General features: G+C 64.2%; 52 protein-coding genes (1 of these 52 cut by a window edge). 29 read left to right on the top strand and 23 right to left on the bottom strand.

Annotation, left to right across the window (positions count from 1 at the left end; translation table 11 throughout):
* From AKG11_RS13885 to AKG11_RS13875, 3 genes are all read left to right on the top strand, one after another.
* Positions 1–1,730, top strand: the 3' portion of a protein-coding gene (locus AKG11_RS13885; RefSeq protein WP_245290164.1) for a bifunctional diguanylate cyclase/phosphodiesterase. It extends 967 nt beyond the left edge of the window; 1,730 of the gene's 2,697 nt are visible here — the last part of the coding sequence; its start codon lies off the left edge, out of view; it ends in the stop codon at positions 1,728–1,730.
* Between the two features lie 224 nt (positions 1,731–1,954).
* On the top strand, positions 1,955–2,587 hold the full coding sequence (locus AKG11_RS13880; RefSeq protein ID WP_050744274.1) for an RBBP9/YdeN family alpha/beta hydrolase: 633 nt from the start codon (positions 1,955–1,957) through the stop codon (positions 2,585–2,587).
* Between the two features lie 9 nt (positions 2,588–2,596).
* Positions 2,597–4,024: an FAD/NAD(P)-binding protein gene (locus AKG11_RS13875; protein ID WP_050744273.1), complete on the top strand. Its 1,428-nt coding sequence runs from the start codon at positions 2,597–2,599 to the stop codon at positions 4,022–4,024.
* 81 nt (positions 4,025–4,105) lie between these two features.
* Here AKG11_RS13875 and AKG11_RS13870 read toward each other — a convergent pair whose 3' ends face one another.
* The 3 genes from AKG11_RS13870 to AKG11_RS13860 all read right to left on the bottom strand — a co-directional run bounded on the left by AKG11_RS13870 (position 4,106) and on the right by AKG11_RS13860 (position 6,767).
* Entirely contained in the window at positions 4,106–5,386 is a 1,281-nt protein-coding gene (locus AKG11_RS13870; RefSeq protein WP_050744272.1) for a type II toxin-antitoxin system HipA family toxin, read from the bottom strand.
* Entirely contained in the window at positions 5,386–5,727 is a 342-nt protein-coding gene (locus tag AKG11_RS13865; protein ID WP_050744271.1) for a helix-turn-helix domain-containing protein, read from the bottom strand. The genes AKG11_RS13870 and AKG11_RS13865 overlap by 1 nt, the downstream gene beginning before the upstream one ends.
* A gap of 782 nt (positions 5,728–6,509) precedes the next feature.
* Positions 6,510–6,767: a WGR domain-containing protein gene (locus AKG11_RS13860; protein WP_050744270.1), complete on the bottom strand. Its 258-nt coding sequence runs from the start codon at positions 6,765–6,767 to the stop codon at positions 6,510–6,512.
* A 501-nt stretch (positions 6,768–7,268) separates the two neighbouring features.
* Between AKG11_RS13860 and repA the strand changes: the two genes are divergently transcribed.
* The 4 genes from repA to AKG11_RS13840 all read left to right on the top strand — a co-directional run bounded on the left by repA (position 7,269) and on the right by AKG11_RS13840 (position 11,883).
* Complete coding sequence (gene repA / locus AKG11_RS13855) at positions 7,269–8,522, top strand: plasmid partitioning protein RepA (protein WP_037409490.1); 1,254 nt, start codon at positions 7,269–7,271, stop codon at positions 8,520–8,522.
* Positions 8,522–9,595 carry a plasmid partitioning protein RepB gene (gene repB, locus AKG11_RS13850; RefSeq protein ID WP_050744417.1) on the top strand — a complete coding sequence of 358 codons (1,074 nt, stop codon included), beginning with the start codon at positions 8,522–8,524 and terminating at the stop codon, positions 9,593–9,595. The genes repA and repB overlap by 1 nt, the downstream gene beginning before the upstream one ends.
* A 261-nt stretch (positions 9,596–9,856) precedes the next feature.
* On the top strand, positions 9,857–11,083 hold the full coding sequence (repC, locus tag AKG11_RS13845; protein WP_050744269.1) for a plasmid replication protein RepC: 1,227 nt from the start codon (positions 9,857–9,859) through the stop codon (positions 11,081–11,083).
* 155 nt (positions 11,084–11,238) lie between these two features.
* Positions 11,239–11,883: a GntR family transcriptional regulator gene (locus AKG11_RS13840; protein WP_023516987.1), complete on the top strand. Its 645-nt coding sequence runs from the start codon at positions 11,239–11,241 to the stop codon at positions 11,881–11,883.
* A gap of 43 nt (positions 11,884–11,926) precedes the next feature.
* Here the strand turns inward: AKG11_RS13840 and AKG11_RS13835 are convergent, their stop codons facing one another.
* From AKG11_RS13835 to AKG11_RS13790, 10 genes are all read right to left on the bottom strand, one after another.
* A complete protein-coding gene (locus tag AKG11_RS13835; protein WP_088016581.1) occupies positions 11,927–12,418 on the bottom strand; it encodes a GNAT family N-acetyltransferase in 492 nt (163 codons plus the stop codon).
* Between the two features lie 202 nt (positions 12,419–12,620).
* Positions 12,621–13,478 carry a transporter substrate-binding domain-containing protein gene (locus tag AKG11_RS13830; RefSeq protein WP_050744416.1) on the bottom strand — a complete coding sequence of 286 codons (858 nt, stop codon included), beginning with the start codon at positions 13,476–13,478 and terminating at the stop codon, positions 12,621–12,623.
* A gap of 51 nt (positions 13,479–13,529) precedes the next feature.
* Positions 13,530–14,309 carry an ABC transporter ATP-binding protein gene (locus AKG11_RS13825; RefSeq protein ID WP_050744267.1) on the bottom strand — a complete coding sequence of 260 codons (780 nt, stop codon included), beginning with the start codon at positions 14,307–14,309 and terminating at the stop codon, positions 13,530–13,532.
* Positions 14,306–15,034, bottom strand: a complete 729-nt coding sequence (locus tag AKG11_RS13820; protein WP_023514193.1) for an ABC transporter permease — start codon at positions 15,032–15,034, stop codon at positions 14,306–14,308. The genes AKG11_RS13825 and AKG11_RS13820 overlap by 4 nt, the downstream gene beginning before the upstream one ends.
* The gene (locus AKG11_RS13815) at positions 15,034–15,753 is read right to left on the bottom strand and encodes an ABC transporter permease (protein WP_037404989.1); all 720 of its coding nucleotides are present in this window, start codon (positions 15,751–15,753) and stop codon (positions 15,034–15,036) included. Before AKG11_RS13815 ends, AKG11_RS13820 begins: the two co-directional genes overlap by 1 nt.
* A gap of 112 nt (positions 15,754–15,865) precedes the next feature.
* Positions 15,866–16,714 carry a transporter substrate-binding domain-containing protein gene (locus tag AKG11_RS13810; protein WP_050744266.1) on the bottom strand — a complete coding sequence of 283 codons (849 nt, stop codon included), beginning with the start codon at positions 16,712–16,714 and terminating at the stop codon, positions 15,866–15,868.
* Positions 16,715–16,778: 64 nt separating this feature from the next.
* Positions 16,779–18,473, bottom strand: coding sequence for a M28 family peptidase (locus AKG11_RS13805; protein WP_050744265.1), 1,695 nt, complete (start codon positions 18,471–18,473; stop codon positions 16,779–16,781).
* Positions 18,466–19,890, bottom strand: coding sequence for a M20 family metallopeptidase (locus tag AKG11_RS13800; RefSeq protein WP_050744264.1), 1,425 nt, complete (start codon positions 19,888–19,890; stop codon positions 18,466–18,468). Before AKG11_RS13800 ends, AKG11_RS13805 begins: the two co-directional genes overlap by 8 nt.
* A 445-nt stretch (positions 19,891–20,335) precedes the next feature.
* The gene (locus AKG11_RS13795; RefSeq protein ID WP_023512719.1) at positions 20,336–20,584 is read right to left on the bottom strand and encodes a hypothetical protein; all 249 of its coding nucleotides are present in this window, start codon (positions 20,582–20,584) and stop codon (positions 20,336–20,338) included.
* A gap of 128 nt (positions 20,585–20,712) precedes the next feature.
* Entirely contained in the window at positions 20,713–22,059 is a 1,347-nt protein-coding gene (locus AKG11_RS13790) for an alkaline phosphatase family protein (RefSeq protein WP_050744263.1), read from the bottom strand.
* Between the two features lie 245 nt (positions 22,060–22,304).
* On the opposite strand from AKG11_RS13790, the gene AKG11_RS13785 reads away from it, so the two are divergent.
* Positions 22,305–23,213: a glycoside hydrolase family protein gene (locus AKG11_RS13785; protein WP_023512717.1), complete on the top strand. Its 909-nt coding sequence runs from the start codon at positions 22,305–22,307 to the stop codon at positions 23,211–23,213.
* A gap of 128 nt (positions 23,214–23,341) precedes the next feature.
* Here AKG11_RS13785 and AKG11_RS13780 read toward each other — a convergent pair whose 3' ends face one another.
* A complete protein-coding gene (locus AKG11_RS13780; RefSeq protein ID WP_050744262.1) occupies positions 23,342–24,475 on the bottom strand; it encodes a helix-turn-helix domain-containing protein in 1,134 nt (377 codons plus the stop codon).
* Positions 24,476–25,079: 604 nt separating this feature from the next.
* Here AKG11_RS13780 and AKG11_RS13775 point away from each other — a divergent pair.
* The 7 genes from AKG11_RS13775 (at position 25,080) to AKG11_RS13745 (ending at position 32,556) form a co-directional block, all read left to right on the top strand.
* Complete coding sequence (locus AKG11_RS13775; protein WP_050744261.1) at positions 25,080–26,093, top strand: UDP-glucuronic acid decarboxylase family protein; 1,014 nt, start codon at positions 25,080–25,082, stop codon at positions 26,091–26,093.
* A gap of 103 nt (positions 26,094–26,196) precedes the next feature.
* Positions 26,197–27,183: a UDP-glucose 4-epimerase GalE gene (galE, locus tag AKG11_RS13770; RefSeq protein ID WP_050744260.1), complete on the top strand. Its 987-nt coding sequence runs from the start codon at positions 26,197–26,199 to the stop codon at positions 27,181–27,183.
* Positions 27,180–29,036 (top strand): glycosyltransferase family 2 protein, encoded by a 1,857-nt coding sequence (locus AKG11_RS13765; RefSeq protein WP_050744259.1) that lies wholly within the window; start codon positions 27,180–27,182, stop codon positions 29,034–29,036. The genes galE and AKG11_RS13765 overlap by 4 nt, the downstream gene beginning before the upstream one ends.
* A gap of 3 nt (positions 29,037–29,039) precedes the next feature.
* Entirely contained in the window at positions 29,040–30,473 is a 1,434-nt protein-coding gene (locus AKG11_RS13760) for a UDP-glucose dehydrogenase family protein (RefSeq protein WP_023515727.1), read from the top strand.
* A gap of 7 nt (positions 30,474–30,480) precedes the next feature.
* Positions 30,481–31,005: a DUF995 domain-containing protein gene (locus AKG11_RS13755; RefSeq protein ID WP_037404977.1), complete on the top strand. Its 525-nt coding sequence runs from the start codon at positions 30,481–30,483 to the stop codon at positions 31,003–31,005.
* A gap of 13 nt (positions 31,006–31,018) precedes the next feature.
* Positions 31,019–31,957 carry a glycoside hydrolase family 26 protein gene (locus tag AKG11_RS13750; RefSeq protein WP_023515729.1) on the top strand — a complete coding sequence of 313 codons (939 nt, stop codon included), beginning with the start codon at positions 31,019–31,021 and terminating at the stop codon, positions 31,955–31,957.
* A 53-nt stretch (positions 31,958–32,010) separates the two neighbouring features.
* The gene (locus AKG11_RS13745; RefSeq protein ID WP_023515730.1) at positions 32,011–32,556 is read left to right on the top strand and encodes a DUF995 domain-containing protein; all 546 of its coding nucleotides are present in this window, start codon (positions 32,011–32,013) and stop codon (positions 32,554–32,556) included.
* A gap of 127 nt (positions 32,557–32,683) precedes the next feature.
* On the opposite strand, the gene AKG11_RS13740 is transcribed toward AKG11_RS13745, so the two are convergent.
* Together AKG11_RS13740 and AKG11_RS13735 are read right to left on the bottom strand one after the other, a co-directional pair.
* On the bottom strand, positions 32,684–32,989 hold the full coding sequence (locus AKG11_RS13740) for a hypothetical protein (protein ID WP_023515731.1): 306 nt from the start codon (positions 32,987–32,989) through the stop codon (positions 32,684–32,686).
* 909 nt (positions 32,990–33,898) lie between these two features.
* Positions 33,899–34,870: a LysR family transcriptional regulator gene (locus AKG11_RS13735; protein ID WP_050744258.1), complete on the bottom strand. Its 972-nt coding sequence runs from the start codon at positions 34,868–34,870 to the stop codon at positions 33,899–33,901.
* A 162-nt stretch (positions 34,871–35,032) separates the two neighbouring features.
* Between AKG11_RS13735 and AKG11_RS13730 the strand changes: the two genes are divergently transcribed.
* The 12 genes from AKG11_RS13730 to AKG11_RS13675 all read left to right on the top strand — a co-directional run bounded on the left by AKG11_RS13730 (position 35,033) and on the right by AKG11_RS13675 (position 48,304).
* Positions 35,033–36,613, top strand: a complete 1,581-nt coding sequence (locus AKG11_RS13730) for an ABC transporter substrate-binding protein (protein ID WP_197283979.1) — start codon at positions 35,033–35,035, stop codon at positions 36,611–36,613.
* A 41-nt stretch (positions 36,614–36,654) separates the two neighbouring features.
* Positions 36,655–37,377 carry a maleate cis-trans isomerase family protein gene (locus AKG11_RS13725; protein ID WP_023512302.1) on the top strand — a complete coding sequence of 241 codons (723 nt, stop codon included), beginning with the start codon at positions 36,655–36,657 and terminating at the stop codon, positions 37,375–37,377.
* Positions 37,378–37,403: 26 nt separating this feature from the next.
* The gene (locus AKG11_RS13720; RefSeq protein ID WP_023512303.1) at positions 37,404–38,288 is read left to right on the top strand and encodes an ABC transporter permease; all 885 of its coding nucleotides are present in this window, start codon (positions 37,404–37,406) and stop codon (positions 38,286–38,288) included.
* 4 nt (positions 38,289–38,292) lie between these two features.
* The gene (locus tag AKG11_RS13715; protein ID WP_050744256.1) at positions 38,293–39,240 is read left to right on the top strand and encodes an ABC transporter permease; all 948 of its coding nucleotides are present in this window, start codon (positions 38,293–38,295) and stop codon (positions 39,238–39,240) included.
* An 11-nt stretch (positions 39,241–39,251) separates the two neighbouring features.
* Complete coding sequence (locus tag AKG11_RS13710; RefSeq protein ID WP_245290275.1) at positions 39,252–40,772, top strand: aldehyde dehydrogenase family protein; 1,521 nt, start codon at positions 39,252–39,254, stop codon at positions 40,770–40,772.
* A gap of 23 nt (positions 40,773–40,795) precedes the next feature.
* On the top strand, positions 40,796–41,821 hold the full coding sequence (locus tag AKG11_RS13705; protein WP_197283978.1) for a dipeptidase: 1,026 nt from the start codon (positions 40,796–40,798) through the stop codon (positions 41,819–41,821).
* Positions 41,822–41,889: 68 nt separating this feature from the next.
* Positions 41,890–42,705, top strand: coding sequence for an ABC transporter permease (locus tag AKG11_RS13700; RefSeq protein ID WP_050744255.1), 816 nt, complete (start codon positions 41,890–41,892; stop codon positions 42,703–42,705).
* Between the two features lie 10 nt (positions 42,706–42,715).
* Positions 42,716–43,495: an ABC transporter ATP-binding protein gene (locus AKG11_RS13695; RefSeq protein WP_050744254.1), complete on the top strand. Its 780-nt coding sequence runs from the start codon at positions 42,716–42,718 to the stop codon at positions 43,493–43,495.
* A gap of 22 nt (positions 43,496–43,517) precedes the next feature.
* Positions 43,518–44,492 (top strand): ABC transporter substrate-binding protein, encoded by a 975-nt coding sequence (locus tag AKG11_RS13690; RefSeq protein ID WP_050744253.1) that lies wholly within the window; start codon positions 43,518–43,520, stop codon positions 44,490–44,492.
* Positions 44,493–44,553: 61 nt separating this feature from the next.
* Positions 44,554–46,164 (top strand): phytoene desaturase family protein, encoded by a 1,611-nt coding sequence (locus AKG11_RS13685; protein WP_050744252.1) that lies wholly within the window; start codon positions 44,554–44,556, stop codon positions 46,162–46,164.
* Positions 46,161–46,469: a muconolactone Delta-isomerase gene (locus AKG11_RS13680; RefSeq protein ID WP_245290276.1), complete on the top strand. Its 309-nt coding sequence runs from the start codon at positions 46,161–46,163 to the stop codon at positions 46,467–46,469. Before AKG11_RS13685 ends, AKG11_RS13680 begins: the two co-directional genes overlap by 4 nt.
* Before the next feature lie 14 nt (positions 46,470–46,483).
* On the top strand, positions 46,484–48,304 hold the full coding sequence (locus AKG11_RS13675; RefSeq protein WP_050744251.1) for an ABC transporter ATP-binding protein: 1,821 nt from the start codon (positions 46,484–46,486) through the stop codon (positions 48,302–48,304).
* Between the two features lie 339 nt (positions 48,305–48,643).
* Here the strand turns inward: AKG11_RS13675 and AKG11_RS13670 are convergent, their stop codons facing one another.
* From AKG11_RS13670 to AKG11_RS13645, 6 genes are all read right to left on the bottom strand, one after another.
* Positions 48,644–50,794: a xanthine dehydrogenase family protein molybdopterin-binding subunit gene (locus tag AKG11_RS13670; RefSeq protein ID WP_050744250.1), complete on the bottom strand. Its 2,151-nt coding sequence runs from the start codon at positions 50,792–50,794 to the stop codon at positions 48,644–48,646.
* Positions 50,794–51,261, bottom strand: coding sequence for a (2Fe-2S)-binding protein (locus AKG11_RS13665; protein WP_023512315.1), 468 nt, complete (start codon positions 51,259–51,261; stop codon positions 50,794–50,796). The genes AKG11_RS13670 and AKG11_RS13665 overlap by 1 nt, the downstream gene beginning before the upstream one ends.
* Before the next feature lie 16 nt (positions 51,262–51,277).
* Positions 51,278–51,856 carry a class I SAM-dependent methyltransferase gene (locus AKG11_RS13660; protein WP_050744249.1) on the bottom strand — a complete coding sequence of 193 codons (579 nt, stop codon included), beginning with the start codon at positions 51,854–51,856 and terminating at the stop codon, positions 51,278–51,280.
* A 66-nt stretch (positions 51,857–51,922) separates the two neighbouring features.
* Positions 51,923–52,468, bottom strand: coding sequence for a Crp/Fnr family transcriptional regulator (locus tag AKG11_RS13655; RefSeq protein ID WP_050744248.1), 546 nt, complete (start codon positions 52,466–52,468; stop codon positions 51,923–51,925).
* 330 nt (positions 52,469–52,798) lie between these two features.
* Positions 52,799–53,242 carry a DoxX family protein gene (locus AKG11_RS13650; protein WP_023512318.1) on the bottom strand — a complete coding sequence of 148 codons (444 nt, stop codon included), beginning with the start codon at positions 53,240–53,242 and terminating at the stop codon, positions 52,799–52,801.
* Positions 53,243–53,297: 55 nt separating this feature from the next.
* Positions 53,298–53,657, bottom strand: a complete 360-nt coding sequence (locus AKG11_RS13645; protein WP_050744247.1) for a cupin domain-containing protein — start codon at positions 53,655–53,657, stop codon at positions 53,298–53,300.
* Positions 53,658–53,830: 173 nt separating this feature from the next.
* Between AKG11_RS13645 and AKG11_RS13640 the strand changes: the two genes are divergently transcribed.
* Together AKG11_RS13640 and AKG11_RS13635 are read left to right on the top strand one after the other, a co-directional pair.
* The gene (locus AKG11_RS13640) at positions 53,831–54,391 is read left to right on the top strand and encodes a MarR family transcriptional regulator (protein WP_050744246.1); all 561 of its coding nucleotides are present in this window, start codon (positions 53,831–53,833) and stop codon (positions 54,389–54,391) included.
* Positions 54,392–54,552: 161 nt separating this feature from the next.
* A complete protein-coding gene (locus tag AKG11_RS13635; RefSeq protein ID WP_050744245.1) occupies positions 54,553–55,551 on the top strand; it encodes a calcium-binding protein in 999 nt (332 codons plus the stop codon).
* A gap of 298 nt (positions 55,552–55,849) precedes the next feature.
* On the opposite strand, the gene AKG11_RS13630 is transcribed toward AKG11_RS13635, so the two are convergent.
* On the bottom strand, positions 55,850–56,677 hold the full coding sequence (locus AKG11_RS13630; RefSeq protein WP_050744413.1) for an SDR family oxidoreductase: 828 nt from the start codon (positions 56,675–56,677) through the stop codon (positions 55,850–55,852).
* Between the last annotated feature and the right edge of the window lie 222 nt (positions 56,678–56,899).

Genomic DNA, 56,899 nt, shown 5'->3' with positions numbered 1-56,899 from the left:
TGATGTGGGACGAGAACGACCGGCTGGTGACCTGCAACCAGCGCTACCGCGACCTCTACGCGCTGAGCGCCCCCTTCATCGAGGCAGGCGCGCGTTTCGAGGATATCGTTCGCCAGGGCGCCGAAAGGGGCCAGTATCCGCAGCTTACGGGGGACATCGATACCTTCATCGGCGATCTTGTCGCCTGGCACAGCGGGGACAGCGGCGCGATCGAGAGCATGCTGCCGAACGGCGTCTGGGTGCTGGCGAGCGAGCGGCGGACGGCCGATGGCGGCCGCGTCGGCATCCGCACGGACATCACCGCGCTGAAGGCGGCCCACGCGGAGCTCGCCGCGGCCAATGCCCGCGCCAATGCCGCGGTCGAGGAGGCGCAGCGGCAGAACATCGCCCTCACCCGCCAGGAAAGCCGCATCCGCTTCCTTGCCCATCACGATGACCTGACCGGCCTGCAGAACCGGCTGGCCTTCCGCACGCAGATCGCCGATGTCCTGCAGCAGATCGGCACCAGGGGTGGGCAGGCCGCGCTGCTGTTCCTCGATCTCGACCGTTTCAAGGACATCAACGACACGCTCGGCCACCCGGTCGGCGACCAGCTGCTGCGGGACGTCGCGCGGCGCCTGTCCGCCTGCGTGCGCAAGACCGACACCGTCGCGCGCCTTGGCGGCGATGAGTTCGCGATCCTGTGCACCGGGCACGACCAGCCGCAATCCGCCGAAGTGCTGAGCGCCCGCATCGTCGATGTCCTCAGCCAGCCGTTCTCCATCGAGGGCCGGGCGATCGCCATATCGACGAGCATCGGCATCGCCATTGCCGAGGGTGCGGGCGGGGACGCCGACACGCTGCTGAAGCAGGCGGATGTGGCGCTCTACCAGTCCAAGTCCCGCGGGCGCGGCACGTTCTGCTTCTTCACGGAGGAAATGGACGAGCAGCTGCATGGCCGCATCGCCCTCGAGGCGGACCTTCGACGGGCGATTGCCGAGGAGCAGTTCGAACTCGCCTACCAGCCGATCTACCAGCTGGCCTCCCGCACGCTCAGCGGCTTCGAGGCCCTGCTGCGCTGGCAGCATCCCGAGCGCGGTTCCGTGTCTCCGGGAGAGTTCATCCCGCTGGCGGAGGAGACCCGGCTGATCGTCGAGATCGGCGCCTGGGCCTTACGGCAGGCGTGCCGGGATGCCGTGCATCTGCCGGGCGCGCCGCGCATCGCCGTCAACCTGTCGCCGGTGCAGCTCGCCTTCGGCGACATGGTCGCGATCGTCCGGGATGTGCTGGCCGAGACCGGCCTCGATCCGGCGCGGCTCGAGCTGGAGATCACCGAGACCGCCCTGTTCGACGACGACAACCGGACCCTTGCCGCGGTGAAGAGCCTGAAGGCGCTCGGCGTGCGCATCGTCCTCGATGATTTCGGCACGGGATATTCGAGCCTCAGCCACCTGCGGCTGGCCCCGCTGGACAAGGTCAAGATCGACCGTTCCTTCGTCAACGACATCACGGTCCGCCCCGACAGCGCCGCCATCGTCTCGGCCATCGCGGCGCTTGCAGGCGAGCTGGGCATGACGACGACGGCCGAGGGTATCGAGACCCCGGCCCAGCTGGAAGCGATCCGCCAGGCGGGCTGCACGGAAGCCCAGGGCTTCCTGCTCGGCAGGCCCCAGCCGCTGCTCAAGGCCGTCTCCAGCATCCTTGTCCATGAAGAGATCGAGGCCATCACGGCCAGACGCCTGGTGTCCTGAAACCGGCGCCGCCCGCGCGGGCAAGGGCCACGGCCTCTATCGCCGATGGCCGCCCTTGGCGGGGCGTGGGCTTCGAGTGTTGCAGGTTATGCTTCCCGTTCCGGGCGAAAAGGCTTTTCGAAAATTAGTTCATATAAAAGATAGAATTCCTATACTCGCCAGCTGAACGCGTTATCCTCCCCGGTATCGATGCCGCAGGGCATCCCGATCGTCTGGAGGCCACCATGCCGTCGCTCGATATTCCCGTCGATACGCTCATCCTGCCGGGTCTCAACGGCTCGCCGGCGGCGCATTGGCAGCGCCATTGGGCGCGCGACAACCTGGAAAGCCGCGTGGTCGAGCAGCACGACTGGTCCTGCCCGGAGCAGCGGGACTGGCTCGTCCGGCTGGAACGGGTGGTGGAGATGGTGGGCAACGACGTCTGGCTGGTCGGCCACAGCCTCGGCTGCATCCTCGCGGCGCATTTTGCCGAAAGCCGGCTCGCCGGGCGCATCCGTGGCGCGCTGCTCGTGGCGCCTTGCGATCTGGAGACGACCGAAGGGCTGCATCCCTGCATCATCCGGTTCGGTGCCATGCCGGAGCGCCCGCTGCCCTTTCCCTCGCTCGTCGTCGGCAGCCTCAACGATCCCTACATGCCGGCCGAGCGGCTGCGCCAGACGGCGCGCGCCTGGGGCAGCGACCTCGTCGATATCGGCCATGCCGGCCATATCAACATCGCCAGCGGTTTCGGCCGTTGGACCGCCGGCTATGATTTCCTCGAGCTTCTGAAAACGCGGGCGGCCGGTGCGGGCCGGGCAACGGGGCGCCTGCCGTCCCCTCTCCCCTCCCCCGGGCTTTCCCCCGCAGCCCTCCACTGAAAGACGCACATGAGCACCTCATCCTTCCTCCCGGTCGTGGCGATCGTCGGTGGCGGCTTCAGCGGCGCGGCGGTCGCCTACCACCTGGCGCGCGCGCTGCCGGCGCATGCGGCGCGCATCGTCGTGTTTGAGCCCCGCGCCCGGCTCGGTGGCGGCCTTGCCTATGACACGGACGAACCGGTCAACCGCATCAATGTGCCGGCCGCGCGCATGTCGCTTTTGCCGGAGGATGGCGAGCATTTCGCCCGCTGGCTGCGGGTGACCGGCTATCTTGCGACGGACCCCGATGCCGAGACGGCGGACGGCCATGTCTTCACCCGTCGCTCGGCCTTCGGCCGCTACGTCGCCAACCAGCTCGCACCGCTCCTCGCCAGCGGGGCGGTGGAGCACCATCGCGGCCGCGTCGCTGCGATGACCCGGCAGGAGGGCGGCGACTGGCGCATCGCGGCCGCCGACGGCACGGTGCTCTTCGCCGACACCGTCGTCATCGCCACGACCCACCCGGCGCCGCGCGCCCCGGCCGTGCTGGCGCGTGCCCTCGCCGGACATCCGGGCTACATCCCAGATGCCACCGTGCCCGGCGCGCTCCGGCGCATCGGGGCGCTCGACCGGGTTCTCGTCGTCGGTGCCGGCCTCACCGCGGCGGATGTGATCGCCGCACTCGATGCCCGCGGGCATCGCGGCCTCATCACCGCCGTCTCGCGCCGGGGCCTGCGTGCCCGCGGGCACGATCTTGCCGCGCCTGCGCCGTTCGGCAATTTCACCGCCCCGCCCGCCCGCTCGGCGCGCGCCCTGCTCCGCCGGATCCGCCAGACCGTCGCCGAGGCCGGGGCGCAGGGCGTCGGCTGGCATGCGGTCATCGACCGGGTACGGGCGGAGGGCGGTACGATCTGGCGCGCGCTGCCCCTCGCCGAGCAGCGGCGGCTCCTGCGCTTCCTGCGGCCCTATTGGGATGCACACCGCTTCCGCATCGCCCCGCAGGTGGAAGCGGTGCTGGAGCAGCGCCTTGCCGAGGGAACGCTCGCCTTTCGCGCCGGCTCGATTGCGGCAGCCGAACACGACGCTGCGGGCGGCCTTGCCGTGCGCCTGCGCCTGCGGCACGGCGGAGGCTTCGAAGACGGCCGTTTCGATGCGGTGGTGGTGACGACGGGGCCGGGCCACGAGGCGGTGCTGGAAAGCCAGCCCTATCTCTCCGGTCTTGCCGCCGCGGGCCATGTGCGGGCGGACCCGGTGGGTCTTGGCCTGCTGGTCGATGAGCAAAGCCGCAGCATTGCCGCCAGCGGCCGGCCTTCCGACGCGCTCTTCGTTGCCGGCCCGCTGGCGCGCGGCACGTTCGGCGAGCTGATGGGCCTGCCGCAGGTGACGGAGCACGCCGTGCTCGTCGCCCGCGCAATCGCCGCCAGCCTCCCCGCCGCGCGGGTGCGTGCGCACGGCTAGAGTTTGTCAGGGAAAAGCGGAACTGCTCTGAGCGCGCCCTCCCCTCCCCTCCCCTGCCGCGGGGAGGAGAGGGGAGGAGGGTCAACCCCGCGCTTCCTCAACCAGCGCCAGCGTCTCGAGCCGCGCAATCAGGCGGTCCGCCTGCGGTGCGCCAAGATGCGCCCTCAGCGCTTCGGGCCAGAGATCGAGTGCCATCAGCACGGTGTCGCGCACCTCCCGCTCGATCCAGTCCGGATCGAGCCCGAGGAAGTCCGCGACGCGGCGAAAGCGGCGCAGGGTGACGGCGGAAAAGCCGTGGGTGCCGACGAAGCGCAGCGCCAGCTGGTCGTCGGGCGCAAAGAGCACGGTCGGCACGATGTCGTAGGCCGGCGACAGCCGTACAGCCCCGCCTCCCGGAAACAGGAAGGACCAGTTCTTCAAATGGTTGTCGCCATTGCCGATAAGCACGTCGGCGACGATGCGGCGGATGCCCTCCAGCACGTCGGCACGCCAGTCGGTGCTGAAGCGGCGGATCATGTTGAGGATAGTCTCGTAGGTCGCCATCGTGTATTTGCGCTCGCCCACGGCGCCGACGACCTGGCCGGCATCCTCCATGTGCAGGCGCTCCCCCTCCCCCGGCCGGTCGAAGCGGTCGACGGCGAGCGCCATCGCGCCACCCGAAAGCAGGCCGGCAGGCAGGCCGTCGATCTCCCCCACCGGCACGAGCCGGCAATCGGCCGTCGTCACGCCGATCATCCGGCAGAGCGTCATGGCGGCGAATTCGGCCTCCGGCAGGCCGGGATAGCGCGCCGTGGGCACCTTGAGGATCGCCCGTCCCTCCCCGCCCCGCGCCGGCACGGTCAGCCGGGCGCCGGCGGGGGCGGCGGAGAATTTCAGCTGCACGCCGGCCAGTGAGAATTTGACCAGTCCTTCCGGCTGCGGCAGGTCCAGCCCGGCGAACCGTTCGAGATGGAGGGGACCGGCGGTCTCGGGCGGCGCCGTCTCTGATGTCACCAGCACGGCGCCCGGCAGGTCGCCGCCGAGCCGCGTCAGGAGATCGAACTGGTCGTGCCGGCCCGGGCCCATCTCGGCGAGCACGAGGTCGCGCAGCGCTCCCTCGGGCAGGAGACCGGCAAACCACGGCGGCAGGTGACCGTTGAGGCCGATCTTGTCGCCGCGTGCGGCAAGCCGGCCGCGCGTCGCCGCCTCGTCGCCCGGCACCTGCCAGCCGAGGCTCAGCACCGGCCGCGCCGGATCGCGCAGATAGGCCTCGTCGACGATAAAGGCCGTCGCCCCCTCCCCGTCGCGCGACAGGATGCCGACCCGCCGGGGCCGGCCCACGGGATCAAGGAGGTGCACCCCGAGCACCGCCGCGCGTGCCATTACGCTTCTCCGTCGGCAAGGTCGATGAAGACGTCGTCGAAGGCGGTGCCGTCCGGGCGCGCGGCGTCTTCTTTCGGTCCGGTGGGCGCCAGCAGGGCCTGCACCGCCGCCAGCCGTTCGGCCGGCACCAGCACGGGCGAAAGGTCGAGCGCGTCGCAGATCTCCAGGAGCAGCGCCAGCCGGTCGCGCCCGAGACGTCCCTGGATGAGGTCACGCTCCAGCTCCGAAATGCGCGCCCGATCCCGCCCCAGCCGCGCCGCCAGCGCCGGCTGGGTGAGGTCGCGGCTCTTGCGGGTGCGGCGCAGCTGCGCGCCCAGATTTTCGGCGACGGAGGATTTCATGCGGAAAGACGCTCTTTGCTGCAAAACAAGCGGATTTCCGCATATCATGGAACGGGCTTACAAAAAAGCGGAATTCCGCTTTTCCTGGCGCAGAGAGCGGGATTCCGCTTTTTTCGGTACCCTTGCATGCCGGCATTCTGCGCCGTTCCCGGAGTGCCATCCATTGCCGCGCCTGTTTTCCTCCATTGCTTGCTCTGCGTTGCGGTAAGGAGTGCCACGCGGCTGTCCCGGGCGGCTGGGGGCCCGAGCGGCACATCGCGGTTTGGCGCCCTCTGCGACGTGGCGGTCGGGCGGGTCTGCCGGAATGGTCGACCCGACCATGGTGCTGGCGCTTTACACCATCGGACGCGCCTGCCAGCCTGGCGTACTGCTCCCATCGTGGCCGTGCCGAGTTGACAGCTGGCAACCAAATGATGATCCACGCCCCTACGCCCCTACGCCCCTACGCCCCTACGCCCCTACGCCCCTACGCCCCTACGCCCCTACGCCCCTATGCCCCTATGCCCCCACGCCTCCGACAAGGAAGCGCTCGTTGCCGAGGGGCTGGAGCTGCCGGCACAGGACAGGAAGAAGGATGCGGCCCCGCTGGTCATCGCTGCGATGCGCGGGCGAATGCTGGAGCGCGTTGGCGGGTGTTGCTGTACGCGCGTAGGGTTCCGGAATGTCAAATCGGCGGGTCGGCGAATGGCGGAACGCCACTACCGGCATCGTCAACGCCGCGTATCGGGGCCGGCATCTCGTCCACGTCTCACCTCGCCCGGCAGCCGGTGTGTTGACAGCTGTCAACGCCCGCCATCGGCCTCGATGAGCCTGTAGCCCCGCCGCTGTTTCTGCACCGCCAGCCGGTCCGCATCCCGGCAGGCGGCGGCAAGATTCTTCTTCGCCTCCCTGCGCTCGCGGGCATAGACGCCGATGCGCCCCCATTCGCGTACCAGTAGCACGGTGCCGAAAAGATCCCGCGTTACCGTCAGACGGTAGAAGCGCTGCATGTTGCGGGTCGCGTCCCGGCGTTCGAAATGGCTTGACCTCGTCTCGTCCATGGGGCGAGTCTCGCCGGCAGGGCGAATCCCGTCCAACGCATTTTTGGAATCGATGGCTGCTCATCGATTCATGATGCTGATGGATCGCGCGGTTGACAGCTGTCAACGGAGCCCTTGAGCAAGGTGGGAACGAGAATCGGCAGGCGTGGCTGACGATTCGGCTGCGGCCCGGCGCAAAGCGCCTCCGACCTTGCGCGAGACGGAGTCAGAATCCGGTGGATGACGCGCCGCCGGGAACCGCCAGAGTCCTGATTCCGCGGGATTCCGGCCCTCACCCGCCAGGGCGTCGTTAACCAAAAAACGCTTGACGCGACTCGGAACCTGTCCCACCGTCTCTTACGGAACCGGGCGAAGATTGTGATTTTCGCCGTAACTGCCGAAAGCCTCTGTAGATTTCTTCACCCCCGCATATCCCCGGGGGTGAGAATCGGAGAAACTATAGGCAAGCCGGTCTGCCGGACCATGAGGGGCCGCGGATCGGGAAATGAACGGAGACTGCCGATGGCCAAGCCGTCGCACACAGCCCTTGGAGAATCCATGTCGACGCTTCGCCCGGCCGACGAAACCATTGCGGAAGACGCACAGGCGCTGTCCGTGCAGCTCCAGGCCATGCGCGACCGGCTGTTTCCGCCGACCTCGCAGAAGACGCTGCGCAGCTTCACCTCGGGCGAGGCGGCGCGGCTGATCGGCGTTTCGGACGGCTATCTCAGGCAGATATCGCTGGCGGGCGAGGGGCCGGAACTGGCGACCGGTCCGGGCGGCCGGCGCATGTATTCGCTCGCCGATATCGATGCACTGCGCCATCACCTCGCCGAACAGGCGCGCGCCAAGGGCAATGCGGCAAAGGCCCGTTCCTATGTGAAGTGGCGCGATCCGGCGCGTGGCGAACATCTGCAGATCATCTCGGTCACCAATTTCAAGGGCGGCTCCGGCAAGACGACGTCCACGGTGCATCTGGCCCAGCATCTCGCCATGACCGGCCACCGGGTGCTTGCCATCGACCTCGACCCGCAGGCCTCGCTCTCGGCGCTCTTCGGCTATCAGCCGGAACTCGACCTTGCCGGCAACGACACGATCTACGGCGCGATCCGCTATGACGGCGAAGCCCGTCCGCTGTCCGCCATCGTTCGAAAAACCTATTTCCACAATCTCGATCTCGTGCCGGGCAATCTGGAACTGCAGGAATTCGAGCATGCGACACCGCGTGCGCTTGCCGAGCGCCGGGCAGGGGAGGCGCACGGCCTGTTCTTCACCCGCGTGCAGGCGGCGCTCGCTTCGGTCGCCGACGACTACGACGTCGTCGTCATCGATTGCCCGCCGCAGCTCGGTTATCTCACGCTCTCGGCGCTCTGCGCCTCCACCTCGGTCATCGTCACCGTGCATCCGCAGATGCTCGACGTTGCCTCGATGAGCCAGTTCCTGTTCATGACCTCGGATCTGCTCGGCGTGGTGCGCGAGGCGGGCGGCCAGCTCAATTTCGATTTCCTGCGCTATCTCGTTACCCGCTACGAGCCGCATGACGGGCCGCAGGCGCAGATCGTCGGCTTCCTGCGCTCGCTCTTCGGCAACCGCGTCCTGACCTCGACCATGCTGAAATCCACCGCCGTCTCCGATGCCGGCCTCACCAAACAGACGCTCTACGAGGTCGGCCGAGAGAATTTTTCCCGCGGGACCTATGACCGGGCGATGGATTCGCTTGAGGCGGTCAACCAGGAAATCGAACAGCTCGTTCACAGCGCATGGGGTCGCACATGATGACCGGCCGCGACCGCAAGAACTCGATCAAGGCGCTGTTCGGCGGGGATATCCTGCCCGCCGGCGCGGAGCGCGCGCCCGAGACGAAATCGCTCCCCGTCGCCGAGACGCCCGCCACGCCGGGGCGCACGTCCTCCGGCGCCGTCAAGGCGATGGGGCTCACGCTGTCCTCCATCACCCGCGAGGCGGAGGAGGCACGGGTGCTGCGCCAGGCTCTGGAAGAGGGCGAGCGCATCGTCTCGCTCGATACCGGGCGGATCGACGTCTCCTTCGTCAGCGACCGTCTCTCCGACGAGGAGCGCGACGATCCGGACTTTCTTGCGCTCGTCGAAAGCATGCGCGAGAACGGCCAGCAGGTGCCCATCCTCGTGCGCCCGTCCTCAGCCACGGATGGGGCAGGCGAGAGCGAAGGCCGCTACCAGGTTGCCTACGGTCACCGCCGCCTGAAGGCGGCCCGCCGTCTCGGCGTCAAGGTCAAGGCGGTCGTGCGGCCGCTCACCGATGACGAGCTGGTGCTCGCCCAGGGCAAGGAAAATGCCGAGCGGCGCAATCTGAGCTTCATCGAGCGCGCCCTCTTTGCCCATACGCTTGTCGGCCGCAGTTTCGAGCGCCGGCTCGTCTGCGATGCGCTGGCGGTGCAGAAGAGCGAACTGTCGCGGCTGCTGCAGGTGGCTGATGCGGTGCCGCTGCGCTTTATCCGCGCGATCGGCCCGGCGCCGAAGGCGGGGCGCGAGCGCTGGATGGCGCTCGGCGCGCTGTTTGCGAACGGCAACGGAGCGGAGATCGAGAAGGCGGACGACGAGACGACCTCCGCGCGCTTTGCGGCGGCAGCGAGCGACGAGCGCTTCCAGATGCTGTTTGACCGCCTGCTGCGCCCGGCGCAGAAGGCGCCGGCTGCTGCTGAGGAGATCGTCCGGGCTGACGGCGCGCTGCTTGCCACGGTCGAGCGCAAGGGCAAGGCGGTGCGCCTTTCCTTCGCAAAAGATGTCGATCCGGCCTTCATCGCGGCGCTGAAGAGCCGCCTGCGGGAGGATTATGCGGTCTTTCTTGCCGAAAAGGCGGGGAAGGACTGAGCAGGTAAACACCTGATTCGGCCGCGTGAGCGGCTGGCAAACACCTGAGAAACCAGCGGAAGGATACGCGGAGACAAGAAAAAAGGCCCCCAAAACGTCACCATTTCGGAAGCCCTCTTCTATGTAGCAATTCGAGAGAATCACTTCCAACAGTCAAAGTCAAGAGTCGTCCGGCCCTGTAGCCGCGCGAAACGAAGACCTTCGTCTGCCTGATGGCCGGCGTTGACGGGACCTCCTTGCCTCGGAAAAGGGGACCCGACAATGATGGAGCAGATTGCAACGACGCCTTTTGGCGGCGGACGGATGAGTGCGCGCCTTTTCCTGAGGCAGCGCGCGACAACGGAGCGACAGGAGAAGCTGCGTGCCGGCGAAGGCGGCAACGACACCGGGCGCGCCGACAAATGGCAGCTCATGCGCGCCGTGACGGAAGCCCGCCGGGTCTACGGCATCGGCGACCGCACGATCAGCGTGCTGGAGGCGCTCGTCTCCTTCGCCACGGAGCGCGAGCTCGACGGCACGGCGCCGATCATCGTCTTTCCTTCCAATCGCGAGCTTTCGCTGCGCGCGCGTGGCATGGCCCCGGCGACAATCCGGCGCCATATCGTAGCGCTCGTCGAGGCCGGCATGATCTTCCGCCGCGACAGCGCCAACGGCAAGCGCTTCTGCCGCCGGGACGAGGCGGGCGCGCTGGAGGATGCCTTCGGCTTCGACCTGGCGCCGCTGGCGCTGCGGGCCGGCGAGATTTTCGAGGCGGCAGAGACCGTGCGGGCAGAGGATCGCGCCCAGCGGGCCCTGCGCGGCGAGGTGACGCTGCACCAGCGTGACATCGCCAAGATCGTTGCCACGGCCCTGGAGGAGGGCAGGGCTGGCGACTGGCTGGATTACGCCGCACGTCTTGCACAGCTTGCTGCCGGGCTTGGCCGCCGCGCTGCCCGCGATCTCCTGGCCGATCGGCGAGAGGCCTTGCTGCATCTTCGGGCCAAAGTGGAAAACGCTTATCTCTCAAGCCTTTCGGAAGAAGAATTGAGCGGCAGTGACCTTCAGACTGAGCAGCATATACAGAATTCAAACACAGACCAAAAACTTGAATCCTATAGCCGAGAAACTCAAAAGGCGAAGGCGGTGAACGAGGCACGGCCGGCACCGGAGCAGAAGATGGCGATCAGCCTTGCTCGGCTGGTCAAACTTTGCCCCGATATCGCCGATTACGGACGAGATGGCGTTACCAGCTGGGCCGATCTCCTGGCAGCGGCCGACCTCGTGCGCTCGATGCTCGGCATTTCGCCTGATGCCTGGCGCAAGGCCAAGGCCGCGATGGGCGAACAGGCGGCCGCGGTGGTGATCGCCGCGCTCCTGCAACGGGGTGAAGCCATTCGCTCGCCCGGCGGTTATCTCCGCGATCTCACCGAAAAGGCCGGCCGTGGGGCGTTCAGCATCTATCCAATGCTGCAGGCGCTGGAGCGGGGACGGGCGGTCGGGGATGACTGATGCTGCAGGGTGGCAGGACGGGAAACTCGGCAAGCTTTTGACTGAAAACGGCAATCCGCATTGAATTGCGCGGGCAGCTATCATAGTTTCTCCAAAAATGGCGCCAATTCCGCGATCGAAGCAGAGCGGCGCGCGGTCAGAAAGCGGGACGGACGATGCGGGCGGCACAGACGGAAGCGGCAGTCGAGGCGGAGGAACGGGATGTCACGGATCTCCTGTTGCAGGATATCCTGACGGGAACCCTGCCGGCAGGCACCTGGCTGAAGCAGATCGACCTCGAACGCCGCTACGCCTGCACGCGGCCGGAGGTGCGCCGGGCGCTCGACCGTCTGTCGCAGAAGCGGCTGGTGCAGCACATTCCCAACCGCGGCTACCAGGTCTACGAGGTCGACGATGCCCGCACGCAGGAGATCAGCGATATCCGCGTGATCCTGGAGACGTCCGTTGCCGACCGGATGGTCGCTCATGCGACACCCGAGGCGATCGAGACCCTGCGCGGCCTTGCCCGGCAATTCGACGACATGTCGTTTCGCGGCACGATCATCGAGCACTACGACGCCAACCTCGCCTTCCACCGGGCGCTGCTGCTCCTTTCGGGCAATCTCGAACTTGTCGAACTCGTCGCGGAAATCCGCCAGCGCACGGCCTCCGCGCCGGTCTCCCAGTGGCGCACCCGCGCGCGCATCGAACAATCCGCCCGCGAGCACCACCTGATGGTCGATGCGCTGGCGGCCGGCGATGTCGCGGAGCTGAAGCGGCTGATCGAAATCCACATCCGCCAGGCGCCGATCCGCAGCTGAGTGGCGAAAAGAGCCGGAGCAGGCGTGCTGCTCCGGCCGGCCGTCAGGCTTTCAGGCGCAGACGGGCATTTTCGAACGGCAGGCCTTCGTCGTCGCTCGGCCGCCGGGAGATTTCCGCAAAGCCGAGGGCGCCGTAGAAGGCAAAGGCCTCGGCATTACGCGTATAGACCTCCAGCACCAGCTCGCCCTTCAGGGCAAGCGCCTCGGCGATCAGGGTGCGCCCGATCCCGCGGCCCTGCTGGCCCGGCGCGACGAACAGGCCGCCGACGAAGGTGTCGAGCAGGCTGATGAAACCAACGGGCCTTTCGCGATGGCAGGCGACGATGGTTTCGGCTGCGGGCAGGTAGGTCGTTTCGATCAGCGTCTGCTGCGCGCGCAGACGCGGTTCGCCCAGGAAGGCATGGGCCTTCAGCGAGGCGTCGAACCAGATGTTGGACAGGGTCTTGAGGTCCGATGCCGGGTCATAGGCACGGAGAATGATGTCGTTTTTCACGAAAACTCCACAGAAAGATGGATGTGCAAAGGGGATCGGCATCCGGGATGCCGGGCAGCACCGCATAGGGCGGCTCAGACGGGACCTCTGCGCATAAATCTCCTTCTCTCGGGAGCCCCCGCTGTAGGGTAGCCGCGACGGGCTGTCAACAGACGGCCGCTCGCGCCCTGCAAGCCGCCCGTTTCCGGGATCCTTGCAGGGCGCGTTCGATCAGGGATTTGCTCTTGCTGGCTTCAACCGGGCATCAGCGCGGCGTCAGGTCGAAGCCGAACCACTTTTCCGACAGGCGCTTGATCGTGCCGTTGTCCTTGGCGGCGGTGATGGCGGCATCGAACAGCGCCTTCAGCTCCGGATCGCTCTTGCGCAGGCCGACCGAGCTGCCGGCGCCGAGGAACCCGCCCTGGAAGCGCGGGCCGACGATGGCCATGTCCGCATTGGCCGGCTTTTCCGCTGCGGTCATCAGGTAGCCCATGGAGGCCATGACGAGATCGACCCGGCCAGCGATGAGGTCGAGGTCGTGCTGCTCGGTCGTCTTGTATTCCCGTACCTCGACGGCGCCCTTCAGGTATTCGTCGATGAAGCGGGCGGCGATCGAGGCGCTCTGCACGCCGATGGTCTTGCCGTCGAGCAGCGGCTTCAGGTCTTCTGCGGCCTTGCGGGCGCCCGCCTCGTTGGAGGCAAGGGAGAAAAGCTCGCCTTTCATCGGCATGTTTTCGAGGTCGCTGCCCTTCAGGGTGGCAAAAGCCTGGCCGGTGCTGCCGTAGGACAGCGAGAAGTCGATGACCTCTTTGCGCTTTTCCGTCGCCGACATGCCGGCCATGATGGCATCGAACTTGCCGGCGTTCAGCGCCGGGATGATGCCGTCGAAGGCCTGCGGCACGATGGTGCATTCGACCTTCATATGGGCGCAGAGAACCTTGCTGAGCTCGATCTCGTAGCCGTCGAGCGTGCCGTCGGGCTTGGTGAGGTTGTAGGGCGGGAAGGCGCCCTCGGTGGCGATCGTCACCGTCGTCCACGTCTTCTCCTCCGCCATGGCCGCGCCGGCCGTGACGGTCGCGGCGAGGCCGAGGGCCGCTAGGGCGATCTTGGCTGTGTTCTTCATGTGCATTCCCCTTTTGTTTGGTGGCGGTGGCGTTTTGCGGCTGAAACGCGCTCAGGCGCTGATGAACTGTCGGAACCGGGCGGATCCGGAGCGGGTGAAGACCTCGTCAGGCGTGCCTTCCTCCTCGATGGCGCCCTGGTGGAGGAAGACGACGCGGTTCGACACGTCGCGGGCGAAACCCATCTCATGGGTGACGACCAGCATGGTGCGGCCTTCCTCGGCAAGGCCGCGCATGACGCGCAGCACCTCGCCGACGAGCTCGGGATCGAGCGCGGAAGTGGGCTCGTCGAACAGCATGGCCTTGGGCCGCATGGCGAGTGCCCGGGCGATGGCGGCGCGCTGCTGCTGGCCGCCGGAGAGGTGGGCGGGATAGTGGTTGCGCTTGTCGGCGATGCCGACTTTGGCCAGCAGCGCCTCGGCCTCCTCGATCGCCTCGCGGCGCGGGCGCTTCAGCACATGGACGGGCGCCTCGATGACGTTTTCCAGGACGGTGCGATGGGACCAGAGATTGAAGCTCTGGAAGACCATGCCGAGTTCGGCGCGGATGCGGTCGACCTGCCGCGCATCGGCCGGCCGGCTGCGGCCATCGCCGGCGGCCTTCAGGCGGATTTCCTCGCCCGCGACGCAGATCGAGCCGGAATCAGGCACTTCCAGAAGGTTGATGCAGCGCAGCAGCGTCGACTTGCCGGAGCCGGAGGAGCCGAGGATCGAGACGACCTCGCCCTCGCGTGCTTCCAGGCTGATGCCCTTCAGCACCTCGATGGGGCCGAAGCGCTTCTTCAGGTCGCGCACGGCGATGGCGACGGGCGGTGCGGTGTGGGTCTGGGTCAAGGGGTTTCTCCCGAAAGGGCGGCGGAGGAGGGCAGGGGCAGCGGCCGGCGCTGCGCCGGGCTCAGCCGGTGTTCGAGCGCGGCGACGAGCCGGGTGAGCACGAAATTGAGCACGAGATAGAGCGCGCCGGCGACGACGAAGACCTCGATCACCCGGTAGCTTTCCGAGATGATGCGCGCCGCGACGCCGGTGATTTCCATCAGCGTGATGATCGAGGCGAGCGAGGTCGCTTTCACCATGGCGATCATCTCGTTGCCGTAGCCCGGCAGCGCCTGGCGAATGGCGAGCGGCAGGACGACCCGGCGGAAGATCATGAAGCGCGGCATGCCGCAGGCACGCGCGGCCTCGACCTGGCCATGCGGCACGGAGAGCAGGCCGCCGCGGATGATCTCGCTGGCATAGGCGGCCGTGTTCAGCATCAGCGCCAGAACGGCGCACCAGTAGGGTTCGCGCAGCACCGGCCAGAGGAAGGAGTGCCGCACGGCCGGAAACTGGCTGAGGCCGTAGTAGATGAGGAAGATCTGCACCAGAAGCGGCGTGCCGCGGAAGAGGAAGACATAGAGCCGGGCGGACCAGTCGAGCAGGAAAATGCCGGAAAGCCGGGCAAGCGCCAGAGCCAGGGCAAGGCCCGCGCCGAGCAGGATGGCGGTTGCCGCAAGCTCCAGCGTCAGCGGCAAGGCGCCAAGCAGGCTGACGAAGGTTTCCCAGAGAAAGACGATGTCCATCAGCCCCTCCTGACGCCGCGCGAGAACCGGCGCTCCGAGGTGTGGAGCAGAAAGCCGGACAGGGTGGATATGGCGAGGTAGATCAGCGCCGCGATCAGGTAGAAATCGAAGGGCAGGCTGGTGGAGCCCGCGCCGATCTGCGCCTGGCGCAGCAGCTCGACGACGCCGGTGACCGAGACGAGAGCGGATTCCTTCAGCACCACCTGCCAGACATTGCCGAGGCCGGGCAGGGCATGGCGCAGCGTCAGCGGCGCGACGACCCGGCGGAATTTCAGCGCCCGGCCCATGCCGCAGGCGGTTGCCGCCTCCAGCTCGCCGGGATGCACGGCGCGGAAGGCGCCGCGAAAGACCTCGGTCTGCTGCGCGCCCGAGGTGACGCCGACGGCAAGGGCGCCGGCCAGAAAGCCCGGAAAGCTGACGAAACCCTCCGCCCCGAACAGCCGCCCGACCGCGCTGACGACGGCACTGCCGCCGAAATAGAAGAGGTAGATGACGAGCAGGTCCGGAATGCCGCGCAGCACCGTCGTGTAGGTTTCCGCAGCGAACCGCACGGCCGGCCCGCCGGAAATCTTCGCCCAGGCGCCCGCCGTGCCGATCAGGCCGCCGATGAAGAAGCCGGCCAGCGCGATGAGGATCGTCATGGTGGCGCCGGCGGCCAGCGCCTGGCCCCAGCCGTTCGGCCCGAAGCTTACGAGATCGAGGATGCTGGGTTGGCTCATGGCGAGAAGGGTCCCCGGCCCGCCGGTATCGAGTTTGGCCATCTGTTCATTGTGGTGTGTCCGCCTGACGAGGGCCGGATGGGTCCTGAAAGACCCACCCGGCGGGCTCGGTTCACTGGTAGGAAGGGGTTAGATCAAGCTTGCTCCATTTCGTGGAGAGGGCGCGAATGACACCATCGGCAGCGGCCTGCTTGATCGCCTCGTCGAATTTGGCTTTCAACTCGACTTCGCCCTTGCGCATACCCATGGCGACTTCCGTCGCCAGCATTGCGCCTTTCACCAGCGGGCCGGTCATCGCCAGGGTCTCGTTGCCCGGCTCGGCAAGCATCTTCGTGCCGTAGACGCCGCTGTCGAAGCCTGCGTCGAGGCGGCCAGCCTTGATGTCGAGGTCGCGTTCACCCGAACTTTTGTAGGTGCGGACCGTGACGGCGTCGCCGAAATACGCGTTGATGAGCTGCTCCTGACTGGTCGACTGCACGACACCGATCGTTCTGCCTTCGAGGCGCTTGCCGATCTCCGCCATGACCGGCTCAGCCTTTTGCTTGTCGTTGAGATTGAGGCGTTCTCCCGTCATGGGGAGTTCTGCGACCGGTCCGTCCCTGGCAATCAGGAACGTTGCGACGCCACTGGCGTAGGGAACTGTGAAGTCAACGACCTTCTTGCGCTTCTCGTTGATGCCGAGCGTCATGACGAGGTCGAATTTCCCGGCATTCAGACTGGGAATGAGGCTCGTCCACTCGCCCGCCTGCAACTCGCATTCGACCTTGGCGCGGGCGCATATGTCCTTGATCAGGTCAACGTCGAAGCCGGACAGTTGCCCCTTCGCGTCGAGCGCATTCCATGGCGGAAATGCACCCTCTATGCCCACCCGGACATGGGTCCAGTCCCTGGCGGCGGCCGTAGACGCCGCAAGGGCAATGCTGCTCAGGAGAATAGCCGATATCCATGCATTCCGTTTCATCTTTCCGTTCCCTTTTTATTGCCGAATGTCTCTCGGTTGTGCTGCGGTGAAATGATGCGTTTTGTCAGCCTTCCCTGTGCTCGATGAGGGCGGCAAACATCGCCTGTGCCTCCCCAAGGCTATGGGTGACGAGATTTCTGCTTTGTCGTGCGGAGACGACATGGAAGGCGGTGTCCGCAGCGTCTTCGGAGAGCTCTGCGAGCGCGCGAAGGCCGGAAAGCGAGGGCCAGGCAGGATGCGGCAGGGCGCTGTCATGGCTGAACCGATTGCCGCTCGTGTAGTTGATCGGGACGAGGGCACGCGACACCCGCATCAGGGCGCGGTCGATCTCGGCCCACTGGCCTTCACGCGCGCTCTTGGCCATTTCGTTCACGGTTCGGGCCGCCGCCTCAAGCGCATCGAGGCGGCCGAGCAGACCGGTGATATCAAGACGGCCATCGAGGCCGGCCACCAGCGCCGAGAGTTCCGAACGCATCGAGGCGGTGAAGGCCGTATAGTCCAACGGCAGGACCGGATCGATGAGCAGGCGAGACAGCACGGCCAGGACGACCGCCGTATCGCGATCGAGGTTGTCGAGGTCCATGTGCTCGATCAGGTCGTGCGGCGTATGCCACCACCAGCCATGGGTCGAAGGGCGCTTCACGCCGCCGGGAGGGTGATGGCTGATGCTTCCGAACATCGAAGGTATTCCGATGCCCCAGAATGACTGGTCTGCAACCCGCTGGTGGCGGCGCCCCGCGTGAATCTGGCCGGACACCGCCTCGATTTCCTCGGCGGCAAGCGTCTTCAGCTCGTCGATGACCGCCGAGTTTGCAAGAACGCTTGCTCCCGCGCCGCCGGTCGAATCGACGTTGACATGGACGGCGCAACGCCGGTTGAGTTCATCCCAGTGTTCATCCGCATACCAGGCCGATCCGGAATAGCGACCATGGGAGTGCCCGGACCAGAAGCAGAGCCTGAGGCCGCGCCTCCACAGGTCGCGTCGCTCGGCAAGCAACCGCGCTGCTTCGAGCATGGTGGCGTTGGCGCCGCCATTGTCCATGACGCCGTAGTGCCATGTGTCGTGGTGGCCGGACAGCAGAACGAACGGATGGTCGGTGTGCTCCGCGTTCGCCGGCGGCAACTCGGCGACAAGGAGCGGCGTCTTTCGCCAGCCGGTATCCACCTCGGCCCAGAGCTTCACGGAGAGGGTTTCATCGTTCAGTGAGCGCGCCTTCAGGGCAGCCCCGTCATCACAGGCGATGGTGCAAACGACCGTGGATGGCAGCAGCGGCCGCGTTATCTGCGAAGGATTGCCCCATACCGGCGAAACACACATCTCGTAGAGATGTTCGTTTGGGCTGATATGGATCTGACCCACCGCTCCATGAAGGGCGGCCAGTGCGGTTACTTGTTCGTCGGCGATCCCGTCGACCAGAACAACCTTGCCGGAAACGCTGTTCGAGGCGAAGGACACAGCGCTGCCGTCGCCGATATAGACAAGCGGTGCGCAAATTCCCTCGGCCGGGGTCGAAAGAGACATGGAATGCGTGATGCATGGCAGGCCTTCGCCCCCGGCCTCGATGCGGGCACGCCCGGGCAGGCTGATATAGGCGTCGTGGGCGAGGAGTTCCGTCCGGTAGCCGTAGGACGCCATCTCCCGTTCGAGATAATGAAAGCTCTCGCGCTCTTCCGTTGTGCCGGAGAGTTTGATGCGGCGGGCGAACTCTTCGATATGTGCGGCGAGGCGCGCGCGGTCGGGACGAGGCGGATTACGCATTGGACTTCACCGGCAATGGAGGATCGACGTCGTCGGGGATGGGGTTGACGAAGGGCGTGCCGTCGAGCCGGGCGGCGTGATCGGCCTTTGCGGCAGCGATGAGGACGGGATCTGCGATGAGGTCGAGCGCTGTTGCGGCCATCACCTTGGCGGCGTGTTCCATGCCCCTGTGGGCGGCGGGCAGCTTGCCCTGCGCCACGAGTTGCCAGGAATGGCCGGGCGTGCCGATCGCATAGGTCGCCCCGCGCATCTGCACCGTCGGCACGACCCAGCTCACCGTGCCGACATCGGTGGAGCCGACCAGCGTGCCCGCGCCGCTTTCGGGCGGGACGATCGTGTCGCACAAGGCCACGCCGCGCCGCAGCTTCAGCCCGAAACGCTCGAAGGCCGAGGCGATGTCCTCGGCGGTGAAGGTCTTCTGGAACGCTTCCGCCGTGGCGCGGTCGGCCGCGTCGAAGGCCGGCGGGCCGAGCCGTTCGAGATGGCGGTGCATGAGGGTCTCGAGCGGCGTGTTGCCGACGAGATTGGCATCGCCGCTGACGATGTGGCTCGTGACCGTCGTGCCGGTCATCATCGCCGCGCCTTCGGCGACGGCGCGCACGCGGGCCGAGAGGGCATGCAGTTCCGGCAGGCTGCGGGCGCGCACGAGATGGCGCACCGAGGCGCGGGCCTGCACGACATTCGGCGCATGGCCACCAGCGTCGGTGATGGCATAGTGGATGCGGGCGCTGGAGGGCATGTGCTCGCGCAGATAGTTGACGCCGACATTCATCAGCTCGACGGCATCGAGCGCGCTGCGCCCGAGATGGGGTGTGGCGGAGGCATGGGCGGCACGGCCGGAGAAATGGAAGTCGATCTCGTTGCAGGCGAGCGAGACGGGATTGTTGACGCCGGCAAAGGGCGCCGGATGCCACGATATCGCGATGTCGACATCGTCGAACAGGCCGGCCCGTACCATGAAGCCCTTGGAGGAGCCGCCCTCCTCGGCGGGGCAGCCATAGTAGCGGACGCGCCCGGCAAGCCCGTGTGCCGCAAGATAGTCCTTGACCGCGGTGGCGGCCATCAGCGCGCCCGCGCCGAGCAGGTTGTGGCCGCAGCCATGCCCGTTGCCGCCGGCAACGAGCGGCCGCTCCTCGGCAAGCCCCGCCACCTGGCTGAGGCCCGGCAGCGCATCGAATTCGCCGAGAATGGCGATGACCGGCCCGCCTTGCCCGGCTTCCCCCATCACCGCCGTCGGCATGCCCGCCATGCCCCGCGCGACACGAAAGCCTTCCGCGTCCAGAACCGCTGCATGGGCCTGGGCGGCGGCATGTTCCGCATAGTTCGTTTCGGGCGTGTCCCACACCCGGTCGCTGAGGTCGAAAAACACCGCCCGCTTCGCCTCGACGAGGCCCCAGATGGCATCGGAATTCATCATCACGTCTCTGCCTTGCAAATGGTATCCAAGATTGGCGCCAATTTACGATAACATTTTTGGATACGCAAGAGGGCTGTGCTGTTGTCGGCAGGAGACGGCTGCGGGACCTTGAGCATTTCCAGCCGAAGCGGGACCGCTTCGGCGTCGGACAATGCGGAAAAACAAGGAGATAGAAGGCCTCCAGTAAACCCGCCTTCACCGGAAATGCTTTGGCGCAGGGGGCTGGGGGAGGGGAAAACACACTGCCTTGCGTTGGCGTCCCGTCCCTTTCCAACACTGCGGTCTTCTCCGGCATGGAGAAAAGAGCCGGTTGTCGAAGGGGACACAGCCGCCCCGTCCTTGGGGGGAGGGGGACGCCCGGCACGCAGCCTGTTTGGTCACCCGGCCGGCAGCTCCGGCCTGGCGTGGGCCATTTCGGTATGCTGTGCGCCGGAGCCTGCCGCGCTCATGCGCGCCATGCAAGGATCGTCATGACAAGCGGCGTGCCGAGCACGACGCCGACGATGGAGAACAGCGGCCCGTAGAAAAGGGCACTGAGGGGGATCCAGGACAGGCACTGCGCAAGGCCGCCCGCCAGGCAGCTGTGCGTCCCACCCTCGAAAAGGCTGTAGACCGGAAGAAACAGACCCGCGACGGCGAGGCTGGCGCAGAAGGCAAGGACGGCCGACAGGAGGAGGAGGCTCAGGGATCTCATTGCACTGGACTACAGAGGGTTCCCGCCCCGATCAATGACGGCTTTTGCCTTCTTGGAGATCCCCTCGCGGAAAAGGCGGTTTCTCCGGACCGGATGTTGCCGTCCCGCCCGCAAGATCCGCTGTTTCCCTAGCGGTTTGCAACATATTCCAATCGATACCAGTCGATGAGGCCGGTGCGGAAATGGTTGGCCGCAGCCCGGGACCACATCGGCGTGTTGTGATCGCCGACGACCATGATGTCGAGGGGCGGCAGGTCCGGATCGGCGGCGATCGCGGCGACGGCGTCGAACACCTCCATCCAGATTTCCGTCAGCTCGCACGGAATGCGGTCGGTTATCCGGGCCTGAGCCGAATTGCATGCCAGGGGGCCGTTTTCGACGGGAACATACGGCAGATGGCTGTTCAGCGTGAGCCAATAGACGAACTTTCGCTGGCCGTTCGAGGCGGCAAGCTCGCGATGGACGCGTTTTCCGACATCACTGTCGCAGAGCCCCTTCAAAGCGGATCCGCATTGGCGGGTAAACTCGGACGGATGATCTCTCTCCAGGTCGTCGCGAAAGTTCAGTGTCTTGAGTCCGATGCTCGGATACCAGTCTCGCAGGGCAAGGAGCCCACCCTTGAAACCGTCATAGCTGATCGTCGCGAAGCCGGCGTCGGCGAGCCTGAAAGGAAGGCAATCGTAGCGTTTATCGGCGAGATAGTCGGTGAAAGTACCCCATCTGCCGCACAGTTCCCGGGAGATCGCGCCGCTGGTGGAGCCATAGTGCGCGTTCACGCCGTGTGTCAGCTTGAACCGGTTTCCGGCCGCGTCACGCAGCTTGCTTTCAAGTAGGCTGCGCTCTTGCGGATCCGCGAAGGCCCCCATTCCCTCGACCAGCACCAGCAGCACGTTTCTGTCGTTGCGAATGATCATGTCCGACGTCAGGTTCGCCTGCTGCATTGCGCTCTCGAATGCTGCGGGCTTGCCGGGCTTGTACAGATTGACGCTTCGGTCGATCCAGATGACCGCCGCGACCGCGATGATCAAGGGGATGAGCGATGCGGCGCGCAACCTGTCACGATAGCGGTTGATCAAATAGGCGGACGCCAAGGCAAGGACGATGAACCAGACCGTGCCGGCGACATACAGGAAGGACGCGCCGATATCGATTTCCGTCAGGAAGCGCAGGGAGGCGAGGGAGACATCGAAGGGCATGTCGAACATCAGGCATATGATGACGAAGCCGTCGATCGCCGCAGCCAGAAGAAAGAGCAGGTAGCTGAAGGGCCTTGGCAGGGCGAGCGAGAGGACGGCCGCGGCAAGATAGATGGCCGGACTGGGCAGGCGCCGCACGATCAGCCATGGCGATGCAAGGATAAAGAGCGCGTTTGGAAGAACTGCGATCAGGAGAACGGCCAGCCAGGCATCACGATCGCGCAACTTTTCGAGGTAGCCGCCAGGGCGTGATTGATAGTCCACGGACGGAGCGGCCATGAATGATCTCCATTGTTGGGCGGCTCTCTAACATGGTTCAGTTAAAAGAATGGTTTGTCGTTGCGGGCATGAGGTCCATGCGGCCTTATTAATTTAGCAATGTGTTAACCAGATCGATTCCGGGGATATATACGCTTCTGTGCCACGCTTGACGCCTGTAGATCTCGGAATCCCGGGGTCCTGGCCTCGGTGGGGAGCACGTGCAGCGCGCTTTGACGGTAAGTGACTGGTTGGAACGAAGCGGATTGCTCCGCCTCGATCAGCGTCCGTTCCTGGAAGACAACTTCATCTTCCGGAGCAACCGGGAGGAGGCGTGGCATTCGGAATTCTCGGAAGCGTCGCTCGATCATGGCGCGGCGAAGGTCGGTGGCACGGTGTCCCTGAAGAATCCTGGCAAGGTTGGTATCGGCACCTGGGAGATCGATTCCGACGCGAGCGCCTTCAGCGATCTCGATATCTTCGATTTCGGCTGGTACACGAACTGGCGGCCCGATCCCCTGTCCACGCCGCAGGGCAAGGGACACGCACAGGGGCTTGCCGACGCGCGGTTCGTGCCGATGATCTGGGGCAAGACGGACCTCAGCACCACGAACATCAAGGCGCTGAAGGACACGAAATCGGGTTATCTGCTCGGCTTCAACGAGCCCGACAACAAGGACCAGTCGAACCTGACGGTGGCGGAGGCGATAAAGCTCTGGCCGAAACTGATGAAGACCGGCCTCACGCTCGGCTCGCCCGCCGTCACGACGCCCGAGACCCTGGGCAAGAACTCTTGGCTCGGCAAGTTCATGAACCTTGCGGACAAGAAGGGGTATGACGTCGATTTCATCGCCGTCCACTACTACTCGGAAAATCCGAGCATCGGGGAATTCAAGAAATTCCTGAAAAACGTTCAGAAGGCCTATGACAAGCCGGTCTGGGTGACGGAATGGGCCCTGGTGGACTGGGACAATCCCGACCGTTTCAGCACCAAGCAGATCGCCGCTTTTGCCGATGCCGCAACGCGCATGATGGACAGCCTCGACTTCGTCAAGCGCCATGCCTGGTTCGGGGCCTATGACGGCGGCGACGGCTGGCACATCAACACGCAGCTGCTGGATGCCGACGGCGACCTGACGAAGGTCGGCAAGGCGTTCTACGATCTTTTGCTCTAGAGTTTGTCAGGGAAAAGTGGAACCCGGTTTTCCTGACAAGATAAACGGAAACAAAGAACTCTGGAGTCAGTCAGGTTCGGTATGAAGCTGGCTGGCTCCAGACGCTGGTCGCCGTCCTCCGGCGCCTCTCAGAAGAGACCCAGCGTGCGCAGCATGCCTTCGAAGGTTTCCGGTCGCCCACCGTCCTTGCCCGCATGCCCCTTGGCCAGCACGGGCCTGTGATCCTGCGTGTGCTTGTAGATGTTGCTGGGGCTGTAGCCGAACTGCTGCGTGAAGGCACGGCTGAAATTTGCCGGGGAATCGATTCCGATCGCGGCGCCGATCTCGGCAACCTTGCGGCTGTCGGACGGGTCCGACAGCATGGCGTGGGCCGCCAGCAGACGGCGGCGGCGGATGTAGTTGGCAACGCCGCCCGATGTTTCGAACAGCTCGTAGAGCCGGGTCCGGGAGATTGCCAGCTGCTTGCAGAGTGCTTCGGCGGTCAGATCGGGCGAGGCGATATTGCCCGCGATGAAACGCCTTGCGCGCGCCATCAGCCCCATGTCCGAAACCTGATCCCCACCGGCGTTGCGTTCCACCAGCGGTGTTACCGCCTCGAACACCATTTCGCGCAGGCGTTCCTTGACGTTGTTGAGGTCGTCATGCGTGAGGAAGCGCAGATTGGCCTCGACGCTGGCGACATAATCCGCCAGCAGCCGGACCCGGTGGCCGCCGAGCACGACATTGTTGCTGGCTGCCGGCAGACCTCCGTGATCGGAAAACAGATCGACGGGGGCGATCAGGCCGATCGATTCCGTGGCCAGCTTGCGCCCGCGGAACGGGCGGCCAAGCGAGCGGATTTCCACCAGCCCCGGCTCGTTCCTGGCAACCCGGCCATCGACCTCCGTCCAGCTCTGGCCTGAATGCAGAAAAATGATGTGCCAATGATCGAGGGGGCTCAACCGGACCTTTTCGGGCAGGCGCGCGTAGCCGACGGCCGGGCTGCTGTGCTGGATCATCAGCATGCCGCCAAGGTTCCACACGCTCTGCTGGGCGGAAAACCCATCCTCGGGATAGACATTTTCGGGCAGATGCACGTCGAGCAGGGGGGAGATGTAGTCCTGCCAGGTGGCGAACTGCTGGGGCGGCGGCAGGTCGCCGGTTGTGAAATCCAGCGGGGACAGCACGCCATTCTGTGCTTCCTCGACGCCGAGCGGAGGCTGCGTTACGCGCGCAAAGCGCCTGCGTTCGACAAAATCCGGCCCTGACCGAGTGTCAACCATTGCTCTGACCCTGCTTACCCCAACCTGTTGGGGTGCTTGTGCCCCAACCGGCCTACAGCGGTTCGTGTTCGGCTCTCCGTACGCTTTTAGGGGCGTCTGTTGCGGAGAGAGCATTGAAGTAACGGCAATCTGTCTTCAGTAGCGATAAATCCGGGTGTGCTTTTCGTCGTGCACAACCATGTATAACCAGAAATTTAGAACCCTTCAATAGTACTATTTTTGTGCTTTCTGACCTGTGAAAAATGACTTCCCCGCTTAGTTCTCACGCGAACCTGTCTGCGGATCTCCCTCTATTCATTTAGGGTCTTCTTAAATTCGAGGCATTCTTGCGAACCCGACGCAGTTTCCGCAGTTTTTCGGGCTCATTCCCGCTCCGGTACAAAATCCACTCAAATGAACTTGGTATATATCCAGCCTGGTTTTCCGAAAGTGGAGAAAGAATCTCATCTCAAAAGAATGGATAAATTGGAAAGTTTTCGGATTCGCTGATATTGCGCCACTATATTTGAATATCCTATAACAGGAAAAGAGTTAATAAAGCATGAAAGTCGCGCAGATACTGATCTGTATTTGCTGAGGTTGCCCCTTTGTATTGGAGTATGCTGTGGGTAAGCCATATAAACCTTTCACTTTCACCCCGAAATTAAAAGTCAACCGGCGTATTCTTGTGGCTGGTGGTGCCGGATTCCTCGGATCACATCTTTGTGAGCGCCTGCTGAAAGACGGAAACACCGTCATTTGCCTGGACAATTTCTCTACGGGCCGCATGGATAATCTGCGCCACCTGCTGCGCTACGACACATTCAGCTTCGTTCGCCATGATATTGTCGAGCCGATAGACGTTGCGGTCGATGAAATCTACAACCTCGCCTGTCCCGCCTCGCCGCCGCATTATCAGGCCGATCCGGTCCATACGATGATGACCAGCGTGCTGGGCGCGCTCAATCTTCTCGAGCTCGCCGCCCATCACAAGGCGCGGATCTTCCAGGCGTCCACGTCGGAGGTCTATGGCGACCCCCATGTGCATCCGCAGCCCGAGAGCTACTGGGGGAACGTCAATTCCTTCGGCCCGCGCGCCTGCTACGACGAGGGCAAGCGGTCTGCCGAGACGCTGTTCTACAGCTTCCACCAGCAGTACGGTGTCGATATCCGCATCGTGCGCATCTTCAACACCTATGGCCCGCGGATGCGGGCCGACGATGGTCGCGTCGTCTCCAACTTCATCGTTCAGGCGCTGAAGGGCGAGGATATCACCGTCTATGGTGATGGCTCCCAGACCCGTTCCTTCTGTTATGTCGATGACCTGATCGAAGGCTTCTACCGGCTGATGAACAGTCCGGCCCCGATCCACACGCCGGTCAATATCGGCAATCCGGGCGAATTCACCGTCAAGCAACTGGCCGAGCAGGTTGTCGCCATGACGGGGTCGTCCTCCAGGATCGTGTATCGCCCGTTGCCGGTCGACGACCCGCACCAGCGCAAGCCCGACATCACCATGGCCGAGCGGGGGCTCGGATGGGCGCCGACGGTGGCGCTTGCGGAAGGCCTGAAGGCGACGATCGCCTATTTCGAGCATCAGTTGGCTCCTCCCGCCAAGGAATTCGCCGTCGTCGCGTAGATACGGCGGGTAATCTGAACCGAACCACATCCGCAGTGACGCTATCACTCCCGCGCATGGCCGGGGGCGTGGGCCGTCGCGTGTCGTCGAGAAGGCACTGGCAATGGACAGGAAAAAGGTACTTGTCGTCGGTGGCGCCGGCTTCATCGGAAGCAATACGGCAAAGCTGTTGAGTGCGCAGGGTTTCGAGCCTGTCGTTTACGACAATCTGTCGACCGGCAACCGGGAGGCCGTCCGCTGGGGACGTCTCGTCGAAGGCGATATCCTCGATACGCAGAGGCTCGGCGCCGCGATCGATGAGGACAAGCCGGTCGCCGTGATCCATTTTGCGGCTTCGGCCTATGTCGGCGAATCCGTCGTGGACCCGGCGAAATACTACCGCAACAATGTCAGCGGCACCCTGTCCCTGCTGGAGGCCTGCCGGCTTGCAGGGGTGCGCAACCTCATTTTTTCCTCGAGCTGCGCGACCTACGGTGTCCCTGACAGCCTGCCGATCCGCGAGGGGGCAAGCCAGCGCCCGATCAATCCCTATGGCCGCACGAAGCTGATCGCAGAGCAGATGCTGGCCGATTATGCGGTGGCCTACGATCTGCACTATGTGGCGCTGCGCTATTTCAACGCTTCCGGCGCGGATATCGATGGTGAGCTCGGCGAAGCGCACGATCCGGAAACGCATCTCATCCCGCGTGCCATGATGGCCGCCGCCGGCAGCATCGATGTGCTGGAGGTCTATGGCGACGACTACGACACGCCGGATGGCACCTGCATCCGCGACTATATCCATGTGGGCGATCTCGCCCGCGCACATGTGCTGGCGGTCGAGCATCTGCTCGGCGGCGGCGGCAACCTGGCCGTCAATCTCGGCACGGGGCGCGGTACCTCGATCAGGGAGATCCTGGAATCCATCCGGCGCCTGACGGGGCGCGCGGTACCCATCGTGCTGCGCCCGCGCCGCGCCGGCGATCCTCCGGCGCTCTATGCGGATCCTGCGCTTGCGGCGGAGACGCTGGGCTTCCGCGCCGTCTATTCCGATCTCGATACCATCATCCGCACGGCCGCTCCGTTCTTCGGCCTGGAGGTGCGGGCATGAAGAGGCGTCAGAGAGGCCGCAGCCGGAGCCGCGATGTTCCCCTGATGGTGCCGGTCTTCACCGGCTGGCAGCGGGTGGGATTTCTCGTCGGCATGGGCCTTTGGGTCGTCGCGCTTGGCGTTTTCTGGATCTGGTGGCTGCAGCCGGCCCATCATGCCTCCTGGATGGGGTCGATCGTGGTGACGGGGATCCTCGCCTGGGGCACCCTGCTGCCGGCCTACTTCGTCTTTCTGTCCTTCCGCGCCTGCCGGCCGAACGGGCCGCTGAGGCTGCCGCGCGGCAGCCGCGTGGCGATGGTGGTGACGAAGGCGCCTTCCGAGCCCTTCTCGCTGCTTGCCGAAACCCTGAGCGCCATGCTCGCCCAGGAGGTGCCGCACGATACCTGGCTCGCCGACGAAGATCCGACCCCCGAGACGCTCGAATGGTGCCGCCGCAATGGCGTCTTCGTCTCGACCCGGAAGGGGAGGGAGGAGTATCACCGCAAGGTCTGGCCGCGGCGCACGCGCTGCAAGGAAGGCAACCTTGCCTTCTTCTACGATCAGTATGGCTATGACCGCTACGATTTCGTCGTGCAGCTCGATGCCGATCACGTGCCGGCGCCCGGTTATCTCTTCGAGATGCTGCGGCCCTTTGCCGATGCGGGTGTGGGCTACGTTTCCGCGCCGAGCATCTGCAGCCGCAATGCGGCAGGAAGCTGGGCGGCCCGCGGCCGCCTCTATGCGGAAGCCTGCATGCATGGCGCCTTGCAGGCCGGCTATAACAACGGCTTCGCCCCGCTCTGCTTCGGCTCGCACTATGCGGTGCGCACCAGGGCGCTGAAGGAGATCGGCGGCCTCGGCCCGGAGCTTGCCGAGGACCATTCCACCACGATGATGATGAACGCCCATGGATGGCGCGGGGTGCATGCGCTCGATGCCATTGCCTATGGCGACGGACCGAGCACCTTTGCCGACCTCGTGACGCAGGAATTCCAGTGGTCGCGCAGCCTCATGATGATCCTCCTGCAATATTCGCCGAAACTGTGCCGCACGCTGCCGTTTCGCCTGAGATTCCAGTTCATGTTCGCACAGTTCTGGTATCCGCTGCTCTCGCTCTTCATGGCGCTGATGTTCCTCCTGCCGATCGTCGCGCTGGTGACGGGGATCAATTTCGTCACGGTCACCTATCTCGACTTCCTCGGCCATTACCTGCCCCAGGCAGCCCTCTTGATCCTTCTGGCCTATGGCTGGCGCGCTTCGCGCACCTTCCGGCCGCATGACGCGAAAGTGCTGAGTTTCGAGGTGACGCTGTTCCTCTTCGCGCGGTGGCCCTGGGCGCTGGCGGGCACGCTTGCGGCGCTGCGCGACTGGTCGACGGGCTCGTTCGTCGATTTCCGCATCACGCCGAAGGGCGTGTCCGAGGTCGATCCCCTGCCGCTGCGCGTGCTGGCGCCCTACGCCTTCATGGCGATCGCTTCCATCCTGCCGGTTCTGCTCATTCCGGAGGCAAATGACAGCAGCCGGGGCTTCTACATCTTCGCGATCATGAATGCGGCGATCTACACGGTGCTGCTCGTCGTGGTCGTCGTTCAGCACGCCCGCGAGAACAGGGTTCGCTATCCGGCCCGTTCCTACCGGCCGGTGATGGCGGCAAGCCTTGCCGCCCTGGTGGCGCTGCCCTGCTTCGCCGCGGCGGAGCGTGGTCGGGACGGCATCGAGTCGCTGGCCTGGGGCACGGAGAGCTTCGCCCTCTTTGAAAACCGCTTCTCCGTGTCCGGTGCGGGGGTCGGCGGCCATGACGTGCACAGGACCATCTTCAATCCCCACTGGCGCGTCCTGCGTCCGGTGGTCGTGAAAGGCAACAGGAGACTGTAGACGATGAAGATCGCAGTTATTGGAACCGGCTATGTCGGACTGGTCAGCGGCGCCTGCTTTGCCAATTGGGGCCATCAGGTCGCGTGCGTCGACAAGAATGCGCAGAAGATCGCAGCTCTGCAGAACGGCATCGTCCCGATCTACGAGCCGGGCCTCGACGAACTCGTCGAGCGCAATTTCGGGGCAGGGCGCCTGTCGTTCACCTGCGATCTGCTCGAGGCGGTCAAGGGCGCGGCGATGGTGCTCATCGCCGTCGGCACGCCGCCGCGCGCCGCCCACGGCGATGCGGACCTGTCCTTCGTCTTCTCGGCGGCGCGTGAGCTGGCACCGCTGATCGACGACGATACGGTCGTGGTCGTGAAGTCCACCGTTCCCGTGGGCACCGGCGACATCGTGCAGAAGATCATCGGATCGGTCCGCGAGGCCGGGACGTTCTCCGTCGCATCGAACCCGGAGTTCCTGCGCGAGGGTGTCGCGATCAGCGATTTCCTCGAGCCCGATCGTGTCGTGGTCGGGGTCGAGGACGATCGTGCCCGCGCGCGTCTGACGGAACTCTACGGGGTGCCGCTGAAGGCGCGCAAGACGCCGATCATCGTCACGCAGCGCCGCACGTCGGAGCTGATAAAATATGCCGCCAACGCATTCCTGGCGACCAAGATCACCTTCATCAACGAGCTGGCGGATCTTTGCGAGCAGGTGGGCAGCGATGTCAGCCAGCTTGCCGTCGGCATCGGGCTCGACAAGCGGATCGGGACGAGTTTCCTGAATGCCGGGCCGGGCTATGGCGGCTCCTGCTTCCCGAAGGATACGATGGCGCTGCTGCGGACCGCCCAGGACTATGGCGTTCCCCTGCGCATCGTCGAGGAGACCGTGACGGCCAACGAGGCGCGCAAGCGCCGGATGGCCCTCAAGGTGACCGACGCCCTGGACGGCGACGTCGAGGGACTGACCATCGCGGTGCTGGGCCTGACCTTCAAGCCCGATACGGACGACATGCGCGAGGCCCCCGCCGTCCCGCTCATCGAGACGCTGCAGCGTTTCGGCGCGCATATCCGGGCCTATGACCCGGTCGGAACCGAAAATGCCCGGCGGGTCCTGTCGGATGTCGACCTCCATACGGACGCCTATGAATGCGCCCGCGATGCGGATGCCGTGGTCGTCGTGACGGAGTGGGACGATATCCGCAATCTCGATCTTATGCGTCTCCGGCGGATCATGCGCCAGGGCGTTCTGGTCGACCTTCGCAACGCGTTCGACCCCGCAAGGGCGGAACAGGCGGGCTTCCGGGTCTCGGCCATCGGCCGCCGTTCGACGGCGAACCGCTACGAAGCGCATACCGCGACCGGCCACTCCCAGGTGCCGGGCCATGCCGTCTTCGCCCGGAAGGCGGAGAATGTCCAACCCCAAAGCGCAGGAGGCTCCATTGACCATAGATGAATCGACAATGCAGCAGAAACCGCGCCGGTTCCGAAGGCTGGCGGTGCTCGCCATGGCGGCATCCCTGCTTGCGGGGGCGGCCCGGGCCGAAAACGTCGCAATTCCCTCGGATGCCCGTCCGATGACGGCGCTGGAGCTCTACACGCTCTACCGCGACAAGAGCTGGCAATGGGAAAACGGCGCGGGGCTGATGCGGGAGGCGGACCGGCAGTTCAGCGCCTGGGTCCGCGGCGAGAAGTGGAACTCCTGGGCAGAAGGACGCTGGGCCATCACCGATACCGGCCTCCTGTGCCTCAAGGCGACGTGGCATACGCAGGAAGGGTCGGCGCCGATCAAGTCCTGTTTTTCCCACCGGATCGCCGCGGGCACGATCTATCAGAAACGTGAACCCGACGGGCAGTGGTATGTCTTCCGCCATGCCATTCCCCAAAAGGGTGATGAGGCCAGCAAGCTGGTTGCCGCCGATCTGGTCTCCCAGCAGCGTGACGCCATTCAAGCTGCGCTCGGCGTAGCTCCGTCAACCGAACAGTGAGGGAGGAGAAGTTATGCAAAATTTCTTGAAACTGGCTGTGGTTCTGCTCGGCAGCGTTGCCATGTCCGGCAGCGTCCTTGCGACCGGCGACGTGTCGGGGGCCAGTACCGACACGCGCTTCAACGACAAGCGCCCCGTGATATCGACGGGTTCGCTGACCCTGGGTGCCTACGATCCCCATGGCGATTTCGCCAATGATTCCAACTCCAAGATCGAGCACCTCTTCCTCCCCTGGGAGGATGTCGATCTGGCGACCCTCACCGCCGCCGACGACTATGCCCGCGCACGGGGGCGCTCGCTCCTGATCAGCGTCGAGCCGTGGTCCTGGGCGCGCGACTGGCGCGTCAGCCCGGACGATCTCCTGAAAGGCATCCTTGCGGGAGAATACGATACCAACATGGCAGGCATCTGCGCGGCGGCGGCCAAGCTGAAGAGCCCCGTGACGATCCGCTGGGCACAGGAAATGGACGACAAGAGCGGCCAGTTCACCTGGGCCTTCTGGAAGCCGGAGGGCTATGTGAAGGCCTACCGGCATGTCGTCGATGTCTGCCGCATGAGCCTGCCGAAGGCGCAATACATGTGGTCGCCGAAGGGCGAGCCGGGGCTGGAAGCCTACTATCCGGGTGACCGCTATGTCGACGTCGTCGGCCTGTCGGTCTTCGCCTATCAGCCCTATGACAAGCTGGAATTCGGGCGCGACACGACATTCGTCGAGCGCACGAAGCCCGGCTACGACCGTGTCGCGGGTTTCGGCAAGCCGATCGTCATCGCGGAATTCGGCTATGAAGGCAGCAATGACTACGTGCGTGCCTGGGCGGCGGATGCCAACAAGCCGCATGCGGAATTTCCGGGCCTGACCGCGGTCGTCTATTTCAACGATCTCGAGGTCTATCCCTGGCCGCGCAACGTCGGGAGGCCGAAATGGCGCGTGGCCGATCATCCCCTGAATTGATCTCAAGCGTGCGGGTTCGCCCGCGGGAAACTTTTGTTCGAACGGAGGGTAAAATGGTGTCGATCCGTTTCTTGTGCATGAATGCTGTACTCTCTGTCCTGTTGGTAGCAGGCCAGGCGACCGCCGGATCCAAACCCCGGACGGTCGACGCGACGGCGGCCCGTGCCGTCGCCGCAACGCCGATGAAAACCAGCGAACTCGAAAGGATGTATGCCGGCCGGACCTGGAAATGGAAAACCGGTGGCGGGTATTTCTCCGGCGAGTCCGAAACGCGCTGGTTCCTGCCGGCCGATTCGAAACGCTTTGCCGGCTGGGTTCGTGAGGGCAAGGCCCGGTACTATGGCGAAGGCAGCTGGTATGCGATGGATGGCGGAAAAGTGTGCATGAACGCCCGTTGGGGCGGCAAGCGCAGCAGCAGCCATGCGATCAACTGCTTCCTGCATCGCGAGAAGGACGGCGTCATCTACCAGAAGCCGACCATCGGCGGGAAATGGTATGTGTTCCGGCACAATCCCGTGCAGAAATACGATGAAGTGCAGCGGCTGATCAGCGGCGATCTGGCGTCGAGGGAAGTCGCGCGCATCAAGGACATACGCTGACAGAAACGAAAAAGCTGCCGGGCGATCCGTCCGGCAGCTTTCTTGTCATCGTCAGCCCGTCGAGGCCGGACCGCCAGCCAAGAGCATTTCCAGCCGAAGCGAGATCGCTTCGGCGTCGGATAATGCCCTAGATGCCGCGGCAGCGCGCCTTCTGGCCAAAGCCGCTCGGCGTGCAGACGTAGAGGCTGTTGTTCAGATAGTCGGCCGCCGAAATTTTCATGACCTGGCCGCGGGGATTCTTGCGGTAGCGGACCTCGTTGCCGACCCAGTATTTCACGAGATAGACCGACTTGGTCTGAACCTTCGGCTTGCCGGCGTCTCCGGCCTGGGCGCATGCCCCAAGGGCGGTCGACATGGCCATCGCGAGCACGATGGTGGCCGTCCATTTCGGGCGGGTCTTCAGGGCATGGGAACGAGTCTTATCGAACGTCATCTGTATCTCCGGTGCCCCTTGCTGGGCCGGGAAAGGTGTAGCGCATCCGTGTTAAGATTTCGGATACGCTGTTTGGGCATTTCCAGCCGTTGGCCGGGACGTGTTTACCATCTGGAAATGGCGCAAGGCTTATCTGCACAGGATGCCGACAGGCGTTTCCCGCCAAGGCAGGAACCACATGGATGGCAACATCCGCATTCTCTTGATGCGACGGCCCATAAAGCACGCTGGCCGGAAAGTCGAGGGCAGGCAGGTGCACGGGCTGTGGAAACAGCCGCCATGGATGGTACCGGCAGGCCATGCCAGGAGGCGGCGCAAACCGCGCCGCGCCACGATTTTTGCCTGTCTGCTCGATGAGACGGGCCGTTTTTACCCTATTGTGGAAAATGAACGATAAGGCAATCTTATCCAGCATTATATGTGAAAGACGAGGCGTGCGGTTAAGCCGCAATTTACAGCATAAACTGCATGCTCTCTATATGTTGGTGGTGCGATTGACACGTCATTCCGCTCGTATGACCTATCGGGCGTGAAGCTGGGCGGGTTGTGGGTGATCGTGCTTCGTTTCGGCGGCTCTGCGGTTTCTCCCGATCGGAGCGGATCGCCGGGGTGCACTGCCTTGTTCGCTTTCGCCGGAGCCTTGCCGCTCCTGGTCTGGACACCCTCCTGCTCGAGGCGATCCCGGGTCAGTGCAAGGCCGGTATCCACATTCGCCCGACCGCCATCCCTACAATATGAAACGGAGCGCGAAGATCATTGCCGCGGCCGGACAAACCGCAGAATGGCAGCCCATCGAACCATTGCCGCATCGCCAAGTGGGCAAGGATGACGACGGCCGCCGCACATGGTCTTCATCCTGGTGAAAATACTGCAAATTCAAGTGCCGAGCACGGTCCACGCACAGGTTTCCTAGAATGTTGCGATCCGTGAATGGCTTTTGGCAATGACGGCGAGCTCCGCCTCGACCGTCTTCACCAACGCCGTCACCATGGAGGGGAGGGCGCGGCCAAGCCGCGTGACGATATAGACGCTGCGCCATGCCACTGGCTCGACGAGCCCGAGGAAGGCGATGCGGTTGTCGGGAAGGAACTCTGCTGCCAGCGCCGGTGCCGTGGTGATGCCGAGACCGTTTTCGATCAGGGCCCAGAGCGTCGGATAGGTCGATACCTCGTATTTCGGCACGCGGATGGATTCGGGAAGGTGCTCCATTTGCGAGAGGATCGGGCCGGTCGCCGTGTCCAGCGTCAGGCCGACGAAATTGTGGTTGGCGAGATCGGCCCAGCGCAGCACACCGTCCCGCGCAGTTGCATGCAGGGGATGCGTGTGGCGAAGGAAGAGGCCGAGCTGGTCCTTGAACAGCGGCTTGAAAACCAGCTCGGCATCGGGGCCGTCCATGCTGGCAAAGCCGATATCCACCTCGTTGCGCCGCACGAGACGGCGCACGTCGTTCGAGTTTCCCTCGCGAAGCTGGACGCGAAGTCCCGGCCGGGAGGCGAGAAACGCCTCCAGGATGCGGGGCATGATCTTGGTTGCGATCGAGCTGACCACGCCAACGCGGATGCAGCTGTTTCGGCTCGAGGCCGTCAGCCGGATGTTGCGGATCGCCAGGTCGAAATCGTCGACGACACGTTCGGCCACCGGGAAGAGATCGGTTCCTTCCTGGGTCAGGATGACGTTGCGCGTCGTCCGGTCGAACAGCGTCCCTCCGACGATGTCTTCCAGCTGCTGGATCGTCATCGTCAGCGACGGTTGCGACAGATGCAACTCCGTTGCTGCGCGCGTGAAACTGCGATGCTTCGCGACGCTGAGAAACGCCCGAAGGTGGCGGATGGTCGCGGTGTAGGACGGGGAGGGCAGAGCCTGGGGTTGTGGGCCGACCATCGAATATCTCCAGACGTTTATTTATAGTTCATTGTGATCAATCCCGAAAGTTTTTCAATTTGATTTATCGAATCCTGGCGCCTTTAATGATGGTCACGGGTCGCAGCCATTCATCCTCGGCGCGGAATAAACCCAACCAACAAGGGGAACAGGATGTTGAATATGTTGACGAAACGCCATCTGGCGGCGGCTTTCGCTTGCCTTGTCGCCAGTTCCGCCCTCGTGGCTCCGGCTTCCGCGTTGGCGCAGACGGTTGTCATCGGTTCCGAAGGCGCCATACCGCCGCTGGATCCGCACCGCATGACCGGCACGCCCGGTCTTCGGGTGATCGATGCGATCTACGACCCGCTCGTGCGGGAGGATCTGTCGGTCGTGACCGATACGGCACCGGCGCTGAAGGGCAGCCTCGCCGAAAGCTGGACCGTGAGCGACGATGGCCTGGTCTATCGGTTTACGTTGCGCTCCGGCGTCAAGTTCCACGATGGCACGGATTTCAATGCGGACGCCGTCCAGGCCAATTTCGCCAGGATCATGGACAAGGCGTCGCCGGCCTATGACGAGCGTGCCGCCGGCAACATGACCTTCCTCACCCGCTGGATCGCCGGCACGGCGGCGATCGATGCGCAGACCTTCGAGATCAAGGTGAAGGAGCCGTTTTCGGGTCTGCTGCGCCTTCTCAGCGACCGCCGCTCCGGCATCATCAGTCCGGCCGCGATGGCGGCTCACAAGGGCGATGCGATGGGCTTGAACCCTGTCGGAACCGGGCCCTTCCGGCTGGAGGCCTTTCAGCAGGGACAGCAGCTCGATCTGAAACGGAACGAGGCCTATTGGGGCGGTGCGGCCGCCGTCGATACCCTCATCTTCAGGCCTGTGACCGACCCGACCGCCATGGCGATCGCCATGCAGACCGGCCAGGTGGACATCATCCCGAGCGCAAGCTCGCAGCAGATCGCCCAGCTTTCCGTCGACCCGAGCCTGCAGATCCAGTATCCCGAGCCGGCGAACCAGTATTTCGTGCGGCTCAACACCAAGGCACAATATACGGACAACAAGTTGTTCCGGCAGGCGCTGAACTACGCCGTCAACCGCGACAATCTGGCGGCCCTGCTCAACGGGCAGGTCACGCCGCTCGGCGGTCCGGTTCCCTCGGGCAACGAACTGCCGGGCACGACCGGATCCATCTATGTCTATGATCCGGAAAAGGCGAAGGCGCTGCTGGCCGAAGCCGGTTTTTCCACCGGCGTCACCATCAAGCTGATGGCGCCGAACAGCGGCCCCGGTTTCGGGCAGGCCTCCGAGGTTGTCACGCTCCTGCAACAGGACCTCGGCGAGGTCGGCATCACGCTGGAGCCGCAGTTCCTCGAATTCGCGACGCTCGTTTCGACCGAGGGGCCGGGCTACAAGGATGACGTCCAGGGCTCGTTCAATGGCTGGACGACAGGCGCCGACAGTGCCTACTGGCTGGAGCGCATGTTCGCCGGCGACCAGCAGCCGCCCCGCGGCGTCAATCGCGGCTGGTTCACCAATGCCGAGGCCGACCAGCGCTTCGCCGAGGCGCGTGGCGAGAGCGACGAGGCCAAACGCCTCGACCTCTATCGGCAGGCGGCCGAACGCATCGCCGACGATAGCCCATGGATCTTCCTCTATCAGGATCGCCTGCCGCGCGTGCTGAGCGCCCGTGTCGGCGGCATCCTGCCGGCAAGATCCGTCTTCATCGACTACCCCCGCATTCAGGTAAAGTAACCTGCTGTTTTGATTGGGATCTGAAAGAGGAGAATACGCAGATGATGTTAGGTTGGCGCGCGCGCATCGGGCAGATGAGGCCGGCGACGGCGATCGAGGGGGCCGAAGAATGGCGGTCGGTTGCGCCTGTCGGCGTTGCCTTCGCCGACGCCCGGACCATCGTGCCGCGGGTCGATGAGGAAGGCCTGAAGGTGATGATGTCGCAGGTGCTGGAAGCCTCGCGCCAGCTCGCGACCGCCAAGGTGGACCTCATCGTTCAGTGCGGTGCACCAGGCACGTTCCTGCGCGGTGTCGGCCACGACGAGGAGGTCTGTGCCCAGATCGAAGCGGAAACCGGCATCCCGGCCATCACCATGATGGCGGCGCAGATGGATGCGCTGAAGGCGCTCGGCGCCACCTCGATTGCGGTTGCGACGATCTATTCCGACGAGGTCAACGAGAAGATGGGTGCCTTCATGGAAGCCAAGGGCTTCAAGATCGCCTCCATGCTGGGCCTCCAGATCACCGATCCGTTCGATGCAAGCGTGCATGACGCCGACAGCGCCTACAGGCTCGGCAAGCAGGCGTTCAAGGCCGCCGGCAAATGCGATGCGATCCTGATCTCCTGCGGCACTTACCGCACCTTCCCGATCCTTCCCTATCTGGAAATGGATACGGGTGCAGCCGTCGTATCGAGCAACCAGGCCACACTGTGGCGCGCGCTGCGCGCCGTCGGCCTGAAGGACCAGATCCCGAACCTCGGCAAGCTCTGGTACGCCGCCTGACCGCAGAACCGCGACGGAAGAGAACGATGACGACCGTGACCGAACAGACAGTCAGGCCCGCGCGCAAATGGCGAGGAGCCTTTCGCGGCATCCTGGGCAATCCGGCGCTGGCCATCGGCCTTGGCATCCTGGCCGTCATCGTCTTCGCTGCGATCTTTGCCGACTGGGTATCGCCCTTCGATCCGTTGAGAGCCAATCCGCTCGCCCGCTACAAGGGGGTGTTCTCCGGCTGGAATCTCCTCGGTACGGATGAGCTCGGGCGCGACATCCTGAGCCGCCTCATCCACGGCACGCGCTACGCGCTGCTGGTTGCGATCGTGCCGACGGTCATTGCGCTCGCCATCGGTGGCCTGCTCGGGATGATCGCTGGCTATATCGGCGGGTTCGTCGATACCGTGATCATGCGCTTCTTCGACATCATGTTCGCCTTTCCGGGCATCCTTCTGGCGCTTGGCATCAGCGCGGCGCTCGGGCCGGGACTGTCGTCGATGATCATCGCGATGGTCGTTGTCACCGTACCCGCCTTCGGCCGCATCGTTCGCGGCGCCGTGCTGCAGGTCAAGGAAGAGGTGTTCATCGAGGCCTCCCATGCTCTCGGCTTCCGCGCCCGGCGCATCGCGCTCCGGCACATCCTGCCGAACATCCTCGGGCCGGCCATCGTCTACGGCACGCTGCAGACCGGGCGGAATGTCATCCTGTCGTCGAGCCTCAGCTTTCTCGGCCTCGGCCCGCAGCCGCCTGCTCCCGAATGGGGTCAGATGCTGTCGAGCGGCCGCACGGCACTGGCGACGGCCGCCCATGTCGCGACCATTCCGGGCCTTGCCATCGTCGTGCTCGCCGTCGCCTTCAACCTCATCGGTGATGGTGCCCGCGACTACCTCGATCCACGTTTCAACAAGCAGCGGGACTAAGACGATGCTCGTGTTCGCCCTCAGACGCGCGTTCCAGATCGTTCCCGTGATCATCGGGGTCACGATCGCGACCTTCCTGCTCGCCAAGATTATCCCCGGCGATCCTGCCGACATGCTGCTCGGTGCCACGGCTTCGGAAGAGGCAAAGGAAGCGCTGCGGCTCAGCATGGGGCTGCATGAGCCGGCCTATGTTCAATACCTGATCTATGTCGGCAACCTGCTGCAGGGCGATCTCGGTCAGTCCTTCACCTTTGCGCAGCCCGTTGCGACCGTCATCCTCGATCGCCTCGGCAACACGGCTCTCCTTGCCGTCGCCGCCATCATCCTTGCCGCCATCGTCGGCGTTGCGGCAGGCACCTGGGCGGCGCTGAAGCCGGGTTCGCTGCGCGACCAGTCGCTGTCGGTGATTGTCCTGTTCTTCAATTCGATGCCGTCCTTCTGGCTCGGCCTCGTGCTCATCATGATCTTCGGTCTCTATCTGCGCGTCCTGCCGGTTGCGGGGATGCAGAGTGTCGGTGGCGGCGACGGCATGCTCAGCCTTGCCGCGCATATGATCCTGCCGTCGATCACCCTTGCCGCCTGGTCTCTGGCGACGATCGCCCGCATGACCCGCTCCTCGCTGCTGGAGGTCATCAACAGCGATTACGTCCGCACCGCGAGGGCGAAGGGCATGCGTGAGTCCCGTGTGGTGCTGCGTCATGCGCTGCCGAACGCGATGCCGCAGATCATCACGGTGATCGGCATGCAGATGGGCTTCCTGCTCAGCGGCGCCGTGCTGACCGAAACCATCTTCTCCTGGCCCGGCATCGGCCTTGCCATGTACCAGGCGATTTCGACCCGCGACATTCCGCTGATCCAGGGCGGCATCCTGATCCTCGCCCTGGCCTTCGTGCTCATCAATTTCGCTGTCGACGTCCTCTACTCGTACTTCAACCCGAAAATCAAACTGTGAAGGAGCCGGCCATGTCCCTCCTCACACCGCAAACGGACCCGACCCCGACAATGCCCACATCCGCCCAACAGGACATTTTCACTTCCTATGTCAGCGGCGCCACAATCGCGCCTGCCGGCCGGAAAATCCCGCTTCATGACCCCTCGACCGGTGCCGTCTGGGCAAGTGCCGTCGTTTCTGACGACGCTGTCGAGCTTGCCGTTGCCAGCGCCGCCAAGGCCTTCGTTTCGCAGCCGTGGGCGTCGATGACGGGATATGACCGCGCATTGCTTCTTCGCAAGCTCGGTGCGCTGATCGCTGCCAACGCGGATCGCCTCGGTGCGCTGGAAAGCCTTGCCAATGGCAAGAGCCATGCCGCCACCGCTGCCGAAATGAAGGCGACGGCCACCTGGTACGACTACTATGCGAGCGCGCTCGACACCCATGACGATGTCTTCCGTACCGTCTCGCTCACCGCAGACGCCCGCATCGTGCGCGAGCCGCTCGGTGTCGTCGTCGCCATCACGCCGTTCAACGGCGCACTCTCGCTCGGCTCCTGGAAGTTGGCGCCGGCGCTTGCCATGGGCAATGCGGTGATCCTGAAGCCGCCGGCGGAGGCGCCGGGCTCCAGCATCGCGCTGGCCGAGCTGGCGATGGAAGCCGGTTTCCCGGCGGGCATCGTCAATGTGGTGATCGGTGATGCGGTGGCCAGCGAGGCGCTCGCGACCCATCCCGGTGTGCAGATGGTGAGTTTTACCGGCAGCACGGCGACAGCCAAGGTCCTGGGTGCAAAGGTCGCCGCCGGCATGAAGCGCTTCGTCTGCGAGGCGGGGGGCAAGTCGGCCCATATCGTCTTTGCCGATGGCGATATCGACGGTGCCGTCATTGCCGCAACGCAAGGGGCCTTTTCCGGCAGCGGTCAGACCTGCGTCGCCGGTTCGCGCATCCTTGTACAGGCCGAAATCTACGACAGCTTTGTCGAGCGCTACATCGCTTCCGTGAGCCGTATCCGTCTCGGCCATCCTGCCTCGCCAAGGGCGCATATCGGCCCGGTCGCGAACAGGCGGCAGTACGAGCGTATCAACGGTTTCGTGAACGAAGCGGTGGCAGAGGGTGCGCGCCTTGCTTCCGGTGGTCAGAAGCCCGATCTCGGGCCGGAATTTATCGATGGCTACTGGATCGCCCCGACGATCGTTCTCGATGTTTCGAGCGACATGCGGATCTGCCGCGAGGAAATTTTTGGACCCGTCGTCACCGTGCAGCGTTTCGAGACGGAAGACGAGGCGATTTCCATGGCGAACGGCGTGGAATACGGCCTTGCCGCCGGCTTCTGGACCCGCGACGTCGGCCGCGTGCGCCGCGTCTCGCGACAACTGCAGGCCGGAACCGTCTGGGTCAACACCTATCGGGCGATCAACCTGCGTGTCCCCTTTGGCGGCTACAAACAATCCGGTATCGGCCGCGAGAACGGCGTCGAGGCCATGGACGAGTTCTCCCAGGTCAAGGCGATCGTCGTCGAATACGGCCCGGCGGCCGACCTCTTCGCAAACTGACATTCGAACGGAAAGGAAATCCGATGACACTATCGGCAAGAAAGCCCCTGTTGATCGACGCCCTGCAATACAACAAGCCGGAGCGCGCCCGCTTCGAGGAGTGGAAGCGCGGTGGCGTCGGCTGCGTGCACGTGACGCTGTCGATCTGGGAGAATGCCCGCGAAACGCTGACCGTGATCGGCGAATGGAACCGCCTTCTCGAGCAGAACGCGGACCTGATCGCCCTTGCGACGACGGGCGAGGACATCGAGCGCATCGCCGCCTCCGGGCGCACCGCGGTGGTCTACGGTTTCCAGGATACCTCGCCCTTCGAAGACGACATCGAGCTGATCGAGATCTTCTACCAGCTCGGCGTGCGCATCGCGCAGCTCACCTATAACGTCCAGAACCGTGTTGCTTCGGGGTGCTGGGAGCCTGACGAGGCCGGCGTTTCGAAATTCTTCGGCCGAAATGTCATCGCGGAAATGAACCGCGTCGGCATGGTAGTGGACGTCTCGCACTGCACGGAGCGTACCTGCTTCGACGCGATCGAATATTCTTCGCGCCCGATCGCCGTCACCCACGCCAATCCGCAGGAATTCGTCGGCACGGACATCGAGCTGAATCGCCGCAACAAGTCGACGGCGCTGATCAAGCGTCTCGCCGAGACCGGCGGCGTCATCGGTCTCAGCAACTATCCGAAGATCATGAAGAACGGGTCGGACTGCACGCTCGACACCTTCCTCGACATGGTCGCCTGGACCGTCGATCTTATCGGTGCCGACCATGTCGGCCTCGGCACGGATTTCTACGACGGCTGGCCGGAAAGCCAGATCAAGTGGTGGCGCGCCGGCCGCTGGGCGCGCGAGAGTGCCATCCCGATCAAGGGCTTCTCCAAGTGGCCCTCGTGGTTCCAGTCCCCGGTCGATTTCCCGAACATTCTCGAAGGTCTCGAAAAGCGCGGCTTTTCCGGAGAGGAGATTGCCGGGATCGCCGGCGGAAACTGGCTGAAGCTCTTCCGCGAAGGCTTCGTTCCAGCCGCCTCGGTGAAAACGGCCAACGCCGCATGAAACGGCGGTGATGGCGGGAGACACCTGTCGTCCCGCCATCACCCACCAGGATTGAACCGGAGAGCACGATGAGCCAGACCGATATGACAATGCAGGCGAGCGGAGGCGTGGGATTTTCCATGAAGGTATCCCGCGTGGTCTACCCGCTCCTGTCGCTGATCGTGATCATCGCGTTGTGGCAGCTCGTCGTCTCGGTCGCAAAGCCCGCGCCCTATCTCCTGCCGTCGCCCGGGTCCGTGGCCTCCACGCTGATTTCGCAGTTTCCCGTGCTGATCTATCATTCGGGCATCACCGCGTTTGAAACGCTGATCGCCTTTCTGCTCAGCATCGTCGTCGCGCTGCCGCTCGCAGTGCTGATCGCACGCTTCCGCTGGTTCGAGGACGCGGTCTATCCGCTGCTCGTCACCAGTCAGGCCGTGCCGAAGGTCGCGCTGGCGCCGCTCATTCTCGTCTGGCTCGGCTTCGGCCTGCACACCAACATCGTCGTCGGTGTGCTGATGGCCTTTTTCCCGGTCGTCATCAGCGGTGTTGTCGGCCTCAAGAGCGTGCCGCAGGATATGGTCTTCCTCGGCAAGACGATGGGGCTTTCGCAGGCGCAGATGTTCCGCAAGATCTATCTGCCGCATGCGCTGCCGAGCCTCTTCGGCGGCCTGAAGGTCTGCGTGACGCTCGCCGTGGTCGGGGCTGTCGTCGGCGAGTTCGTTGGCTCGGATCGTGGCCTCGGTTATCTGATCCTCTTGTCCAGCGGACAGTTGCAGACGGCGCTGATGTTCGCCGCCCTCATCCTTCTGGTCCTCATCGGGGTCGTCAGCTTCGCCATCGTGCAATTCGTCGAGGCGCGCGTGATGCCGTGGCATCGCTCTCAGCGCCGCGACGGACATTGAGGAGCGCGCCATGGGCAAGTCCATCACAATCGACAAGGTCTCGCGGTCCTATGCCGGACTGGAAGCGCTGGTACCGACCTCCATCGACATCGAGCCGGGCGAGTTCCTCTCCATCGTCGGGCCTAGCGGGTGCGGCAAGAGCACGCTGTTGCGCATCATCGCCGGCCTCGACTTCCCGACCACGGGTACGCTTCGCATCGGCGGCCGGCCGGTGAGCAAGGCGGAAACGGATCTCGGTTTCGTCTTCCAGTCGCCGGTCCTGCTGGAATGGCGCAGCGTTGTCGACAACATCCTCCTGCAGGCGGAGGCACGCGGGCTGCCGGATGCGGAATACCGTGCCAAGGCGAGGGATCTCCTGGCCGCAGCCGGTCTTGCCGGCTTCGAGAACGCCTATCCGCACCAGCTCTCGGGCGGCATGAGCCAGCGTGTCAGCGTCTGCCGCGCGCTTGTTCACGACCCGTCGCTGCTCCTGATGGACGAGCCTTTCGGTGCACTGGATGCGCTTACCCGCGACCAGATGATGGTCGACCTCCAGTCGCTCTGGCTGCGCTCGCGACCGACCGTCGTCTTCGTCACGCACTCGATCCAGGAGGCCGTGTTCCTGTCCGACCGCATCGTGGTGATGGCGCCGCGCCCCGGGCGCGTCGAAGCGGTGCTGGACGTGCCGTTGCCACGCCGTCGCCGGCTCTCGGTGCGCGGCACGCCGGAATTCAACGGGATCGTCGACCAGATCCTCGTCCATTTTGAACGCATGGGCGTCATCCGTGACGATGCCGAAGACGCAGCCTGAGATCCCTGGAAAGGAACCGAACATGAGACATTTCAAGCAGGCGGGCAGCACGCTTCTGGCCCTTGCCCTGATGAGCACGACAGCCCTTGCCGCAGACAGCATCCGCCTGCGCCTCGACTGGAGCTGGTGGGCGGGGCAGACGCCGATGATCCTTGCCAAGGAGAAGGGGTTCTACGACGAGGTCGATCTCGACGTGGAGATCGCGCAGGGACAGGGATCGAAGACCACGACCATGGTGGTCGGCGAAAATGCCGATCCGATCGGCCATGCCAACCTTTCAACCGTCGCCCAGTCGGTTTCCGCGGGCGTGCCGATCACTGCCGTTGCCGGCTGGTGGCAGCAGGGCCCGATCTCGCTGATCTGCGCCGATCCGTCCATCAAGACGCCGGCCGATCTGAAGGGCAAGCGCATCGGTTCCACGCCGACCGGCTCCGACGGCCAGATCCTGCCCGCCTTCCTCAAGGCCAACGGCCTTGAACTGACCGACATCTCGCTCGTCAACATGCCCGGCGACGCGAAGTTCGCCGGTATCGCTTCCGGCCAGCTCGATTGCATCAGCGGCGACGACTACTTCTACGCCCCCCAGCTCAAGGCGCAGGGCAAGGCGGTTTCGGTGCTGAAATATGCCGATTGGGGCGTAACCAATCTCGGCTTCGGCATCGTCGTCAACAATGAGTATCTGGCGCAGAACCCGGACATCGTGAAGCGCTTCCTCGCCGCGACGAGGAAGGGCATGGAATACACCTTCGCCCACAAGGACGAGGCCGTCGAAATCTTCCTCAAGGTTTCCGGCAACACCCAGCCGGCCGAGTTCCACCGCAGCGTGCTCGATGCCTATGAGGCTTCGCTCCACACCAAGGAGAGCGCGGGCAAGCCGCTCGGCTGGATGGCCGAGGCGGACTGGGAGGCGATGAACAAGACGCTCGCCGAATTCGGCTCGATGCTCGGCAAGAAGGAGGCGACCGCCTACTTCTCCAACGATCATCTGCCGCAATAGCCCGCACTGAACGCGAGCGGCTTGCCCGCCCGCCCTCTATCGCAAGCAAACTGGAAATCGCATGTCGAACATCGCCGATTTATCGACTGGCACATACGACGCCATCGTCGTGGGGGGAGGGCACAACGGTCTCGTGGCGACCGCCTATCTCGCCAAGGCCGGGCTGCGCCCGCTGCTGATCGAGGCGCGGCCGACGCTCGGAGGCCCCTGCGGAACCTTCGAGTTCCTGCCGGGCTATCGCTGCGCCTTCACCAACTCGCCCGGCAGTTTTGAGCCGCGCTTCATTGCCGAGCTGCAGTTGGAGCATTTCGGCCTGAAATTCATTCGCACCGATCCGACGGTCGTGCATCCGTTTCCGCGCGGCGCCTTTATCGGCTGGCGCGACAGGGACCGGCTGGCGGCGCAGTTCGACGCCTATGCGCCGGGTGAAGCGGAGCGCTATTTCGGCCTCCTGTCCGATCTCGAAGAACTCGGGCGGCATCTGGGCGCATCGATGTTCGCGCCGTCTCCCGATCTGGTTCGCGCCGCCCGCGACGTGCCCCGCCATCTCGCTGGTCTCTTCGACCGCGTGATGTGCGGCAGCCTGCGCCAGCTGCTCGACGAACGGCTGCGATCGGAAGAAGCCAAGGCACTGCTCGGCATGCTGGCGCTCAATGCAACGCTGACCCCGCCGTCCGCACCCGGTTCGGCCGTCGGCCTGATGATGCGGCCGATCTCGCTCGCCTCCTATGCAGCGCTGGACGAAGACGACCCGCGACGTGCGGCGCTCCGGGGCTCGACGGGCCTTCCGGTCGGCGGTATGGGCGCGATCATTGACGCGCTCGAAGCCTGCTGCATTGCGCATGGTGCGACCATCCTGAAGGATGCGCCGATCGAGCGGATCCTGCATGCATCGGGCCGGGCTCGGGGTGTCGTCACCGTCAAGGGCGATGAATTCTACGCGACGGCCGTGTTGTCGGCGATCAATCCGAAGACGCTTTTCGGCAGGCTGCTGGATGACGAAGCGGTGGGCGCCGACACCCGACGCGAGATCGCTGCGGTGCCGATGCGGGGTTCTGCCTTCAAACTGGTCCTCGCACTCGACGGCGTGCCGCGCTATGCCGGCCTTCCGGCAGATGTGGATCCGGCGCAGGCGGCACAGGTGCAGTTCCGCATCGCGCCGTCCCTCGACTACATCGAGCGGGCAATCGCGGACGGACTGGCGGGGCGACTGGCCGAGCGGCCGATCATGTGGGGCCTGATGCCATCGGTGACCTCGCCGGATATGGCGCCGGCAGGCTGCCACCTCCTCAGCGTCAACGCCTGGCACGCACCCTATACGCTTTCCGAGGGGAGCTGGCCGGAAGCCGGCGAGCGTTTCGCCAATATCTGTATCGACGAGCTTGCGCACTACATGCCGGACCTGCGGCGGCGCCTCGTTGGTCTTCGTTACTTTAATCCAGTCGAGATCGAGGCCGAGCTTGGCCTCGTCCAGTCGAACATCACGCATGGCGACATGCTGCCGAATGCGCTTTTCGGTGCGCGTCCGCATCGCAAGGCACACGATTACCGCACGCCGCTTTCCGGGCTTTACCTCTCGGGTGGCGGAACTTGGCCGGGTGGCTACGTCACCGGCATCCCCGGCTACAACGCCGCAAACACCATCATCAAGGATCTGGACGTCAAATCATGAGAGAACATGCAATGGAATTTCTGGTCAACATCAAGCTTCGCTGGTCTGACGACATGGATCCGGAATTGAAGGCGAAGGTGATCCACGACGAGCGCGCCCACGCTGCCGAACTGATCAAGGAGGGGCATCTGGTGCGCATGTGGCGCGTGCCCTGCCGCTTCGAGAATTGGGGGCTGTGGCGCGCGGCGGACGCCACGCAGCTGCATGAGATCATCACCAGTCTGCCGGCCAATCCGTGGATGTACGATATCGACGTGCTTCCGCTGGCCAAGCATCCTGTCGATCCGATCCACACCGCCGCCTAAGAGGAAAAAGCGAGATGGACACACATCCCGCCCAGATGCCGGTTCTGTCCGTCAGCGATCTCACGACGGCGTTCAGATCGGGCGACCAGTGGAAGCCGGTCGTCCGCAACCTTTCCTTCTCGATCGCTCCGCGCGAAACGGTGGCAATCGTCGGCGAGTCCGGATCCGGCAAGAGCGTGACGTCCCTGTCGATCATGCGGCTTCTGCCGAAGTATGCGAGCCGCATCGAAGGCAAGGTGGTGTTCGGCGGGCGCGATCTGCTGGCGCTTGGCGAGGAGGAGATGCGCAAGGTCCGCGGCAACGATATCTCGATGATCTTCCAGGAGCCGATGACCTCGCTCAATCCAATCTTCCCGATCGGCAAGCAGATCGCAGAGGCGATCACCTGCCACCGCTCCCTTTCCCGGAGCGAGGCGCGGGCGGAGGTGACCAGGCTTCTGGAAAAGGTCCGCATTCCCAACGCCAAGGGCCGGTTCGACGACTATCCGCACCAGTTTTCCGGTGGCATGCGCCAGCGCGTGATGATCGCCATGGCGCTCGCCTCGAAACCAAAGCTCCTGATCGCGGATGAGCCGACGACGGCGCTCGACGTGACGATCCAGGGCCAGATCCTCGACCTCATCAAGACGCTGCAGGAAGAGGAGGATATGGCGGTCCTTTTCATCACGCACGACATGGGCGTGGTGGCGGAAGTCGCCGACCGGACGATCGTGATGTTCCGCGGCGATGCGGTGGAGACCGGTGCAACCGAAGACATCTTCAACAGCGGCAGGCACCCCTATACGCGGGCATTGCTCTCGGCGGTTCCGCGCCTTGGCTCCATGGCGGGCCGTGCCCGGCCGATGCGCTTTCCGGTGATCGACATTACGACCGGCGAGACGCGCCAGTCGGAAAGCGAGGGGCCGATGCCTGCGACCGGCGAGAGGCCTCTCCTGGAGGTGAAGAACCTGACGACACGCTTCGATATCCGCTCGGGCCTGCTCGGGCGAAGGAGCGGCGCCGTCCATGCGGTGGAGGACGTGTCCTTCGACCTGAAGGCGGGCGAGACGCTGTCGCTCGTCGGCGAATCCGGGTGCGGCAAGTCGACGACGGGGCGTTCGATCATACGGCTCGTGGAGCCGACGGGTGGAGCGATCTCGCTTGGCGGTCACGATGTGATGGGCCTCGATCGGGGGGCATTGCGCACGATGCGGCGCAGCATCCAGATGGTGTTCCAGGATCCCTTCGCCAGCCTTGATCCGCGCATGACGGTAGGCGCGGCAGTGATGGAACCATTTATCGAGCATGGCCTCGGCACCAGGGAGCAGGCACGCGACAAGGCCGCCGATCTGCTCGGGCGTGTCGGGCTCAACGCGGACATGATGCGGCGCTTCCCGCACGAATTCTCCGGCGGCCAGCGCCAACGCATCGCGATCGCGCGCGCACTGATGCTCGATCCGAAGGTGATCATCGCCGACGAGGCGGTGTCGGCGCTCGACGTGTCGGTCAAGGCGCAGGTGTGCAACCTCCTTCTCGACCTGCAGCAGAGCTTCAACCTCGCCTATCTGTTCATCAGCCACGATATGGCTGTCGTGGAACGGGTCAGTCATCGGGTGGCGGTGATGTATCTCGGCGAGATCGTCGAGATCGGCCCGCGCCGGGAGGTGTTCGAAAATCCGCAGCATCCCTATACGAGGAAGCTGATGGCCGCCGTGCCGATCCCTGATCCCGCCAGGCGCACCATCCGGCGAAATCTCTCCACCGACGAGACAAAAAGCCCGGTCCGCCCCCTCGGCTATGCCCCACCCAAACGGCGCTACCACGAGGTCTCGGCGCAGCATTTCGTCCAGGTTTGAGAGGGCTCCGCCACAGTCGGCGCGTTGGTCGCTTTCGGGCTGTTGCAGAGCGATGCAAACGCAGCCCGAAGCGTGACGCGGGCGCGGACTGTGGGTGTCGGGTATCCCTAATCCAAACGAGCAAGGCCTCGCGGTAAAGTTTGGCGTCGCGCGGGCGCTGTCAATCGGAGGCTTTAGGAACTGGCGCGCGCTGGCCTAGAGCTTGTCAGGGAAAAGTGGAACCGGTCTTCCTGAAAAGGCAAACGAAAACAAAGAACGCTAGAGTCCGCCGAAATCTGCGAAGCATCCAGGCAAGGTGATTCGTGCCTGGAATCCGACCCTGACCCCACACAAAGACGTCTATGCTGGTGCATGCCGGACCGGCAACCGCGTTACTGTTTCCCCCGTTATGGCGGCAATGGCATTGGTGATGGCGGCGGTTGCGCAGGTGATGGCGGTCTCGCCGGCTCCTGTGGGCACGGGGCTTCCCTCAATCAGCCGGATCTGTATGTCCGGCACGTCTGACATGACGGGCACGGTGTAGTCAAAGAAGCTTTCGGCAGGGATCGCTCCGTCCTCGATCATCAGCTCTTCCCGCAGTGCCATGCCGATTCCCCATATGAGATTGCCTTCAACCTGAGCCCGAACCTGATCTGGATTGATCACCAGCCCGCAGTCGTGCGCGCACCACAGGCCCGTCACTCGATAGCCGTCCGCTGTCCGTGCCACGCGCGCGACGGCGGCGGCATAGGACATTTCCTTGTAGATGCCGCAGGCAAGCCCCATCGCTTCGTCAGCCGTTGCCGATCGGGAAGTCCAGCCGGCCATGTCGGCGGCCTCCTCGAGGACTGTTCTCAACCGGTCATGCTGTGGGCCCAATGCGGCGAGGCGCATCTCCAATGGATCGAGCCCCTTGGTTCGTGCCAGAACGTCCATGGCGGTCTCCACTGCAAAATGGTTGGCGGCAGCCCCCAGGCCGCGCCATGGTCCCGTCTTGACGGGCAGGCGTACGTCCTCGAACGCCACATGACTGGCTTGGGCGTGGTACGGTGGGGTCGCACCACGCGCAACACCGGGATCGCCGACAAAACTCGTGGCGAACTGCAGGCCCGGTCCCATGGCGGCCGAAGTGAAGATGATGTGGCCGGACCGGAAGATGTGATGCCACTTCGAAATCCGGCCCGTGGCATCGGCCGATGCGCGGATGCGGTGGCAGGAGGGTGGCCGATGGAAGCCTGACCTGAACTCGTCGCGCCGTGACCATTGCACCTTGACTGGCCTGCCGCAGAGCTTGGCCAGCCGTGCGGCCTCCATTTCCGCGGCGACAATGGTTCGAGCGCCGAACCCGCCGCCAATGCGCATGGCATGAACCGTAACGGCGCTTTGGGGGAGGCCGAAGGCGGCAGCGAGCGTGTTGCGGACGAAGAACGGATCCTGTGTGCCGGTCCACACTTCAAGATCGCCGTCACGAAACTGGGCGACTGCTGTGCGCGGCTCGATTGAGGCATGTGCCGCAAGCGGTACGGAAAGTGTGATATCCATGTCGAAGGGCCGGTCGTCCGGAACGCCGGTGTCGAGTATTGTATGTTCCAGCCGTCTGTCGTCAGCGACTGACACCATCTCCGCAATATCGAGGGAAGCAAGCGGTGGGCTGTTTTCCTCCACCAGGGAAAGTAGGTCGAGCGCCTGTGCCAGCGCGCCGCGCCGGTTGGCGACGATGCCGATGAAATCATCCTCGCGGTAGAGACCGACATAGCCAGGCACTGCGGCGGCAGCCGACGCATCGACGGAGAGGATGCGACCTTCAATCGCGCGCGGCCGTACGATCGCGCCGAACACCATGTTCTCCAGCCGGATGTCGTCGGCATAAAGCGGTCGGCTGCCGGTCACGATGGCGTCGATGTCGTGGGTCGGAAAGGGATGGCCTACGTTTCGCCGGTCATCACGCGGCACTGCAAGCTTCGGCCTTGCCGCATCCACCTCCTCACCCGTCACCAGCAGAGCCGGACCGGACCCGAGCGTCTCGAAGGAAAGCAGAGAGCCATCATCGCCACGGACACCTGCCGGTTCGATGCGAAGGGTATCGAGCGGGCGGGCAAGTCGTGTCGCGGCTTCGCGTAGAATAGCAGTAGAAAGCGCCGCCGCTGCGCGGGCGACGAGCGGCCCTGTTTCCCGCATGGCATCGGAACCCACCGTCGAACGGGCGACGGGGATGAGGGACGTATCCGGCAATACGAGATCGATGCGATCGACATTGACATTGAGCTCGTCGGCGGCGACCTGCCTGAGCCCCATGGATATGCCCTGGCCCATCTCCGCGCGGGTCGACAAAAGCCTGAACCTTCCGTCCGGCCGAAGACTGATCCAGGTCGCCGCGTCGACGGTTGTCGGGCCTTTGCGTGGCGGCAGCACCGGCATCAGTGCCCAGGTCGCGCCACCGGCAACGGCAGTGATACCGGCTGTACCCCATCCGAGCGCCTTGAGGAAACCGCGCCGAGAAAGCTTCGGCATCACGTTTCCCCCTGCATGATAGTCTGTGCCCGAGCGATCGCCCGGCGGATACGTGCCTGGGTGCCACATCGGCAGAGTACGCCGTCCATGGCTTCGGCGATCGTGTCCGGGCCAGCTGCAGGATGAGCGGAAAGCAGGGCGTGCGCCGTCATGATCTGCCCGTTCTGGCAGTAGCCGCATTGCGGCACGCTCTCGGCGATCCAGCTTTCCTGCAAGGGGTGCAGTTTGCCGTCGGCGGCCAGCCCCTCCAGCGTCAGGATCGTCCGGCCATCGACTGCGCCGGCGGTGAGCAGACAGGAGCGTTGTGCCTCACCGTCGATGATGACAGTGCAGGCGCCGCAGGAGCCGACACCGCAGCCGAAACGTGGACCGTTGAGGCCGAAATGGTCCCGGAGCAAGAAGAGCAGCGGTTCGTCGGCGAGATCGTCTGGGACGCTGGCAGGCTGACGGTTCAGGACAATATCCATCGTTTTCTCCCTTCGGTCACTTCCGCAACGGCAATCGCGTGATCCGGTAGACGCTGGCTGGCGGCAGGTTGATCGGCACAAAGCTGCGAAAGCGCGCTGTAAGGCCCGAGGCGAGCAAAATGGCATCAGGCACAGGGCACCGCGGTCCATAGGTGAACTGGAAGAGATGGGCGCCATCCGCCATGTGATCGAAGGCGCATGCGAGGATGCGCTCGACCTGTGCTCGTGGCATGGAGAGCAGCGGCAGGCCACTGATCGCCGCTGAAAAGCCGGACTGATCGCGGGGCAGGGCCGCTGCATCGGCTTCGAGCAGGGTGGCTGCCGGAAATCGGGATCGCAGCAATCGCGCGAAAGCGGGGTCGCGTTCCACCAGTGTCAAAGCGCCCTCAGGAATGCCGCGTCGCAGGAGGGCACGCGTGAAGACGCCTGTACCCGGCCCCAGTTCCAGCACGCGGCCACCATCCCGTGGCACCTCAGCGGTGATCGCATCGGCCAGCCAACGGCTCGACGGTGCGACTGCTGCCACCTGAAGGGGTCGGCTGATCCATGAGCGAAGAAACAGGAGGTGGTCGGACTTGCGTTGCGGCAGGCTCATATAGTCGGCTCCATCCGGCGATGAAGCCGATATTGCCGACGAGGCTGCAGTCCGCATTAACCTGGGTTAAGTCGCGTGGCCGCTTTCCCGCACACGCCTTGCGATACGGCTGAGGCCGACGGGTGTGACGCCGAGATGGGAGGCCAGATCCTTTTGCGGCACGCGTGCGACCAGATGCGGCTCCTCATCGAGCAGCAGCCGGTAGCGGGCTTCCGCGGTCATCGTCAGGAACTGGCGCTCGCGGCGCTCCTTGCGTTCGGCGAAGATCATCAGGGCGTGCCGCACCATGCGCGACCAGGACAGGTCGCGATCGGCCATCTGCTCCAGCAGCGTGAAAGGCAGTCGCTCCAGCACGCAGGCTTCGATGGCGCTGACGGAGAAACTCGCCTGACCGGATCGCAATGCGGAGAGGCTTGCAAAGAACTGTCCTTCGGCCACGAGGGATTTGATCCATTCCTCGCCCTGCCTGTTGAGATAGGTGAGCTTCAGGAGGCCCTGTCGCACAACATAAACGTAGGGATGCGCCTCGTCCTGGGAGAACAGGGTTTCTCCGGCGCGAACATGGCGCAGCTCAACCGCCTCTGCCACGAGGCCCCGATTGGCCAGAGCCATTCCAGCGATGTGCTCGAACAGTTTGATTGCGACGCATTCTTCTGGCTTGATCCGTACCAATACCAATCCCCCGGATGCCCGGCTTGAAAAACGCCGCTGGGCAAACGCCATTTGTCGGGAGGCATTCGGCTGGACCAGCTGCCCCGTTTGCAACCACGTGAATTTGTTTGCTCGTGACGGATATACGAAAGCGATCGCAAACTTCATCCCGCCGCACACGAGGAAATTAACGCACTCTCGCCCCTGATAGCGATGCATTCTCGCGTTGGGATCGGCTTGTAGCAACGTACCGGCGTGTGGGCCCGATGAAGCCTCTTTCCACGGATTTGGTCACTGCCCGGAAGGGTGCAGGGAGGCCGATCCGAGCGGGGCGGATCTGTCCGGGGGATTGCTGGCGAAGGGGAACACGGCCCGCAGGCGCGGGTCGCGAAGCCAGAGCCCACCCCACATGAACAGTCCCAGATAACCGCTGAACAGGATGTGGCTGAAGAGCGGGCTTTCCGCCCTGATCTGCGTCGCCATCGCTCCCCCGAGAAGTCCCGTCATCAGGATTGCACCGAGCAGACGCGCAGGCGGGACGAGATAGAGCACGAGGCACGTCAGTTCGATCACGCCGATCATGAAGGCATAGCCCGCTGGCCAGCCGAGTTGTGCCAGGGTCTCTTCGGCGACCGGCATTCCCAGCAGCTTTGGCGTGATGGATGCACCCAGGAGAAACAGGGTGAAGAGACCGGTCAGGGTGCGGCCGGTCCAGAGCATGACGGGCTTGTTCATTTCCATGATCCTTGGTTCTGCAGCACTCCGCTGCGTGATTGGGGTATTCCTGCCGTCAGGAATGACGGGGCGCGGCGCCTTGAACATCGATCTGCTGAATGGTTGCGCTCGGATGGATGGCGACGATCTCCAGCCGCCCGGTTCCCACATTGGTGAAGCGATGGGGAACGTGAGCGGGGCCGACGACGACATCCCCGGCGCTGCCGTGCACAGTCTCTTCGCCGACCGTGAACTCCGCTTCGCCTTTCTGGACGATCCAGGTCTCGGTGTAGGGATGGCTGTGCAGTTCGGAACCGCGTCCGGGCTCGACATCGACAAGGAAAAGTGAAACCGGGCTTCCGATCTCGCGGCCTTCCAGCCGAACGGTGCGGCGCTGGTCGGGGGCGGGCTCCTTGCGACGGCGAACCGTGATCATTCTGGTCTCCTGCTGCCATTGGTGTGCCGGCGGGTGCAATTGTCTTTGTGGGAAGATACTTCATCAAAACTGTCTTCCCGTCAAGATATATATCTTTGCATAAAGACAGTTTATTGCGGACGGCGCTTGTTCTAGGATCGGCTAGCGGAGTTAAGCGACACATGAGGCAGGCAATGAAGGAAGAAGGCGAGGGGGCACGCGACGGCGTCCGCGGCGACAGCGCGCCGCAAGAGGATCACGTCGATCGGCTGCGCGCCCAGTGGACACGAGAGCTGCCGGACCTCGACACGGAGCCCATGGCCATTCTCGGACGGGCCAAGCGGCTCTCCAACCTCGTGGCTGCTGGTATCGAGGACACGTTCGCTGCCTTCGATCTCGACCGCGGTGAGTTCGACGTGATCAGCACGCTGCGCCGGGCCGGGCCACCCTATCAGCTGACGCCGACCGAGATGTATACGTCGCTGATGCTGTCCTCGGGCGGCCTCACGCATCGGCTGAGCCGGCTTGAGAAAACCGGGCTTATCCGGCGCGAGAAGTCGAACCTCGATGGGCGAAGCGTCGTCGTGACATTGCTGCCGCGGGGAATAGAACTGGCGGAACAGGCCTTCAGGGCGGACATGGCCAATGAGCTTCTGGTTCTGCAGCCGTTGAACCGGGACGAGCGAGACCTGCTGTCCGCCTTGCTTCGTAAACTGCTTCACAGCCTCGAAAGCCAGAGCAAGCCCGACGTTTAATTCTGTGCTGCCGTCTACCAGTGACGTGCTCTGCCCCCCAAAGACAGTCCGGCGCATTGGCGAGCGTTAAGCTTAACTGCCATTAAGATACTGGTTTCGGTTCACAAATTCCGGCTTTGCGGATAATCGTTGCAGCCTGTTTGTGAGAAAGCCCCATCTCCATGGCCACCATAACCGGCACTGCCTCCAACGACCTTCTCTACGGCACCGACACCACCGACACCTACAAAGGGCTGGGCGGTGACGACAAGTTCGTCTGGAGCAAGGGTAACGACAGCGTCTATGGCGGCGACGGATGGGACACGATGTCCTACTTTCACTATACCGGTAACGTCACGGTGACGCTTAACGGTGAAAGCCGCGGCATTGCCACCGGTTCGCTTGGCGATACGAAGCACCTTTATTCCATCGAGGCCGTCATCCTCGGCAACGGCACCGACGTCGCAACGGGGGATGCAGGCGCCAATACCTTCTTCGGGCTTCGCGGCGACGACCGTTTCGTCTACTCGCCCGGCGAGGATTTGATGTACGGTGATGATGGCTGGGATACGCTCGACTACTTCGCCTACACGGGTAACCTCGCCATAACCATGAAGGGCGACAAGCTCGGCACGACGAAGGGATCGCTGGGCGACCTCCAGCACTTCTATTCGATCGAAGCGATCATCCTTGGCCGCGGCAACGATATCGTCAAGGGCGACGCGGCCGCAAACACAATCTGGGGTGAGCGCGGCAACGACAACCTCGATGGTGGAAAGGGCAATGACAAGCTGGACGGCGGTGCCGGCAGCGACAAGCTGCGCGGCAGCATCGGCGCAGACCGCTTGACGGGCGGTACGGGTGCCGACCAATTTGTCTTCAAGTCCATCGCGGAATCGACCGTCAGCGCGTCCGGTCGCGACTTCATCACCGATTTCAGCCAGATACAGGGCGACAAGATCAACCTGTCCGTGATCGACGCCAACACGAAGCTTGCCGGCGATCAGGCCTTCAGCTTCATCGGTGCGACTGGTTTCCACCACGAAGCTGGAGAACTTCGCATCGTCACGGCGTCCGGCGACACCTACTTGTACGGAGATGTCGATGGCAACGGCAAAGCCGATTTCGCCGTCCGCATCGATGATATTGTCGCGTTCAAGGCGTCGGATTTCCTGCTCTGAATGTCGAGCGGTTGGTCCTCGGACCGCCCCAGGTCGTGCTGATGTTAAGCGAATACCCCAATGCCTGTGGAGCGCCGTGCGCCAGGACAGAGGACTGGTCGTCCTGCCGCTGACGGCGGCGTGGATACATTTTGGCCGGTCGATCGATCTTCCACGATGACGGGCTTCTTAACCGCCTTGCAAACCGCTTGGATCACCTCCGGCACATCCACCGATGCGCGACAAGCAAGCAGATCGGACGCGTGTACGCTGTAGCGGGCGACAGGTGCACACGCGCCCGCATGCGCGCGTTTCTCACTCAGTCTGCTGACAGCGTCATGTCCCGTTGCGCTTCCAGTTCGGCCACGCGCGCCGTCAGGGCTTTGTGGATGTTTCCGAAAGCCGTGCTTCCCAGTGCCAGACGACGCGGCATTTCAGCCTGGTCTGCGACAGCAATTATCGCATCGACACTTCGTCCCACGTCGGCCAGCTTGGCGAAGCTTTCGCCTGCGTCTCCTCCGGCGATTCCCGACAGGATGCGGCGGATCTCGTCGACGGTCGTACCGTCATAAACGGGGCTGGCGGCTGCGAAATCGACGGAGGCGGCAAAATCGGTCGGTGTCGGCCCCGGTTCGACGATCATCATCTCGACCCCGAAGCCCGCGAGCTCCTGCGACACCGCCTCGATGAAACCTTCAATGCCCCATTTGGTCGCGTGGTAGAGGCTGAAGCCGGGATATGCCACCTGGCCGCCCTCGGAGGACACCTGCAGGAAACGCCCGCCGCCCTGGGCGCGAAAGTGCGGGATGGTCGCGCGAACGAGATCGATGGCCCCGACCAGGTTTGTGGCAATCTGGCGTGCGATAGCCGCATCGGCCAGTTCCTCGGCCGCCCCGAACAGGCCATAGCCGGCATTGCCGACGACGACGTCGATACGCTGCGCCGCGAAGGCTTCGTTGACTGCCGCACGTATCGAACCGGCGTCGGTCAGGTCCATTTTCAGGATGTTCAGGTTTGGATGTCCGAGAGCCAGAGAGCCTTCCCGTCGGACGGTCGCGATCACATGATCGCCACGGGCGAGCAGTTTCTCCGTCATGTTGCGGCCGAAACCACGCGCCGCACCGGTAATGAGCCAAGTCTTCGTCATAGCAAACTCCTTGTTGACGCAGACCATATGGTGGACGGGAGAGTTATGCGGTATCGATGAAAAATCGCATGAATTGGTGAGCATAATTTGACAATTACGCCTCCCCTCCCTGACCTGCTGGCCTTCGCTGCCGTTGCCCGCCATCTGTCAACGGCGGAGTAAAAACCGGCCACGGGGCGGAGCAACAGTCGGCCACGGTGGCGCCGGCCTGAGACCGCCGGG

The organism is Shinella sp. SUS2 (assembly GCF_001262505.1).
GTDB lineage: Bacteria > Pseudomonadota > Alphaproteobacteria > Rhizobiales > Rhizobiaceae > Shinella.
This window is presented reverse-complemented; position numbering and strand designations above follow the sequence as displayed.

Bases quoted from the DNA above. Each gene is read 5' to 3' on its own strand.
- AKG11_RS13880 (WP_050744274.1), top strand. From the start codon at position 1,955: ATGCCGTCGCTCGATATTCCCGTCGATACGCTCATCCTGCCGGGTCTC.
- AKG11_RS13875 (WP_050744273.1), top strand. From the start codon at position 2,597: ATGAGCACCTCATCCTTCCTCCCGGTCGTGGCGATCGTCGGTGGCGGC.
- AKG11_RS13870 (WP_050744272.1), bottom strand. From the start codon at position 5,386: ATGGCACGCGCGGCGGTGCTCGGGGTGCACCTCCTTGATCCCGTGGGC.
- AKG11_RS13865 (WP_050744271.1), bottom strand. From the start codon at position 5,727: ATGAAATCCTCCGTCGCCGAAAATCTGGGCGCGCAGCTGCGCCGCACC.
- AKG11_RS13860 (WP_050744270.1), bottom strand. From the start codon at position 6,767: ATGGACGAGACGAGGTCAAGCCATTTCGAACGCCGGGACGCGACCCGC.
- repA (WP_037409490.1), top strand. From the start codon at position 7,269: ATGGCCAAGCCGTCGCACACAGCCCTTGGAGAATCCATGTCGACGCTT.
- repB (WP_050744417.1), top strand. From the start codon at position 8,522: ATGACCGGCCGCGACCGCAAGAACTCGATCAAGGCGCTGTTCGGCGGG.
- repC (WP_050744269.1), top strand. From the start codon at position 9,857: ATGATGGAGCAGATTGCAACGACGCCTTTTGGCGGCGGACGGATGAGT.
- AKG11_RS13840 (WP_023516987.1), top strand. From the start codon at position 11,239: ATGCGGGCGGCACAGACGGAAGCGGCAGTCGAGGCGGAGGAACGGGAT.
- AKG11_RS13835 (WP_088016581.1), bottom strand. From the start codon at position 12,418: ATGCCGATCCCCTTTGCACATCCATCTTTCTGTGGAGTTTTCGTGAAA.
- AKG11_RS13830 (WP_050744416.1), bottom strand. From the start codon at position 13,478: ATGAAGAACACAGCCAAGATCGCCCTAGCGGCCCTCGGCCTCGCCGCG.
- AKG11_RS13820 (WP_023514193.1), bottom strand. From the start codon at position 15,034: ATGGACATCGTCTTTCTCTGGGAAACCTTCGTCAGCCTGCTTGGCGCC.
- AKG11_RS13815 (WP_037404989.1), bottom strand. From the start codon at position 15,753: ATGAGCCAACCCAGCATCCTCGATCTCGTAAGCTTCGGGCCGAACGGC.
- AKG11_RS13810 (WP_050744266.1), bottom strand. From the start codon at position 16,714: ATGAAACGGAATGCATGGATATCGGCTATTCTCCTGAGCAGCATTGCC.
- AKG11_RS13805 (WP_050744265.1), bottom strand. From the start codon at position 18,473: ATGCGTAATCCGCCTCGTCCCGACCGCGCGCGCCTCGCCGCACATATC.
- AKG11_RS13800 (WP_050744264.1), bottom strand. From the start codon at position 19,890: ATGATGAATTCCGATGCCATCTGGGGCCTCGTCGAGGCGAAGCGGGCG.
- AKG11_RS13795 (WP_023512719.1), bottom strand. From the start codon at position 20,584: ATGAGATCCCTGAGCCTCCTCCTCCTGTCGGCCGTCCTTGCCTTCTGC.
- AKG11_RS13790 (WP_050744263.1), bottom strand. From the start codon at position 22,059: ATGGCCGCTCCGTCCGTGGACTATCAATCACGCCCTGGCGGCTACCTC.
- AKG11_RS13780 (WP_050744262.1), bottom strand. From the start codon at position 24,475: ATGGTTGACACTCGGTCAGGGCCGGATTTTGTCGAACGCAGGCGCTTT.
- galE (WP_050744260.1), top strand. From the start codon at position 26,197: ATGGACAGGAAAAAGGTACTTGTCGTCGGTGGCGCCGGCTTCATCGGA.
- AKG11_RS13765 (WP_050744259.1), top strand. From the start codon at position 27,180: ATGAAGAGGCGTCAGAGAGGCCGCAGCCGGAGCCGCGATGTTCCCCTG.
- AKG11_RS13760 (WP_023515727.1), top strand. From the start codon at position 29,040: ATGAAGATCGCAGTTATTGGAACCGGCTATGTCGGACTGGTCAGCGGC.
- AKG11_RS13755 (WP_037404977.1), top strand. From the start codon at position 30,481: ATGCAGCAGAAACCGCGCCGGTTCCGAAGGCTGGCGGTGCTCGCCATG.
- AKG11_RS13750 (WP_023515729.1), top strand. From the start codon at position 31,019: ATGCAAAATTTCTTGAAACTGGCTGTGGTTCTGCTCGGCAGCGTTGCC.
- AKG11_RS13745 (WP_023515730.1), top strand. From the start codon at position 32,011: ATGGTGTCGATCCGTTTCTTGTGCATGAATGCTGTACTCTCTGTCCTG.
- AKG11_RS13740 (WP_023515731.1), bottom strand. From the start codon at position 32,989: ATGACGTTCGATAAGACTCGTTCCCATGCCCTGAAGACCCGCCCGAAA.
- AKG11_RS13735 (WP_050744258.1), bottom strand. From the start codon at position 34,870: ATGGTCGGCCCACAACCCCAGGCTCTGCCCTCCCCGTCCTACACCGCG.
- AKG11_RS13730 (WP_197283979.1), top strand. From the start codon at position 35,033: ATGTTGACGAAACGCCATCTGGCGGCGGCTTTCGCTTGCCTTGTCGCC.
- AKG11_RS13725 (WP_023512302.1), top strand. From the start codon at position 36,655: ATGATGTTAGGTTGGCGCGCGCGCATCGGGCAGATGAGGCCGGCGACG.
- AKG11_RS13720 (WP_023512303.1), top strand. From the start codon at position 37,404: ATGACGACCGTGACCGAACAGACAGTCAGGCCCGCGCGCAAATGGCGA.
- AKG11_RS13715 (WP_050744256.1), top strand. From the start codon at position 38,293: ATGCTCGTGTTCGCCCTCAGACGCGCGTTCCAGATCGTTCCCGTGATC.
- AKG11_RS13710 (WP_245290275.1), top strand. From the start codon at position 39,252: ATGTCCCTCCTCACACCGCAAACGGACCCGACCCCGACAATGCCCACA.
- AKG11_RS13705 (WP_197283978.1), top strand. From the start codon at position 40,796: ATGACACTATCGGCAAGAAAGCCCCTGTTGATCGACGCCCTGCAATAC.
- AKG11_RS13700 (WP_050744255.1), top strand. From the start codon at position 41,890: ATGAGCCAGACCGATATGACAATGCAGGCGAGCGGAGGCGTGGGATTT.
- AKG11_RS13695 (WP_050744254.1), top strand. From the start codon at position 42,716: ATGGGCAAGTCCATCACAATCGACAAGGTCTCGCGGTCCTATGCCGGA.
- AKG11_RS13690 (WP_050744253.1), top strand. From the start codon at position 43,518: ATGAGACATTTCAAGCAGGCGGGCAGCACGCTTCTGGCCCTTGCCCTG.
- AKG11_RS13685 (WP_050744252.1), top strand. From the start codon at position 44,554: ATGTCGAACATCGCCGATTTATCGACTGGCACATACGACGCCATCGTC.
- AKG11_RS13680 (WP_245290276.1), top strand. From the start codon at position 46,161: ATGAGAGAACATGCAATGGAATTTCTGGTCAACATCAAGCTTCGCTGG.
- AKG11_RS13675 (WP_050744251.1), top strand. From the start codon at position 46,484: ATGGACACACATCCCGCCCAGATGCCGGTTCTGTCCGTCAGCGATCTC.
- AKG11_RS13670 (WP_050744250.1), bottom strand. From the start codon at position 50,794: ATGCCGAAGCTTTCTCGGCGCGGTTTCCTCAAGGCGCTCGGATGGGGT.
- AKG11_RS13665 (WP_023512315.1), bottom strand. From the start codon at position 51,261: ATGGATATTGTCCTGAACCGTCAGCCTGCCAGCGTCCCAGACGATCTC.
- AKG11_RS13660 (WP_050744249.1), bottom strand. From the start codon at position 51,856: ATGAGCCTGCCGCAACGCAAGTCCGACCACCTCCTGTTTCTTCGCTCA.
- AKG11_RS13655 (WP_050744248.1), bottom strand. From the start codon at position 52,468: ATGGCTCTGGCCAATCGGGGCCTCGTGGCAGAGGCGGTTGAGCTGCGC.
- AKG11_RS13650 (WP_023512318.1), bottom strand. From the start codon at position 53,242: ATGAACAAGCCCGTCATGCTCTGGACCGGCCGCACCCTGACCGGTCTC.
- AKG11_RS13645 (WP_050744247.1), bottom strand. From the start codon at position 53,657: ATGATCACGGTTCGCCGTCGCAAGGAGCCCGCCCCCGACCAGCGCCGC.
- AKG11_RS13640 (WP_050744246.1), top strand. From the start codon at position 53,831: ATGAAGGAAGAAGGCGAGGGGGCACGCGACGGCGTCCGCGGCGACAGC.
- AKG11_RS13635 (WP_050744245.1), top strand. From the start codon at position 54,553: ATGGCCACCATAACCGGCACTGCCTCCAACGACCTTCTCTACGGCACC.
- AKG11_RS13630 (WP_050744413.1), bottom strand. From the start codon at position 56,677: ATGACGAAGACTTGGCTCATTACCGGTGCGGCGCGTGGTTTCGGCCGC.